Origin of the sequence: Sinorhizobium arboris LMG 14919, from assembly GCF_000427465.1 — a bacterium.
Classification (GTDB): Bacteria; Pseudomonadota; Alphaproteobacteria; order Rhizobiales; family Rhizobiaceae; genus Sinorhizobium; species Sinorhizobium arboris.
Genome location: NZ_ATYB01000009.1, coordinates 454908 through 511035 on the forward strand (window position 1 = coordinate 454908; position 56128 = coordinate 511035).

At 61.9% G+C, this 56128-nt stretch carries 51 protein-coding genes (1 of these 51 running past the window's edge); 22 read left to right on the forward strand and 29 right to left on the reverse strand.

The genetic code is table 11. From position 1 onward, the window contains the following. From SINAR_RS0109955 to SINAR_RS0109980, 6 genes are all read left to right on the forward strand, one after another. Window positions 1-32, forward strand: the final stretch of a protein-coding gene (locus tag SINAR_RS0109955; RefSeq protein ID WP_027998962.1) for an SDR family oxidoreductase. It extends 724 nt beyond the left edge of the window; the window shows 32 of its 756 coding nt (coding positions 725-756); its start codon lies beyond the left edge, outside the window; it ends in the stop codon at window positions 30-32. Next, window positions 32-919, forward strand: coding sequence for an aldose 1-epimerase (locus tag SINAR_RS0109960; RefSeq protein ID WP_027998963.1), 888 nt, complete (start codon window positions 32-34; stop codon window positions 917-919). The genes SINAR_RS0109955 and SINAR_RS0109960 overlap by 1 nt, the downstream gene beginning before the upstream one ends. Before the next feature lie 280 nt (window positions 920-1199). Continuing rightward, window positions 1200-1895 (forward strand): BA14K family protein, encoded by a 696-nt coding sequence (locus SINAR_RS0109965; protein ID WP_027998964.1) that lies wholly within the window; start codon window positions 1200-1202, stop codon window positions 1893-1895. A gap of 252 nt (window positions 1896-2147) precedes the next feature. Further along, window positions 2148-2999 (forward strand): D-amino-acid transaminase, encoded by an 852-nt coding sequence (locus SINAR_RS0109970; RefSeq protein WP_027998965.1) that lies wholly within the window; start codon window positions 2148-2150, stop codon window positions 2997-2999. 104 nt (window positions 3000-3103) lie between these two features. After that, the gene (locus SINAR_RS0109975; RefSeq protein WP_027998966.1) at window positions 3104-4141 is read left to right on the forward strand and encodes a DmpA family aminopeptidase; all 1038 of its coding nucleotides are present in this window, start codon (window positions 3104-3106) and stop codon (window positions 4139-4141) included. Next, window positions 4138-4938 (forward strand): M55 family metallopeptidase, encoded by an 801-nt coding sequence (locus SINAR_RS0109980; RefSeq protein ID WP_027998967.1) that lies wholly within the window; start codon window positions 4138-4140, stop codon window positions 4936-4938. Before SINAR_RS0109975 ends, SINAR_RS0109980 begins: the two co-directional genes overlap by 4 nt. Here SINAR_RS0109980 and SINAR_RS0109985 read toward each other — a convergent pair whose 3' ends face one another. Next, on the reverse strand, window positions 4939-5880 hold the full coding sequence (locus SINAR_RS0109985) for a LysR family transcriptional regulator (RefSeq protein WP_027998968.1): 942 nt from the start codon (window positions 5878-5880) through the stop codon (window positions 4939-4941). Between the two features lie 178 nt (window positions 5881-6058). Between SINAR_RS0109985 and SINAR_RS0109990 the strand changes: the two genes are divergently transcribed. From SINAR_RS0109990 to SINAR_RS0110015, 6 genes are all read left to right on the forward strand, one after another. Further along, window positions 6059-7684, forward strand: coding sequence for an amidohydrolase (locus tag SINAR_RS0109990; RefSeq protein WP_027998969.1), 1626 nt, complete (start codon window positions 6059-6061; stop codon window positions 7682-7684). A 56-nt stretch (window positions 7685-7740) separates the two neighbouring features. After that, window positions 7741-9333: an ABC transporter substrate-binding protein gene (locus SINAR_RS0109995; RefSeq protein ID WP_027998970.1), complete on the forward strand. Its 1593-nt coding sequence runs from the start codon at window positions 7741-7743 to the stop codon at window positions 9331-9333. Between the two features lie 147 nt (window positions 9334-9480). Beyond that, on the forward strand, window positions 9481-10416 hold the full coding sequence (locus SINAR_RS0110000) for an ABC transporter permease (RefSeq protein WP_027998971.1): 936 nt from the start codon (window positions 9481-9483) through the stop codon (window positions 10414-10416). Window positions 10417-10421: 5 nt separating this feature from the next. After that, window positions 10422-11243 (forward strand): ABC transporter permease, encoded by an 822-nt coding sequence (locus SINAR_RS0110005; RefSeq protein WP_027998972.1) that lies wholly within the window; start codon window positions 10422-10424, stop codon window positions 11241-11243. Continuing rightward, on the forward strand, window positions 11240-12154 hold the full coding sequence (locus tag SINAR_RS0110010) for an ABC transporter ATP-binding protein (RefSeq protein WP_027998973.1): 915 nt from the start codon (window positions 11240-11242) through the stop codon (window positions 12152-12154). The genes SINAR_RS0110005 and SINAR_RS0110010 overlap by 4 nt, the downstream gene beginning before the upstream one ends. Further along, window positions 12151-13113 (forward strand): ATP-binding cassette domain-containing protein, encoded by a 963-nt coding sequence (locus tag SINAR_RS0110015; RefSeq protein ID WP_027998974.1) that lies wholly within the window; start codon window positions 12151-12153, stop codon window positions 13111-13113. The genes SINAR_RS0110010 and SINAR_RS0110015 overlap by 4 nt, the downstream gene beginning before the upstream one ends. Before the next feature lie 96 nt (window positions 13114-13209). Here SINAR_RS0110015 and SINAR_RS0110020 read toward each other — a convergent pair whose 3' ends face one another. After that, window positions 13210-14103, reverse strand: a complete 894-nt coding sequence (locus SINAR_RS0110020; protein ID WP_234710590.1) for an alpha/beta fold hydrolase — start codon at window positions 14101-14103, stop codon at window positions 13210-13212. A gap of 176 nt (window positions 14104-14279) precedes the next feature. Between SINAR_RS0110020 and SINAR_RS01000000133330 the strand changes: the two genes are divergently transcribed. Further along, complete coding sequence (locus SINAR_RS01000000133330; RefSeq protein WP_033057232.1) at window positions 14280-14906, forward strand: TetR/AcrR family transcriptional regulator; 627 nt, start codon at window positions 14280-14282, stop codon at window positions 14904-14906. A 484-nt stretch (window positions 14907-15390) separates the two neighbouring features. Here the strand turns inward: SINAR_RS01000000133330 and SINAR_RS0110035 are convergent, their stop codons facing one another. Further along, window positions 15391-15996 carry a general stress protein gene (locus tag SINAR_RS0110035; protein ID WP_027998977.1) on the reverse strand — a complete coding sequence of 202 codons (606 nt, stop codon included), beginning with the start codon at window positions 15994-15996 and terminating at the stop codon, window positions 15391-15393. Between the two features lie 37 nt (window positions 15997-16033). Beyond that, a complete protein-coding gene (locus tag SINAR_RS0110040; RefSeq protein ID WP_027998978.1) occupies window positions 16034-16348 on the reverse strand; it encodes a PepSY domain-containing protein in 315 nt (104 codons plus the stop codon). Between the two features lie 210 nt (window positions 16349-16558). Between SINAR_RS0110040 and SINAR_RS0110045 the strand changes: the two genes are divergently transcribed. Further along, on the forward strand, window positions 16559-18559 hold the full coding sequence (locus SINAR_RS0110045; RefSeq protein ID WP_027998979.1) for an AI-2E family transporter: 2001 nt from the start codon (window positions 16559-16561) through the stop codon (window positions 18557-18559). 216 nt (window positions 18560-18775) lie between these two features. Here SINAR_RS0110045 and SINAR_RS0110050 read toward each other — a convergent pair whose 3' ends face one another. Further along, entirely contained in the window at window positions 18776-19249 is a 474-nt protein-coding gene (locus SINAR_RS0110050; protein ID WP_027998980.1) for a VOC family protein, read from the reverse strand. A gap of 318 nt (window positions 19250-19567) precedes the next feature. On the opposite strand from SINAR_RS0110050, the gene greA reads away from it, so the two are divergent. Then, complete coding sequence (gene greA / locus SINAR_RS0110055) at window positions 19568-20050, forward strand: transcription elongation factor GreA (RefSeq protein WP_027998981.1); 483 nt, start codon at window positions 19568-19570, stop codon at window positions 20048-20050. Window positions 20051-20080: 30 nt separating this feature from the next. Here the strand turns inward: greA and SINAR_RS0110060 are convergent, their stop codons facing one another. From SINAR_RS0110060 to SINAR_RS0110080, 5 genes are read right to left on the reverse strand one after another with little or no spacing between them, the layout of a single operon-like run. Beyond that, a complete protein-coding gene (locus SINAR_RS0110060) occupies window positions 20081-21613 on the reverse strand; it encodes a malonate--CoA ligase (protein ID WP_027998982.1) in 1533 nt (510 codons plus the stop codon). Next, a complete protein-coding gene (locus SINAR_RS0110065; protein WP_027998983.1) occupies window positions 21610-23049 on the reverse strand; it encodes a malonyl-CoA decarboxylase in 1440 nt (479 codons plus the stop codon). The genes SINAR_RS0110060 and SINAR_RS0110065 overlap by 4 nt, the downstream gene beginning before the upstream one ends. Next, window positions 23046-24362 carry a TRAP transporter large permease gene (locus tag SINAR_RS0110070; RefSeq protein WP_027998984.1) on the reverse strand — a complete coding sequence of 439 codons (1317 nt, stop codon included), beginning with the start codon at window positions 24360-24362 and terminating at the stop codon, window positions 23046-23048. Before SINAR_RS0110070 ends, SINAR_RS0110065 begins: the two co-directional genes overlap by 4 nt. Next, the gene (locus SINAR_RS0110075; RefSeq protein WP_027998985.1) at window positions 24359-24928 is read right to left on the reverse strand and encodes a TRAP transporter small permease subunit; all 570 of its coding nucleotides are present in this window, start codon (window positions 24926-24928) and stop codon (window positions 24359-24361) included. The genes SINAR_RS0110070 and SINAR_RS0110075 overlap by 4 nt, the downstream gene beginning before the upstream one ends. Before the next feature lie 59 nt (window positions 24929-24987). After that, complete coding sequence (locus SINAR_RS0110080) at window positions 24988-25992, reverse strand: TRAP transporter substrate-binding protein (protein WP_027998986.1); 1005 nt, start codon at window positions 25990-25992, stop codon at window positions 24988-24990. Window positions 25993-26112: 120 nt separating this feature from the next. Here SINAR_RS0110080 and SINAR_RS0110085 point away from each other — a divergent pair, with 120 nt between their 5' ends. After that, a complete protein-coding gene (locus tag SINAR_RS0110085) occupies window positions 26113-26787 on the forward strand; it encodes a GntR family transcriptional regulator (RefSeq protein WP_027998987.1) in 675 nt (224 codons plus the stop codon). Between the two features lie 109 nt (window positions 26788-26896). Here SINAR_RS0110085 and SINAR_RS0110090 read toward each other — a convergent pair whose 3' ends face one another. Further along, window positions 26897-30112: a PAS domain S-box protein gene (locus SINAR_RS0110090; protein WP_027998988.1), complete on the reverse strand. Its 3216-nt coding sequence runs from the start codon at window positions 30110-30112 to the stop codon at window positions 26897-26899. Window positions 30113-30411: 299 nt separating this feature from the next. Here SINAR_RS0110090 and SINAR_RS0110095 point away from each other — a divergent pair, with 299 nt between their 5' ends. After that, a complete protein-coding gene (locus SINAR_RS0110095; protein WP_027998989.1) occupies window positions 30412-31404 on the forward strand; it encodes a PQQ-dependent sugar dehydrogenase in 993 nt (330 codons plus the stop codon). Between the two features lie 243 nt (window positions 31405-31647). Beyond that, complete coding sequence (locus SINAR_RS0110100; protein WP_027998990.1) at window positions 31648-31839, forward strand: DUF6494 family protein; 192 nt, start codon at window positions 31648-31650, stop codon at window positions 31837-31839. 172 nt (window positions 31840-32011) lie between these two features. Here the strand turns inward: SINAR_RS0110100 and SINAR_RS0110105 are convergent, their stop codons facing one another. From SINAR_RS0110105 to SINAR_RS0110120, 4 genes are all read right to left on the reverse strand, one after another. Beyond that, the gene (locus tag SINAR_RS0110105) at window positions 32012-32299 is read right to left on the reverse strand and encodes a YciI family protein (protein WP_027998991.1); all 288 of its coding nucleotides are present in this window, start codon (window positions 32297-32299) and stop codon (window positions 32012-32014) included. Window positions 32300-32383: 84 nt separating this feature from the next. Next, on the reverse strand, window positions 32384-32974 hold the full coding sequence (locus SINAR_RS0110110) for a TetR/AcrR family transcriptional regulator (protein WP_027998992.1): 591 nt from the start codon (window positions 32972-32974) through the stop codon (window positions 32384-32386). Window positions 32975-33294: 320 nt separating this feature from the next. Further along, the gene (locus SINAR_RS0110115; protein WP_027998993.1) at window positions 33295-34020 is read right to left on the reverse strand and encodes an aspartate/glutamate racemase family protein; all 726 of its coding nucleotides are present in this window, start codon (window positions 34018-34020) and stop codon (window positions 33295-33297) included. Window positions 34021-34050: 30 nt separating this feature from the next. Further along, window positions 34051-34677: a flavin reductase family protein gene (locus tag SINAR_RS0110120; RefSeq protein WP_027998994.1), complete on the reverse strand. Its 627-nt coding sequence runs from the start codon at window positions 34675-34677 to the stop codon at window positions 34051-34053. 133 nt (window positions 34678-34810) lie between these two features. Here SINAR_RS0110120 and SINAR_RS0110125 point away from each other — a divergent pair, with 133 nt between their 5' ends. Then, window positions 34811-35488 carry a GntR family transcriptional regulator gene (locus tag SINAR_RS0110125; RefSeq protein ID WP_027998995.1) on the forward strand — a complete coding sequence of 226 codons (678 nt, stop codon included), beginning with the start codon at window positions 34811-34813 and terminating at the stop codon, window positions 35486-35488. Window positions 35489-35526: 38 nt separating this feature from the next. Here the strand turns inward: SINAR_RS0110125 and SINAR_RS0110130 are convergent, their stop codons facing one another. The 8 genes from SINAR_RS0110130 to SINAR_RS0110165 all read right to left on the reverse strand — a co-directional run bounded on the left by SINAR_RS0110130 (window position 35527) and on the right by SINAR_RS0110165 (window position 45835). Further along, entirely contained in the window at window positions 35527-36516 is a 990-nt protein-coding gene (locus SINAR_RS0110130) for an ABC transporter ATP-binding protein (RefSeq protein WP_027998996.1), read from the reverse strand. Then, window positions 36513-37496: an ABC transporter ATP-binding protein gene (locus tag SINAR_RS0110135; RefSeq protein ID WP_027998997.1), complete on the reverse strand. Its 984-nt coding sequence runs from the start codon at window positions 37494-37496 to the stop codon at window positions 36513-36515. Before SINAR_RS0110135 ends, SINAR_RS0110130 begins: the two co-directional genes overlap by 4 nt. Then, on the reverse strand, window positions 37489-38982 hold the full coding sequence (locus tag SINAR_RS0110140) for an amidohydrolase family protein (protein WP_027998998.1): 1494 nt from the start codon (window positions 38980-38982) through the stop codon (window positions 37489-37491). Before SINAR_RS0110140 ends, SINAR_RS0110135 begins: the two co-directional genes overlap by 8 nt. Further along, complete coding sequence (locus SINAR_RS0110145) at window positions 38982-40175, reverse strand: amidohydrolase family protein (RefSeq protein ID WP_027998999.1); 1194 nt, start codon at window positions 40173-40175, stop codon at window positions 38982-38984. Before SINAR_RS0110145 ends, SINAR_RS0110140 begins: the two co-directional genes overlap by 1 nt. Before the next feature lie 5 nt (window positions 40176-40180). Beyond that, window positions 40181-41131: an ABC transporter permease gene (locus tag SINAR_RS0110150; protein WP_027999000.1), complete on the reverse strand. Its 951-nt coding sequence runs from the start codon at window positions 41129-41131 to the stop codon at window positions 40181-40183. A gap of 22 nt (window positions 41132-41153) precedes the next feature. Next, window positions 41154-42122 carry an ABC transporter permease gene (locus SINAR_RS0110155; protein WP_027999001.1) on the reverse strand — a complete coding sequence of 323 codons (969 nt, stop codon included), beginning with the start codon at window positions 42120-42122 and terminating at the stop codon, window positions 41154-41156. Window positions 42123-42184: 62 nt separating this feature from the next. Continuing rightward, window positions 42185-43747 (reverse strand): ABC transporter substrate-binding protein, encoded by a 1563-nt coding sequence (locus tag SINAR_RS0110160; protein ID WP_027999002.1) that lies wholly within the window; start codon window positions 43745-43747, stop codon window positions 42185-42187. Between the two features lie 507 nt (window positions 43748-44254). Beyond that, entirely contained in the window at window positions 44255-45835 is a 1581-nt protein-coding gene (locus SINAR_RS0110165) for an ABC transporter substrate-binding protein (protein WP_027999003.1), read from the reverse strand. A gap of 180 nt (window positions 45836-46015) precedes the next feature. Here SINAR_RS0110165 and SINAR_RS0110170 point away from each other — a divergent pair, with 180 nt between their 5' ends. Then, window positions 46016-47491, forward strand: a complete 1476-nt coding sequence (locus SINAR_RS0110170) for an amidohydrolase family protein (protein WP_027999004.1) — start codon at window positions 46016-46018, stop codon at window positions 47489-47491. A 164-nt stretch (window positions 47492-47655) separates the two neighbouring features. On the opposite strand, the gene SINAR_RS0110175 is transcribed toward SINAR_RS0110170, so the two are convergent. The 5 genes from SINAR_RS0110175 to SINAR_RS0110200 form a co-directional block, all read right to left on the reverse strand. Continuing rightward, entirely contained in the window at window positions 47656-49830 is a 2175-nt protein-coding gene (locus tag SINAR_RS0110175) for a xanthine dehydrogenase family protein molybdopterin-binding subunit (protein ID WP_027999005.1), read from the reverse strand. Window positions 49831-49839: 9 nt separating this feature from the next. After that, a complete protein-coding gene (locus SINAR_RS0110180) occupies window positions 49840-50310 on the reverse strand; it encodes a (2Fe-2S)-binding protein (protein ID WP_027999006.1) in 471 nt (156 codons plus the stop codon). A gap of 87 nt (window positions 50311-50397) precedes the next feature. Next, entirely contained in the window at window positions 50398-51078 is a 681-nt protein-coding gene (locus SINAR_RS1000000135200) for a c-type cytochrome (RefSeq protein ID WP_084617262.1), read from the reverse strand. Between the two features lie 421 nt (window positions 51079-51499). After that, window positions 51500-52936, reverse strand: a complete 1437-nt coding sequence (locus SINAR_RS0110195) for a sensor histidine kinase (protein ID WP_027999008.1) — start codon at window positions 52934-52936, stop codon at window positions 51500-51502. Then, window positions 52936-53658 carry a response regulator gene (locus SINAR_RS0110200; RefSeq protein WP_027999009.1) on the reverse strand — a complete coding sequence of 241 codons (723 nt, stop codon included), beginning with the start codon at window positions 53656-53658 and terminating at the stop codon, window positions 52936-52938. Before SINAR_RS0110200 ends, SINAR_RS0110195 begins: the two co-directional genes overlap by 1 nt. 364 nt (window positions 53659-54022) lie before the next feature. On the opposite strand from SINAR_RS0110200, the gene SINAR_RS0110205 reads away from it, so the two are divergent. Then, window positions 54023-54289: a hypothetical protein gene (locus tag SINAR_RS0110205; protein WP_050577465.1), complete on the forward strand. Its 267-nt coding sequence runs from the start codon at window positions 54023-54025 to the stop codon at window positions 54287-54289. A gap of 312 nt (window positions 54290-54601) precedes the next feature. Here SINAR_RS0110205 and SINAR_RS0110210 read toward each other — a convergent pair whose 3' ends face one another. After that, window positions 54602-55042, reverse strand: a complete 441-nt coding sequence (locus SINAR_RS0110210; protein ID WP_027999011.1) for a transposase — start codon at window positions 55040-55042, stop codon at window positions 54602-54604. A gap of 298 nt (window positions 55043-55340) precedes the next feature. On the opposite strand from SINAR_RS0110210, the gene SINAR_RS1000000134675 reads away from it, so the two are divergent. Continuing rightward, window positions 55341-55871: a hypothetical protein gene (locus SINAR_RS1000000134675; RefSeq protein WP_150824062.1), complete on the forward strand. Its 531-nt coding sequence runs from the start codon at window positions 55341-55343 to the stop codon at window positions 55869-55871. Window positions 55872-56128: the final 257 nt, after the last annotated feature.

Sequence of the window (56128 nt, forward strand, 5' to 3'; positions counted from 1 at the left end):
GCCAGAACATCGCGATCGACGGTGGCTGGTGATGATGCCGATCGACCTCTCCAATGGCGATGCCCGCATCGTCGTGCGGCCCGATCTCGGCGCCGGGCTGACGGCGTTCGACGTGCTGCACGATGGCGTGTGGCAGCCGGTCTTCCGCAGGGTCGATCCGTTTACCGCGCATCCCTTTGCGCTTTCGAACATTCTTCTTGTTCCCTTTTCCGGGCGGATCTCCGGTGGCGGGTTCATGTTTGACGGGACCTTTCATGCTCTGCCGCGGAATATCGAGACGGAGCCATATCCGATCCACGGGAACGGCTTTTCCGCCGTGTGGAACGTTGCCTCCCTGAGCGCGGATTCCCTCACGCTCACCCTTTCCGCCGAAGGACCCGGGCCCTTCCGCTACGATGCGAGAATGTCCTACAGGCTGCAGGCTGCGGGTCTGGTGATGGAGCTGAGCCTCGTCAACCGCGCCAAGATACGTCTGCCCTACGGCGCCGGTTTTCATCCCTGGTTCGTCCGCGACCCGGATACGACGCTGCACGCACCGGCCGGCGGCGTTTGGCTCGAGCAATCCGATCACCTGCCAAGGGCCTATGAAGCCACAGCCGCACATCCGGAGATGGATTTCAGCAGCCCGCAGCCATTGCCGGCCCGCTGGATCAACAACTGGTTCGACGGCTGGGGCGGTAAGGCTCGCATCCACTGGCCAAGTCGTGGGCTCGTGGCGGACGTGGATGCGAGCAAGCCACTCCGCCAATACGTCGTCTTCTCACCCGCTGCCGATGCTGACTTCTTCTGCTTCGAACCGGTGACGCACCCCGTCGATGCGTTCAATCTTCCCGGCAAGACCGAAGCCCACGGCCTCAAGATTCTCGAGCCGGATGAATCGCTTGCTGTCTCCACCCGCGTCGCCGCAAGCTTCGGCTGAGCATGTCGCAGCCGCTGGCTCCAAGCGGTGCGCAAGCCGCAGACCCTCTTGCCGTGCCCAATCAGCGCCGAGTGCGGCGGACTGCATCGTCGACGATATAGTTGACGCGACGACGTCCCTCCGGTCAACAGCCCGGTTGGTGGCGCTGGTTTCAGCCGGCCGGAGGCCACGGGGAACGATTCCCTGCATCCGCTGTCCTAAAAAGCTCAAGCTTTCTGAAGCCTCACGGAACCTGAGACCGAGCCCTCGCATTCTTCGGGAAAGGACGAAGGAGGCTTAGGTGAAAACGGCCTTGGCGGTATTTGGCGGACTCGTTTTGTCCCTCGCGCTATTCCTGAGCGGGGCGGTTATCGCAGTCCTGTTCCTCACCGGCAATCCCGAGCGCGAGCCGCGGCTGGACGTGAATCAGTCCGAAGTATGGACCAGGCACCCACGGCCGGTGGACAAGGCGGCCCAGCAATTCGAACGGCTGCCCGCCCGCTCGGCCGCGCCTCCTGTAAACGCTTCCGGAGAGTCCAAGACGTCCATAACGGTCGACGAGACCGAAGAGGAACGCTCTCCGGAGCTTTTGGACACGGTGACTACCACCTCAATCGAGCCGGCGCCCGCGAAGGAGACGCCGACTTCGTCGGACATGCCTGCTGCCCATGCCGAATGGTGTGCGAAGCGCTATCGCACTTACCGTCCGCAGGACAACACCTACAGACCTTATAGTGGCGGTCGGCAGACCTGCATCTCGCCTTATATGGATGCGGCAGGGGGGTCTTCGGAGAATACCTCGCCGCCAGGGCCGGGCAGCTACGCGGAAGGTGCCGATGACGCGCCGATGCCGATGGAATACTCGGCCGAGGCTGAGGAAGGCATCTACCTCACCCAGGAACATGTTGCCTATTGCTTCAGCCGCTACCGCTCTTACCGCCCGGAAGACAACAGTTATCAGCCATACAGCGGCGGGCCGCGCCGACAGTGCCGGTGACGGGGCGCGTGGCACGTTACACCAGGCGACGGCGCTCAACCGATTGAAAATTAAACCTCAGGCAAATTTTGCATAAGATGCTGCCCGAATTGAATTGGTCAGCCGCGGCAAGTCGTTCCTATGTTCCGCGATAACTGCATGCTCCTTTCATCGACCGAAAAGGCATGCAGCGACTTGACGACTTCTTCAGCGGCCTTTGCACGTACGGTAAGACGCGCGGCGCTGTAAGGAAAGGCGCCGCAAGGGGAACAAATGGGCAGGATCGTCTATGTCCACGGTCAATTCGTACCGGAGGAGGAGGCCCGCATCGGGCTTTTCGATCGCGGCTTCCTGTTCGGCGATGCCGTCTACGAGGTGACGGCGGTCATCGGCGGGCGGATGATCGACAACGAGCTGCATCTTGCCCGTCTCGACCGCTCGCTGAAGGAACTCGCCATTCCGCTCGCCCTCTCGCGGGAGGAGGTTGCCGCCGTCCAGGCGGAACTGATCGCCCGCAACGCCTTGCGGGACGGCACGGTCTATCTGCAGGTCTCGCGCGGCGAGGCGGATCGCGACTTTCTCTTTCCCGACGCGCTGGCGCCGCGACTCGTCGGCTTCACTCAGGCGAAGAAGCTGACCGGCACCAGGGCCCAGCGGGACGGCATCTCGGTCGATCTGGCGGAGGACCCCCGCTGGATCCGGCGCGACATCAAGACCGCCATGCTGCTCGGCCAGGTCATGGCGAAGCAGGCGGCGCGCGCCCGCGGTTTCGACGACGTCTGGCTGGTCGAGAACGGGCTGGTGACGGAGGGCGCATCCTCGACGGCCCATGTCATCACCGCGGACGGGCGCATCCTCACCCGCGCCGCCTCGCATGCGACACTGCCGGGCTGCACGCAGCGCGCCCTGGCGCTGCTCTGTGCCGCGGAGGGTCTCGAAGTCGAGGAGCGCGCCTTCACGCCCGACCAGGCGCAGGGCGCGGCGGAGGCGTTCCAGACCTCCGCCTCCAGCCTGGTGATGCCCGTCGTGCGTATCGGCGGCCGGGCGGTCGGCAACGGCAAGCCCGGCCCGATGACCCGAAAACTCCAGGCCCTCTATCTGGAAGCGGCCGGCGTTCCGGTCTAACTCTCCGAAACGACGCGCTCCCGCACCAAAAATCGTTCGTGGGAGCGCTCCAGACCCACTCACTGTCTCATTGAAACGGAAAAGCGATGCCGGGGAAGGGCGATATGAAGACCGCACGGGAATTGGGGCTGATCCCGCGGGGCAGGCTGGAGCCGGGGCCGGGCAATGCCATTACCGACGTCGCGGGCGTTTCAGTCGGCCACCGGTCCCTGCGCGGCGAGGGCCTCTTCACCGGAGTCACGGCGATCCTCCCGCATGCGGGCGACGTCTTCCGCGTGAAGCCGCGGGCGGCGGTGGAGGTCATCAACGGCTTCGGCAAGTCGGCGGGCTTGATGCAGGTGGCCGAGCTCGGCACGATCGAGACGCCGATCCTGTTCACGAACACCTTTGGCGTGGCCGCCTGCACCGAAGCGCTGATCCGCCGCGCCATCGCGGCCAATCCCGCGATCGGGAGAAAGACCTCGACGGTCAATGCGCTGGTCTGCGAGTGCAACGACGGCAGCATCAACGACATTCAGGCTCTGGCGATAACGCCCGCCGACGCCGAGGCGGCGCTGGACGCAGCGGGCACGGGACCGGTGGAGCAGGGGGCGGTCGGCGCCGGCTCGGGCATGACCGCCTTCGGCTTCAAGGCCGGGATCGGCACGGCCTCGCGGCGCATGCGGATCGGCAGGCGCGACTTCACGCTCGGCACACTGGTCCTTGCCAATTTCGGGGCGGCGGGAGACCTCGTCCTGCCGGACGGGCGCAGGCCCGATCCGAGCACAGCGGCCGATCCCGAGCGGGGCTCGGTCATCGTCGTCATGGCGACCGACCTTCCCTTGGCAGATCGCCAGTTGCAGCGGGTCGCGCGGCGTGCCGGCGCGGGCCTCGCCCGGCTTGGCGCCTTCTGGGGCCATGGCAGCGGCGACGTCGCGCTTTGTTTCACCACCGCCGATCCGGTGGAGCACGAGCCGGCCACACCCTTCGCCACGCAGGAGCGGCTGGCCGACGGCTTCATCGACACCGCCTTCCGCGCCGCTGCCGAGACGACGCAGGAGGCGGTCTTGAACGCGCTCTGCATGGCACCCGCCACGCCGGCCCGCAATGGTCGCATCTATCCCTCTCTTGCCGACTGGCTGAAGGAGAATCCCGCTCTATGAAAGTCTTCATCTCCGCCGATATCGAAGGCACGGCCGGTATCGCCCATTGGGACGAGGCCGACCGCGCCCATGCCGACTGGGCCGAGTTCCGCGCCCTGATGACCGCGGAAGTGGTTGCCGCTTGCGAAGGCGCGCGCGCTGCCGGAGCAACGGAAGTGGTGATCAAGGACGCCCACGACAGCGGCCGCAACCTGATCCTCGACCGGCTGCCCGACTATGCGCGGATCGTGCGCGGCTGGTCCGGCCATCCCGACGGCATGATGTTCGGGCTCGACGAGGGCTTCGCCGCGGCGGTTTATACCGGCTATCATTCCAAGGCGGGCAGTGAGGCCAATCCGCTTGCCCATACCTCCAACCTGCGCATCTCGCGCCTTCTGCTCAACGGCGAGGTCGCATCCGAGTTCACCGTCAATGCACTCTGCGCGGCCGGCTACGGCGTGCCCTCCGTCTTCCTTGCCGGCGATCGAGGCATCTGCGCGGAGGCGCGGGCCATGGTGCCGGGCCTTGCGACGGCAGAGACGTTGGACGGCAAGGGCAGCGCGACGACCTCGATCTCGCCCTCCTGGTCACGGCGCCTGATCCGCGAGGGCGTGGCTGGGGCGCTCTCCGGCGATTTCGCGCAGGCGCTGCCGGTGCGGGCAGATTGCTACGAAGCGGTGATCGAGTTCAACAATCCAAGCGATGCCTATCGCGCCGGCTGGTATCCCGGCGCCCGCGCGCATGGTCCCCGTGCCGTCGCCTTTGCGCATGCGGATTATTCCGAAATCCTGCGCGCGCTGGTCTTCCTGAAGGCCTGATCAGACCGGTGTTCGCTCCAGGAGCTGCTGGGCCGTAGCCCATAGGTCCTCGATCTTGCGGTTGCGGCTCGCCGCCTGGCGGTACAGGCGGATTTCGAGGTCCAGGTTCCAGCCCTCGTCGGCAGAGGCAGGCACGAGGCGGCCTGCCTCCATCTCCTCGCGCGCCAGGCTCTCCGGCAGCCAGCAGACGCCCGCGCCCGTAACCGCCATGTTCATCAGACCGGCGCTGATCGTATTTTCGTGCGTCGTCCGGCGCCGGAAGGGCGGGCGGCGCAGCAGCAGGCGCGACAGGGCGACCCCGAAAAAGGAATTGAAGCCGTAGCTGAGATAGGGGATGGCGAGCCGCGGCTGCGCTATGGCGCGATCGAGGAGGTTCAGACCCGGCTGTACCGTGCCGGACACCACGATCTCGGCCGCGACCAGCGGGATCAGCCGGTCGTGGGCGACGGTCAGCGAGGCGAACTGCCCGCGGTCGAGATGGAACGGCACTTCCGGATGTGCATAGGTGAGGAAGAAATCCGCCTCGTCGCCGACGAGCGCGTCGAGGTTTGCCTCGATACCGCCGCGGTCCGGCATCAGCGAGGTGCTGAACGCCCCGCCCGCCTTCTCCAGTGCCTTCAGCCAGCGGGGAAAGAAGGTGACCGTCAGCGTATGCAGCGCCGCAAAGCGGATGAGGCCCGGCTCGTGCGGAGGACGCAGCACTTCGCGCGCCGCATAGAAGGTACGGATCGCCTCCTGTGCGACGGGCAGGAAACTGCGCCCCGCAGGCGTGAGTTCGGCCGGCATGGTTGCGCGGCTGATCAGCGTCGCGCCCAGCCAGCCCTCCAACTGTTTGATCCGTCGGCTGAAGGCCGGTTGCGTCACGTTGCGCAGCTCGGCCGCGCGCGAGAAGCTGGACGTGTCTGCAAGCGTCACAAAATCCTCCAGCCACTTGATCTCCATGTCCGCTCCCCATGATGCGCATGCCGCGGCCGATCATAAGTCATTCAAAGGAAATAGGTATGTCGATTATGCATGGGTTGGTGCCAAAAGCGAATTGGCCAAGCCAACCACAACCTTCCACGTTGCGCCTGGAGGAAATAGGTGCCGGCCCGTCCGGTACCGACAGGGGGAGTTGTGAATGGCGTTCGGAATAGAAGCCGATCTTATCCTCATCAATGGGCGGATCTGGCGCGGCCGGGCAGAGAGCATCAGCGAGGCGCTTGCGGTGTGGCAAGGCAAGGTTCTTGCAACCGGCAGCGATGCGGACATCTTGGGTCTGAAGGGACCGCGCACCGAGATCATCGACCTCGAAGGCCGCTTCGCCACCCCCGGCCTCATCGACAACCACCTGCATCTCATCGCAACCGGCATAGCCATGGGCTGGGTCGACGCCACGCCGGCGAGCGCGCCGACGCTCGCCGCGCTGATGAGCCGGATTTCCGACCGTGCAGCCACGACGCCGCGGGGCGGGTGGGTGCGCGCCCGCGGCTATGACCAGGTCAAGCTCGACACCGGACGGCACCCGACGCGCGACGATCTCGATCGTGCGGCCCCCGACCACCCCGTCCTGCTGACGCGGGCCTGCGGCCATGTCTCGATCGCCAACTCCCGCGCTCTGGAGCTTGCCGGCATAACCGAGGCGACGGCCGTGCCGGAGGGCGGCGTGATCGGCGTCACGGAGGGCAGGCTGAACGGCTTCCTGGCGGAAAACGCCCAAAACCTCGTCAAGGCCGCCATGCCGCCGGCACCGACCGAGGAGCTGATCGAGGGAATCGAGCGGGCAGGGCGGTATCTGCTCTCCTTCGGTATCACGAGTTGCATGGATGCGGCCGTGGGCCACGTCTCAGGGTTTGCTGAAATCCAGGCCTATCAGATGGCCAAACTGTCCGGTCGCCTGCCGGTGCGCGTCTGGCTGACCCTGCTCGGCGATCCCGGCGTTTCCATCGTCGAGGACTGCTGGCGTGCGGGTCTTCTTTCCGGCGCCGGCGACGACATGCTGCGCGTCGGCGGAGTCAAGGTCTTCCTCGACGGTTCGGCAGGCGGGCGCACCGCCTGGATGACGGAGCCCTATCAGGGCGAAGCGGACAATATCGGCGTGCAGATGCTGCCGGATGCGGAGGTCGAGGCGGTCGTCAGGACCTGCCACGACCGGGGCTATCAGATGGTCTGCCACGCCATCGGCGACGGCGCGATCGAACAGCTCATCACCGCCTACGAGAAGGCGCTTGCCGCAAACCCGGATCCCGACCGGCGCCATCGCATCGAGCATTGCGGCTTTTCCACCCCGGAACAGAATGCGCGCATGAAGGCGGCCGGCATCCTGCCTGCGCCGCAAATGGCCTTCATCCACGATTTTGGCGATAGTTACATCTCCGTGCTCGGCGAGGAACGCGGGCGGTCGTCCTACCCGATCGGCACCTGGATGCGTATGGGCCTGAAACCTTCGACCGGCTCGGATTCGCCAGTCTGCTCGCCCGATCCGTTTCCGAACCTGCACGCAATGCTCACGCGCCAGACGGGCATGGGCACGGTGATGAAAGCATCCGAACGGCTGAGCCGCGAGGAGGCATTGCAAGCCTATACGGAATACGGCGCCTATTCGCAAAAGGCCGAGGGGGTGAAAGGGCGGCTCGTGCCCGGCCAGTGGGCGGACATCGCCGTTTTCGATAACGACCTTCTGACCGCGCCGCCCGAAGCCATCCTTTCGGATACGCGCTGCGTGCTGACCCTGCTTGCGGGCCGCGTCGTGCATGATGCGCGCTGAGGGCCTGCCGGACTGAGCCGAAACGATGCCGAGAACGGCACGAGAGGGAGAACGAAATGCTGAAAAGACTGACACTGGCCGCAATGCTCAGCCTCGGCGTGGCTGCCGGGGCGCTTGCCGCGGGCGAGCGCCATGGCGGAACGCTCGTCTTCACCGCGCCCTACGGCTCGAGCTTCGCCACGCTCGACGTGCAGTCGAGCCCCAACACGCAGGAAGAATTCATCACGCAGGCCATCCACCGCGCGCTCTACAGCTGGGATTCGAACCGGAACAAGCCCGTCCTGGAACTGGCGACCTCGGAGGAGGTTTCCGAGGACGGCATGGTCCACACCTATCATCTGCGTAAAAACGCGGTGTTTCACAACGGCAAGCCGCTGACGGCCGACGACATCATCTACAGCTACAAGCGCATCGCCAACCCGGAGAACGCCTTCCCCGGCGCGAGCTTCATCGCCGTCATCAAGGGCGCCGAGGACTATATCGCCGGTAAGGCCGACGAGATCTCGGGGCTGAAGAAGATCGATGACCACACCCTGGAGATCACCTATACCGGCACGATCAATCCCGGCTTCCCGCTGATGCAGAACACGACGGTCATCTATCCTTCGAATGTCGAGGACGAATCGACCTTCGGCAAGACTCCCGTCGGCCTTGGCGCCTTCGTCTTCAAGGAGCACGTGCCCGGTTCGCAGGTCGTCGTGGAGAAATTCGGCAAGTACTACGAGGAAGGCAAGCCCTATCTCGACCGGATCAACATCGTGCTGATGGCAGAGGACGCCGCGCGCGACGTCGCCTTCCGCAACAGGGAAATCGACGTTTCGATCCTCGGCCCCACCCAGTACCAGGCCTATCAGGGCGAAGAGGGGCTGAAAGGTCACCTCCTGGAAGTCGCCGAGGTCTACACCCGCAACATTGGCTTCAACCCCGCTTTCGAGCCCTTAAAAGACAAGCGGGTGCGCCAGGCGATCAACCATGCCATCAATTCGCCGCTGATCATCGAGCGCCTCGTCAAGAACAAGGCCTATCCGGCCTCCGGCTGGCTGCCGATCTCCTCGCCCGCCTTTGACAAGGACAAGGCGCCTTACGCCTACGATCCGGAGAAGGCAAAGGCGCTGCTCGCCGAGGCCGGCTATGCCGACGGCTTCGAGTTCGAGGTGACGGCGAGCCCGAACGAAAGCTGGGGCGTGCCGATCGTCGAAGCCATCCTGCCGATGCTGAAGAAGGTCGGCATCACGGTGAAGCCGAAGCCGGTCGAAAGCTCCACGCTCGGCGAGGCGGTGACGACTAACAACTTCCAGGCCTTCATCTGGTCCAACCTGTCCGGTCCGGACCCGCTGAACGCACTGCGTTGCTACTATTCGAAGACGCCGCAATCGGCCTGCAACTACACGAGCTATGCGAACCCGGATTTCGACAAGCTCTATGAGGCGGCAAAGCAGGAACGAGACCCGGCCAAGCAGAACGACCTCCTGCGCCAGGCCAACAATCTCGTGCAGGACGACGCGCCGGTCTGGTTCTTCAACTACAACAAGGCGGTGATGGCCTACCAGCCGTGGGTCCACGGCCTCGTTCCGAACGCGACGGAACTGGCGGTCCAGCCCTATGACGAGATCTGGATCGACGAGACGGCGCCGGCATCGCGCCATTAGTGGTTAGAGCGGGATGCGGACGGAAGGCCGCATACGCTTTTCCTCATCCCGCTCCATGCTCAAGGGGGCGGGGAGCGGTGGGTGGCTGCGGCTGCCCCCCGCATCGATTGCCGCCGCTCTTTTGGAGCGGCCAGAACGGAACCGCTCATGCTTCGTTTCACCCTGCGCCGCATCCTGCAGATCATACCCACGGTCGTGGTGGTGGCGCTGCTTATCTTCGTCATCTTCAGCGTCGTGCCGGGCACTTTCGCCGCAAGCCTCTTCGCCGACGGCAGGCGCGCCGCCGACCCGCAGATGATCGCCCGCCTCAATGAGGAATTCGGGCTGAACAAGCCGCTGATGGAGCGCTTCGCGACCTATGTCACGGATCTTGCGCAATTCGATCTGGGAACCAGTTTCCGCACCCGTCAGCCGGTGATCGACCTCATCAACGACCGTATGTGGGCCTCGCTGCAACTGGCGGTCGCAGCGATGGTCTTCGCCCTCGTCGTCAGTGTGCCGCTCGGCTTCGTCGCGGCGTTGAGGCCCGGCTCGGTGCTCGATACGGTGACGATGATCGGGGCGGTGTCCGGCCTCTCCATGCCGCAGTTCTGGCTGGGCCTCCTGATGATGTATCTCTTCGCCCTGCAGCTGAACTGGTTGCCGAGCTTCGGCTACGGCGACGGGTCGTTCCGGAACCTGATCCTGCCGGCCGTCACGCTCGGAGTCACGCCGCTTGCGCTTCTCGCGCGCACCACGCGGGCCGGCGTCCTCGATGTCCTCAACGCCGACTTTATCCGCACCGCCCATTCCAAGGGCATGAGCGAGGCCAAGGTGGTGCGCTGGCACGTGGCGCGCAACGCACTCGTGCTGATCGTCACGACCGTCGGCCTGCAGTTCGGCTCTCTCATCGGTCAGGCCGTCGTCATCGAAAAGCTGTTCGCCTGGCCCGGCATCGGCTCGCTTCTGGTGGATAGCGTCGCGAGCCGCGACATACCCGTGGTGCAGGGCACGATCCTCGTTATCGTGCTCTGGTTCCTCGTGATCAACACGGCCGTCGATCTGATCTATGCCGCGATCGATCCGCGCATCAAGCAGGAGTGACGGGAATGCGCCTCGGTTTCAACTTCTGGCTCGGTGCCGCGCTGACGGCGCTGGTGATCCTCGCCGGCGTCCTCGCCCCCTGGATCGCGCCCTTCGACCCGGTGCTCGACGCGGACCTCATGAATTCCGAACTGCCGCCGGACGCCACCTTCTGGTTCGGCACGGACGGGCAGGGGCGGGACGTCTATACCCGTATCCTCTATGGCGCGCAGATTTCGCTGACGGTCGGCATCGTCTCGCAGGTGATCAACTCGATTATCGGCGTCACCCTCGGCATGACCGCCGGCTACTGGGGCGGGTGGTGGGACGACTTGGTGAACGGTTTCACGAACGTCATGCTCGCCATTCCCTCGCTGATCTTCGCGCTCGCCGTGATGGCCGTGCTGGGTCCCGGCCTGCCGTCGCTGCTCATCGCGCTCGGCCTCACCAACTGGAGCTGGACCTGTCGCATCGCCCGCTCGTCCACACTCTCCCTGAAGTCGCTGGGCTATGTGCAGGCGGCGCGGACGCTCGGTTACGGGGACCTGCGCATCATGTTTACGCAAATCCTGCCCAACATGATGGGGCCGATCCTGGTCATGGGGACGCTCGGCATGGGCTCGGCCGTGCTTTCGGAAGCCGCGCTCTCCTTTCTGGGCCTCGGCATTCAGCCGCCGTTCCCGAGCTGGGGCTCGATGCTGACGGATGCGCGCCAGCTCATCCAGCTCGCGCCGTGGGTGGCGATCTTCCCCGGCCTTGCCATTTTTCTCTCGGTACTCGGCTTCAACCTTCTCGGCGACGGCCTTCGCGACAGCCTCGACCCGCATATGAGGACGCGCAACCCATGACCGCGCCGCTTTTAGACATCAAGGACCTGCACTTGAGCATCGCGGCCGGTCGCTCTGTCCGTCGTCCGCTCGTCGAGGGCGTCTCCTTTCAGATAATGCCGGGCGAGGCCTATGGTCTCGTCGGAGAGTCCGGCTCCGGCAAGTCGGTGACTTCGCTCGCCGTCATGGGGCTTCTCAAGAAGCCGCTCGCCGTTTCCGGCGGCGAGATCCTGTTTAAGGGGCAGAATCTGCTGGAGCTGCCGAAGCGCGAGATGCGGCGCCTGCGCGGCAATCGTATCGCCATGATTTTTCAAGAGCCGATGACGGCGCTGAATCCGCTGTCCACCATCGGCCGGCAGATCGCGGAAATGTTCGTGCTGCATCAGGACAAGAGCTGGGAGGAGGCGCAGAAACTCGCGGTCGAAGCGCTCGCCAGCGTGCGCGTGCCCAATCCCGACCGGCGTGCGCGCAACTATCCGCACCAGATGTCGGGGGGGCTGCGCCAGCGCGTGATGATCGCTATGGCGCTCGCCTGCAATCCGGATCTCCTGATCGCCGACGAACCGACAACGGCGCTCGACGTCACCGTGCAGGCCGAGGTGCTGCGGCTGATCAAGGAACTCTGCGCCGAGCGCGGTACGGCGGTTCTCTTCATTAGCCATGATCTCGGCGTGATCGCCAGCATCTGCCAACGCGTCGGCGTCATGTATGCCGGGTGCCTGGTCGAGGAGAACGAGACACGGGCACTCTTCGCGGCACCCCGGCACGAATATACCCGTGGGCTCCTCGGCGCCTTGCCGCGCTTCGGCAGCCGCACTCTGCACGGTCGCCAGCGGCTGGTCGACATCGACAGCATCATCGCCGACCGCTCGAAGCTCACGGAGACCCGCTTCATCGCGCCGCGCGATGCGGAAAGAGAGGGCCAGCCATGACCGACCCTCTGTTGGAGGTGGACGACCTGCATGTCCGCTTTTCTGTTTCCGGCGGCGGGCTGCTCGGAACCGGGCGGCGCGTGCTGCATGCCGTCAACGGTATCAGCTTCTCGCTCGCTAAGGGCGAATGCCTGTCGATCGTCGGTGAATCCGGCTGCGGCAAATCCACGACGGCGCTCTCGATCCTCGGCCTTCAGGAGCCGACCGAAGGCACGATCCGCTATCGCGGTCAGCCGCTCACCGGACCGGGCGCGCCCGGACGCATGCAGCGCGCCAAGGCGGTGCAGATGGTTTTCCAGGATCCCTATGCCTCGCTGAACCCGCGCCAGTCCGTACGCAACTCGCTCGCTGCGCCGTTGCGGCTGCACGGCATCACGGCGGCATCGGAGATCGCCGATCGGATCGAAATCATGCTCGCCAATGTGGGGCTGAGGCCCGAGCAGGCGAACCGCTATCCGCACGAGTTCTCCGGCGGTCAGCGCCAGCGCATCGGCATTGCCCGTGCGCTCATCCTCGAACCCGAAATCGTCGTGCTCGACGAACCGGTATCCGCCCTCGACGTGTCCATCCGCGCACAGATCATCAACCTGCTGCTGGACCTGCAGGAAAAGCTCGGCCTAGCCTACCTGATGATCAGCCATGATCTCAGCGTGGTGGAGCATATGAGCGACCGGGTGCTGGTGATGTTTTTCGGGCAGGTCATGGAGGAGGGCGGCTGGCGGGATATCTTCGAAACGCCTGTCCATCCCTATACACGTCGGCTCATCGCCGCCATTCCCGATCCGGATGCTGCGCTTGACCCGGGGAAGAACGACGACTTTGCCGATGTACGGCTTCCTGCCGGTCGCGGCTTCGTATTCGACGGCAGCACGGCGCCGGATGTCTTTTCCGCTCCGGCGCCCTCCGAGCTGGTGGAGATTACGCCTGCACACCGTGTGAGAGTGGTGACTGCCGCTTAAGGAACGCAAAGGCCGCAGGAGTGCGCGGCGGTTTTCTGTCCGCAATTCCAGAAAAATAAAGGGTTGGAGCGGGATAACGTCCGCACTCATTGCTCCTCATCGCGTTCCAGTCGTCTTTGCTGGGTCGTTCGCGGTTTTCACAAAGGCGGCGAGTTCCTGTCCGAAGCGGGCGGGCTCTTCGTAGAAGGGGCTATGTCCACTGTTGTCGTAGAGAGAAACACGACTGTTCTTGTGGATGGCCCCGATCCGCTCCGACATTGCGACACGAACCAGCCGATCATGGACGCCATGCGTCAGCAGGATCGGGCCCGTATAGGCCTGGAAGACAGCTTCGAGATCGGTCGTTGCGGTCCTGACGAAGCCTTCGTTTGCGGCGCGCGCCGTCATGCCGTTGACGACCAGCATGCGCTGCATCTCTGCCGCCGCCGGCGGCCGGTGGAAGCAGGCGGCGAGAAAATCGGCGGTCGCCGCGGTCCGTTCGGCCAGGTCGTGCGAAGTGGTGGTGCGAGTAAAGGCTGCGGCCTCTTCGGTGAGAAGATCGGGCGACAGCTTAGTGACGGCATCGACCAGGTTGACGCCGGCAATGGCCGCGCCGCCATATTTGCGCAGGTATGCGCCTGCCACGTAGCCGCCCAGCGACCAACCCACCAGTATGGGGTTGCGCAGCTTAGCCGCCTCGATCACGGCGGCGACGTCGTCCGCCCACCGATCCGCATCGGAGTAAGCATCGAGCGAGGTGGGTTTGTCGGAGTCGCCGTGGCCGCGCAGGTCGAAGCCGACCATCCGAAAGCCCGCGAGCGCAGGATCGGCGAACTGTTTGTGCCAGCTCAGGCGGCTTTGGCGCAGGCCATGGATGAACAGAATTTCCGGGGCATGGATTTCGCCTTTCGCCTCGCCCGACAGCATGGTTCCGTCAGCTGATCGAACGGAGAACAGCTCGGTGGCGGCCCTTGCCTTTCCGGCAGAGCTTTGGGTGCCTGCTTCGGCCACTCCGGCTTGAGACGCGGCAAGTGCAGCTTTCGCCTGGGCCGTGGAAAAGGCGAGGCCGGCGGCTGCGGCCAGGAAGCGACGTCGTGAGTGATCCATTAAGCACGCTCCATGTTGTTTAGTGATCGCTAGTCAACATCCCTTGACGATGCCTGTCAAGGTGTTGTTTAGTGGTCGCTATGGAACAGGTTGAAAAATCACGCGGTGGACGGCCATGGAGCTTTGATCGGGACAAGGCGCTCGAAGTCGCTACGCGGCTGTTTTGGCGGCATGGTTATGAAGGGGTATCGGTCGGCGAGTTGACAAAGGCGATGGGCATCGCGCCTCCGAGCCTTTATGCCGCCTTCGGGAGCAAGGCCGGGCTCTACCGCGAAGCACTCACCCGCTACGAGGAGACGTCCGGCTCGCTCGATGCTCCTGCGATCGACTCTGCGGCCACGCTCGCGCAGGCGGTGCGGCTGCTGCTGGAGGGAGCCGTCAAGGCAGTCACCCACCCCGATAGAGAGCGTGGCTGCATGATCTCCAGCGGCCTGATCGAGTGTCAGCCGGAGAACGCCGCGCTTGCCCGCGATGCCGCCGCGCGTCGCGACGCCATGCGCGAGCGGATCGTGAATTTACTCCAGTCATTTGCCGAGGCGGATGATCTGCGCCGCCTGGCGAGGCATCTGGCGGCTGTCATGCAGGGTCTCTCGATTCAGGCGCGAGACGGCGCGACGCCGGCCGAACTGCAGGAGATCGTCGAAGACGTCGTTTCGGGAGTGGCGGCACGGCATCCGGGGTGCGAAACCAATCGCTTCTGCAGCTAGTCGGACCTCCTGGTCGAGGATTTCACATCCGACACAGCGGCGAGCAAGTATGTCCGTCCGGCATTCACCATCGGGTGCCGCTCCGCTGCGGTCTGCATTCGCGCCTTGGCGGCCTTCATGTCGCGTGCGGGTGGCCGTCCGAAACATGCGGCTGTATTCGCGCGTGAACCGAGGAACACTCTCATATCGTAGGCCGCATTACCGATCGTTTCGCCATCGGCAAGCATCGTCCGGCGAGCCTCAATCAATCGGAGCTGCAGTTGCGAGGGTCAGGACGCTGCCAGGTACGGCGCTGCGAAGGATCGGAATGCGCAAAAATGTGCCCGGACCTCGCCCGGAAGTGAGTAGGTCCAAAAGGGTGGAGCGCTTCAATGAACACTGAAACGCTCTGACTTATCAGGAGCGATCACGGCCACGGCGCGTTGGAGCCTCAGAATTCATCGAGACAGTGACGCGCTTGCCTGACCGTCCTTGCGTCCTGTGGCTAGGGCATCATGCTGCGGTACCGCTCGCGCTCTCGTTCGACTTGATCGAGCGTGTACGGGTCGGCTGTTTCGTCGAACCGCGACCAACCTTCTTGGGCATAAATGCTCCTGCGGGCGGCAGGATCGACGATTCTGCGCTGTTTCAGGATCGCTTCCGCCTGAGGCGCAACACTGTCTTCAACCCTGGCCGTCACCAAGGCGCCGCCTCGGCGAACGCCCTCGGCGTAAACATGGGCGTCTTCTTCATCAACCCCGGAATCGGTCAGTGCACCGATCAGGCCTCCGGCCGCGCCGCCCGCGACTGCGCCGGCTGCCGCACCGGCCGCGGTGGAGGCAAGCCAGCCGGCAGCCACCACGGGACCAACTCCCGGAATGGCCATCAGGCCGAGCCCGGTCAGAAGGCCGACCACGCCGCCCCCGGCAGCACCGAGCCCAGCTCCGGCACCGGCGCCTTCGGCCGCGCTCGAGCCATGGGTCGAGTAACGATCGCCCGCGTTGTTCGCGACGATGCTGATGTCGTCTGTAGGCACGCCTGCCGTTTCCAGATCGCTTACGGCCTCGCGAGCATCTGAATAGTCGTCAAAGAGCCCTGTTACCGTTCTCATATTCGTCTCCCTTTTCGTCTGGGGGGAAGTCTGTGGGTTACTGCGCTGTCACGTTGCCCTGGTAGTCGAGAGCTACGGATACGGATTTGCCGTCCTTCATCGCAGTTGCCTGCCATACCCCCTTGTCATCGAGCTGCAGTCCGCTGACGTCAGTATATCCGGCCTCTTCGATCCGTTCCTTCGCTTGTGCTTCAGTGAAGCTGTTTGCTCCTGCGACCGGGGCCGCCGGGTTCTGTGAATCAGGCGTCGCCACCGCAGGCGTGTCTCCTTCCGTTGAAGGTGTCGTTTGCGCGAGTGATGCCGTGGCCACAGCGCTCATCAGGGCTGTCGCGACAATAATCATATTTTTCATGTGGTTACCTCTTCAGAAGATCGGGATTGATCTCCGGTCCTGAAACCCGCCGGGCGGAGAATGGTTCCCGGCGCGATGCCCCGGCTTGCCATGCTGGCGGGCGGCTCGTTTTTCTGCGAACGCGCTGCGGTTCCTTTGCAGCGGGCAACTCCTGGGCGGCGTCGAACTCTGCCCTACCTTCTCGGGAAGGTCCTTACTGACGAGGCTACGGTGCTGAAGTTCTCGCGTGCCAATGACCAGGATCGTGCTGCTGCCGGCGGATTGCAGCAACTCGCCGCGGCGCGCAGCACAGCAGCCGCGGCGCGGCCGTCACATCTTCCAACGTTCGTCGCATCCGCCGCCACAGTCGCCGTGCTTTATTTCGCCCGCGACGTCTTCCTGCCGCTGGCGATCGCCATCCTGCTCACCTTCGCTCTCGCGCCGCTGGTTTCTAGGCTGCGTCGAGTCGGTTGCCCCCGTTCGGTCGCCGTCATCGGCACGGTGACGATCGCCTTTCTGTTCCTGTTCGCATTCAGTGCCGTCGTCGCGATGCAGGTCAGCGAGGTGGCGCAGAACCTGCCGACCTACCAGTACAACATCGTTGAAAAGGTCAGGACTCTGAAGGAGACCGGATCTGAGAGCCAGCTTCTCGAGCGCCTTGGCCGCGTGATGGAAAGGATCAGCTTAGAAATCAGCCGGCCCGAACCCGAAGTGCGCCCCTCACCCGAAGAGCCGCCTGAGAGGGAGCCGCTCCTCGTCGAGATTTTTTCTCCACAGCGGCCGGTCGAGACACTGAAGAACATCATCAATCCTCTGCTTGGCCCCTTGGCAACGACCGGCCTCGTCCTCGTCGTGGTCATCTTCATGCTGTTCGAGAGGGAGGAATTGCGCGACCGCTTCATTCGGCTGGTCGGCTACGGTGACTTGCATCGAACGACCGAGGCACTGCAGGACGCGGGCGCTCGTGTCGGCCGGTATCTGCTCATGCAATTGGTCGTGAACATCACCTACGGAATTCCGCTGGCGATCGGTCTTTCGCTGCTCGGCATTCCCAATGCGGTGCTCTGGGGGATGCTCGCCATTGTATTGCGCTTCGTCCCCTATATCGGGCCGGTGATCGCCGCGGCGCTGCCGTTGTTTCTCGCTTTTGCGGCGGCACCGGGATGGAGCCTGCTCGTATGGACGGCGGCCTTGTTCATTGTCCTCGAACTTCTCAGCAACAATGTCGTCGAGCCCTGGCTTTACGGTTCACGCACCGGTCTGTCGCCGCTGGCGATCATCGTCGCGGCGATCTTCTGGGCATGGCTCTGGGGGCCGGTCGGATTGGTGCTATCGACACCGCTGACCGTGTGCCTTGTCGTTCTCGGACGTCACGTACCGCAGTTCGAATTTCTGGAGATCCTATTGGGCAACGAGCCCGTTCTCGATCCGAAGGAGCGCCTTTACCAGCGCCTGCTCGCCGGCGATCCGGATGAGGCGACGGACAATGCGGAAGACATGCTTGAGGAGAAATATCTCGTAGAGTTCTATGACACGGTGGCAATCCCCGCACTGCTCCTCGCCGAGCGAGACCGCGCACGGGGCGCCCTGTCCGATGCGCAGGCGGCGCAGATTGCTCAGAGTGCGAACACCCTCATCGCAAATCTCGAGGAAATCGCCAGTGAAGAGGAAGGGGAGGAGGAATCGGGCGCGCAAGCGCAGGAAAGCGACGATGAAGCTGACGCATATAATCTTCCCCTCGGCGACGGGAAGTCCGCCCTCTGCGTCGGAGCGCGTGGTGATCTCGATGACGTTGCCGCGTCGATGCTCGCCCAGACGCTTTGGATTCAGGGTGCGGATGCAGCCCACGCCAGTCACGAAGTCCTCAAGGCGGGCAATATAAAAGCTCTGAAGCTCGAAGGTCGCAACGCAGTTGTCCTGAGCGTTCTCGACCATGATTTCATGAAACATGCCAAATTTACCGTGCGTCGGCTGAAACGTATGGCGCCTGCGGCACGCATCGGGATCGTCCTGTGGCAAGCAGACGGCTGGCCGGGGCCATCCGAAGGAGACCAGCTCGTTGAATCGCTGCACGCGGACTTCATGGTCTTCGGGATGGGCGATGCCGTCCGCGAGGCGCTTTCAGATGAATTGCCTCGGCCGTTGAAACTCGCCCATCCAAAGATCGCGCCCGGATACGCCACGCGGAGAGGCAAGCGTATCGGCAGGGAAAGCACGGCCGAAGTGGACTAGACCTTTCGACCGGCTCTCCATTCGGCCCCGGGCGGGAAAGCTGGGGCCGTCAAAGCTTCAGTGATTCTCGGGGGACCGAATGCCCGGGCCGTTGCTGAAGGCCGCCTTTCCAAGCCGATGCGGCGCGGACATGCCCGGTAACGGTAAAGGTCCGGGCGCGCTGGGTCGATCGGACGCGCGCCTACGGCAAGCTGGGCCCCAAGTTTCGGAGGAGGATCAACCGCGCCGCGCCGCCTCGATCGCAGCAACGTCGATTTTCCTCATGTCCATCATGGCCTCGAAAGCGCGCCTTGCTTCGCTGCCGCCAGCCGCCAATGCGTCGGTGAGTACGCGCGGAGTGATTTGCCAGGAAATTCCCCATTTGTCTTTGCACCAGCCGCACGCGCTTTCCTGGCCGCCGTTGCCGACGATGGCATTCCAGTAGCGGTCGGTCTCCTCCTGATCGTCGGTGGCGATCTGGAACGAGAAGGCCTCGTTGTGCTTGAAAACCGGACCCCCGTTGAGGCCGATACAGGGAATGCCTGCAACGGTGAATTCGACCGTCAGCACGTCGCCCTCCTTGCCCGAGGGGTAGTCACTGGGTGCGCGGTGCACGGCGCCCACCCGACTGTCGGGAAAAACCTCGGAGTAGAAGCGAGCGGCAGTCTCGGCGTCCTTATCGTACCAGAGGCAAATCGTATTCTTCGACATTGGATGTTTCCTTTCGGTTGGAGCCATTCGGCCTTGAATCCCTCAGCCATCCTCCGAAATAGGGGGCCAGCGATTATTCTCCACCCCAGGCGTTCCCGTTGCCGAAGGGACCGCAAGGCGCTTTGGAGCCGCCAGCGGCCGCCGCTCGAAAGCCGCACGAGATACAAACTGTCCAGCGTCCGTAAGCCGAACGAGACCGTCCAAGCTCATGATCGATGTCTGCGACTTTCGGCTCCTATCGTCGCCGTATATAATTCCTGAGAATATAACGCGCGATCGCTCCATGCCGGGGGCACCGCATACAAACGGAGTTCGACGGTGAGCGTTGCCTTCATCAAGGAAGAAAGTGCCGAAACTGCTTCGGAAACACTGCTGCCCGACCGGCCGGTTTCACCCCATCCGAACCTTGTCACGGAAACAGGACTGAAGATTCTGGAGCTGCAGCTTCGGAAAGCCCGCGAGGCTTACGAGGCGACGAGCACGATCGAAGACGTGAACGAACGGCGGCGGCAAGCGGCAAACCCTTTGCGTGATCTGCGCTATTTTGCCGAAAGAGTTCGAACGGCTCAGCTTGTGCCTGACCCGACTTCATCGGACGCCGTGGCCTTCGGGAGCACTGTGACTTTCAGCCGTGATGACGGGCGGGTGCAAAAGTACCGCATCGTGGGAGAGGACGAGGCCGATCCCAAGGCCGGCTCGATCTCCTATGTTTCTCCGGTGGCAAGGGTTCTCATGGGCAAAGTGATCGGGGACGTCGTGAGTGTCGGCGCTCAGGAGCTCGAAATTCTCGCCATCTCATAGAGCATCGATCTCTCCGCCCTGCGAGTGCAATTACGCGCGCGCCTCGGCTCCTGCTTGTGCATATAGATCGGCATATCTTTCGCGAAGCACGTTCTTTTGAACCTTGCCCATGGCGTTGCGCGGCAGGTCGTCCACGAAGATCACCCGCTTCGGCTGCTTGTAACGCGCAAGGCTGCCGTGCAGACCGCCGAGAATGTCGCGCTCGTCGATCGTCGCACCTGGCTTCCGGACGACCACGGCCGTGACGCCTTCGCCGAAATCCGGATGCGGCAGCCCGATGACAGCCGTCTCCACCACGCCCGGCATCTGGTCGATCTCGGTCTCGACCTCCTTCGGATAGATGTTGTAACCGCCGGAAATCACGAGGTCCTTGCCTCGCCCGACGATATGGACGTATCCACGGTCGTCGATCTTGCCGAGGTCGCCGGTAATGAAGAACCCATCGGCGCGAAACTCTGCCTGCGTCTTTTCGGGCATGCGCCAATAGCCCTTGAAGACGTTCGGACCCTTCACTTCGATCATGCCCGTTTCGCCCTTCGGGAGCGGCTTGCCGCTCTCCGGATCGGCGACACGAAGTGAAACACCCGGCAGCGGGAAGCCGACGGTTCCGGCGATGCGTTCCCCGTCATAGGGATTCGAGGTGTTCATATTGGTTTCGGTCATGCCGTAGCGCTCGAGAATGGCGTGTCCGGTCATCTGCGCGAACGTCCTGTGGGTCTCGGCAAGCAGCGGAGCCGAGCCCGACACGAAAAGCCGCATCCCGGCGGTCGCCTCTCGCGTCAACCCCGGATGCTGGACGAGGCGCACATAGAAGGTCGGAACGCCCATCATCGCCGTTGACTGCGGCATCAGGCGCAGGACCTCGTTCGCTTCGAATTTCGGCAGGAAAAACATCGAGGCACCGGCCAGAAGAATGACGTTCGACGCGACGAAGAGGCCGTGGGTGTGGAAGATCGGCAGGGCATGGATCAGCCTGTCGTCGGCCGTGAAGCGCCAATATTCGCGGAGCGTGGTGGCGTTCGACAGGAGGTTGTCATGCGTCAGCATCGCGCCCTTGGACCGCCCGGTCGTGCCCGACGTATAAAGGATGGCGGCCAGGTCATCCGGACCGCGATCGGCGTCGGGGAAATCCGGCGTCTTTCCCCGTGCAAGGTCGATGAGCGAGCCGCCACCCTTCTCGTCGAGCGTTTCGACTTCGGTGCCGCGATCGGCGGCAAGCTTTGCAATGCCCTCCTTCGCGCTGGGGGTGCAGACGATGAGCCGCGGCTCGGCATCGCCGAAGAAGTAGTCCAACTCGGCGAGCGTATAGGCCGTGTTGAGCGGAAGATAGACCGCGCCCGCGCGAACACAGGCGAGATAGAGCATCAGCGCCTCGGGGCTCTTCTCCACCTGCACCGCCACCCGATCACCCGGCCGCACACCCAGGGAGTCGAGCGCGGAAGCGATGCGGCCCGAATGCTCCAACATGTCGCCATAGGTCCAGACACGGGCATCGGCCGTCAGGATGAAGGCGGAGTCGGGGCGCGCTGCCCGGCGTATGGCGTCGAACAGATGGTTGCTCATGAAGTGAACTCCTTGTTGCCTTTCCTTCCCGGTGTACCAGCGGATCGGACGTCCGGGGGAAAAGCGTCCGCGACCGGAACGAGGCTGCGTGAGCTCTTGTCGGCCGGGACGAGGCGGCGGATGACGGGAGCGGCGACGACATCGCCGCGTGTGGCAAAGGCTTCGTGGTTGGTCTCGATGTCGTCGAGCTTGTAGAGGTAGTTGACCATCAGCCCGTGGGCCTGGCGCATCGCCCTTTCGGACCGGTCGGCCAGGAAATTGATGCGTTCGAGCCGCGCGCCGTTGCCGAGATGGAACCGGGCGACGGGATCGGCCGCCTTGCCGTTACGATTGCGGGCCCTGAGGAAATACCAGGCGGCCGCAGCCGTCAGGCTTGGCTGGATGGCGGCGGCGGTCTCCGGCTGATCGGCCCAATCCGGCTCGTCCAGTGCCGCCAGCTTGCTGCGGTCGGCGGCGGACAGGGCGTCCGACGTTTCGGCCCGGCGTTCGCGCGACAACCAATCGGCAAAGCCCGGCACCGGCGACAGCGTCACGAAGGTGTCGAGGCGGGGGAGGTCGCGCCGCAGATCCTCCACCACCTGTTTGATCAGGAAGTTGCCGAAGGAGATGCCCCTGAGACCCTCCTGGCAGTTTGAAATGGAATAGAAGACGGCAGTCGTCGCGTCGGCGGCGCGGATAGGATCGCGATCCTCCTTCAGCAGATCCGCAATGTTCGAAGGCATTTCGCGTGTCAGCGCCACTTCAACGAAGATCAGCGGGTCATCGACGAGCTGCGGATGGAAGAAGGCGAAGCAGCGCCGGTCCTCCGGTGCCAGCCGCCGGCGCAGCTCGTCCCAGCCGCCGATATAGTGGACCGCCTCGTAGCGAATGATCTTCTCCAGAATGTCGGCCGGCGTCGACCAGCTAATCGGCCGCAACACGAGGAAGCCCCGATTGAACCATGATCCGAAGAGATGCGCGAAATCCGTATCGACCGCCTCCAGATCCGGATTTTGGGCCTTCAGCTCGAGGAGGTCCTCCCGCATGCGGACGAGCGTCGCGATACCGTTCGGCGCAAGATTGAGTCTGCGGATCAATTCCTGGCGGCGCGGTTCTGCCGCCATGCTCATCTCGAGCAGCGCCTTCGGCGTCGGATCGGCGCGATAGGCGTCGATCGCCCGCTCGAGCCGCTCGATGTTGGGGCCGAAACGAGACAGCAGCGCAAGCATGAAGTCGCGCCGTTTTTCCCGATCGAAACCCTGCCAGCGATCCAGAATGTTCTTGGCCAGCGCCATGCCCGACGCCTCGCCCCGGCTCGACAGGAGGGTTTCGCAGAGCGCTTCCATGGTGCCGACCGGATTGACTTCGCCATTCCGAACGGGAGCGAGGGACAAAAACCGCCGGCCGCGGTCGGCAATGCTCTGCAGCATGTCGCTGAAAAATGACGTCGTGCTCATTGGACGCTCCCCAGCATCTGGTTCGGCAGCCATGTCGCAATCTCCGGAAAGACGCAGAGGAGGATGATCGCCAGACACATGACGAACACGTAAGGCAGGGCGCCCCAGAGGATCTCCTTCGTCGGAATCTGCGGCGCGATGGCGTTGATGACGAAAAGATTGAGGCCGATCGGAGGCGTGATGAGGCCGACCTCCATGTTGATCGTCAGCACGATTGCGAACCAGTACGGGTCGAAACCGGCCTGGGTGACGATCGGGAAGAGCATAGGTGAGGTCATCACGATCACGGCGACAGGCGGCAGAAACAGACCGCAGATCAACAGAAAGACGTTGATGATCGCCATCAGCACCCAGCGGTTCACCTCCATGTCGGCTATTGCGGTGGCGACGGTCTGCGTGATGAACAGCGAGGACAGCGCGAAGGCGAAGAGTTCGGCGGCTGCCATGATCATCATGATCATGACGCTTTCCTTCATCGCCGATCCGAAGATTCCGGCGACGGGCCGAAAGCGGAACAGACGATAGGCGACGATCACGACCACCAGGGTCAGGAACGCACCGGCACCGGCTGCTTCCGATGGCGTGGCAAGCCCGCCATAAAGTACGTAGAGCGTGCCGGCGATGATGAGCAGGAACGGCAGGATGCGCGGAAGTCCGGACAGCCGCTCCTTTATCGAGTAGCGAATGAGGCGTGCATCGAACTCGTAGCCCTTGCGTTTGCAGTCGATGACCGCCCAGGTCATGAACATGACCGTCAGCATGATGCCGGGGAGTATGCCCGCCATGAAGAGCCGCCCGATGGAGGTCTCGGTCGCTATTCCGTATACGATCAGCGTCACCGAAGGGGGAATGAGAATGCCTAGCGTGCCGCCGGCGGCGATGGAGCCGCTTGCCACCGAGGCGGGATAGCCGCGACGCATCATTTCCGGGATGCCCATCTTGCCGATCGCCGCGCAGGTGGCGGGCGAAGAGCCCGTCATGCCGGAAAAAATGGCGCAAGCTCCGATATTGGACAGAATGAGGCCACCCGGGATGCGGTTCAGCCACCGGTCGAGCGAGGTGTACAGATCAGATCCTGCCGGCGACGAGGCGACCGCCGCGCCCATGAGGACGAACATCGGGATCGATACATAGGCCAGATTGGCGATGCCGGAAAACATCGTATCGCCGAGCACATAGAAAATGCCGGCGCCGCTTTGCATGTAGAGCGCCGCAAAGGCCGCAAGGCCCAGGGCAAAGGCGATGGGCATTCCCGTTGCCAGCAACACGAAAAGACAGGCGACGATCATCAGTCCAGAGACGGTCGGGCTCACTGAATGATCTCCTGTGGATGACGGTTGGCGCTTGGGGCCGAACCCGGATCGGCCCCGCCATGGCTGATGGCCGTAGGCGCTGCGGGGGCGGTGAGGAGCGTCAGAATCTGCGCGACATATTGCAGACACAGCATGGCAAAGCTGACGGGCAGGGCGGCGAGCGGCACCCAAAGCGGCGGCGCCCAGACGCTGGAATGTTTCCAGTTTCCTGCCCAGGCGTCATGGAACTGAATCCATGTCGCGATCAGCATGACGGCGCAGAACAGGAGGCCGAGCAGGCCCGCAATGATGCGCAGGACGTAGCGCGTACGGTCGCCGACCACCATTTCCACGACGTCGATGCCTACGTGGCCGCCTTTGAGCAAGACGTATGGTGCGCCGAGAAACATGGCTGCGGTCGCGGAAAACACGACGAAATCCGTCTGCCAGATCGTCGGCTGGCGAAAGACATAGCGCTGCATGATCATCTGGCAGACGACGAGCATCGCCGCGATGAGCAGAGCCGTCGCAACGACCGCGAGGCCACGCGAAGCATTGCCGACAGCCTGTGAATAGGCCTTGAGCATCCAGATTACCCTCAAGTTGCGCTGGACGGGAACGGCGCGCGGGCGCGCCGTTCTGCAGGTTACTCCACGGCAAGCGCCTTTTCGATCAGCTTGTCGCCGCCGGGAACGTTGGCGGCGAAGTTCTTGTAGGACGACTTCTTGGCGAGCTCGAGCCAGGCATCGTAATCCTCCTTCGACATCTCGACGACTTCGACGCCTGCCTTCTTGTAGGTGTCGATCATGACCTGATCGCCCTTGCGCACCTCTTCGTTGAAGTAGGCTTCCGCTTTCTCACCCGCGGCGAGGATGGCCTTCTGCTGCTCTTCCGTGAGGCCGTCGAAGACGCGCTTCGACACCAGCACCGGTTCGTACATGAACCAGAGGGCATTTTCTCCCGGCGCCGTGAGGCACTTGGCCTGTTCGAAAAGGCGATAGGAGACGAAGCTCGCCGACGAGGTATTCGCCGCATCCAGGACGCCTGTCTGCATGCCGGTGTAGATTTCCGACGACGGCATGGATGAGATCGAAGCGCCGGCTTCCACGAGCATCTCCTCGAAGGCCGGCCCGGCAGCGCGGATCACCTGTCCCTTGATGGTGTCGGGGGAGGTGATGCAATTCTTCTTGGAGGCGAAGGCACCGGAGAGCCACGCATCGGCGATCACCAAGGCGCCGGCATCCTCGATCACCTTCTTGATGTCGCGCATGAATTCGGAATCGTTGAGCCGTACCGCGCGATCGAAATTTCCGACGAGACCGGGCATCAGCGTCGCGGAGAATTCCGGGTGGCGGCCAGAAGCATAGTCCAAGGGAAACGAAGTCATATCAAGCAGGCCGCGCGTGACGGCGTTCCACTGGTCGTTCGGCTTGTAGAGCGACGACCCCGGAAAGACCTGGATTTCGAGGCCGACATTGGCGGCGGCGACCTCGCGGGCGATCAGCTGCACCATCTCGTCGCGAATGTCGCCCTTTCCTCCCGGGAACTGGTGCGACGCCTTCAATACGGTTTGGGCCCCCGCTGTGGAAGCGACCAAGCTGCAGATGGCCGCGACAGCGCAAGTCGTCAACTTCCGACGAAAACTGCTCATTTTTTCCTCCCTGATATGCCGGCCTCCCGCCGGCTTGCTATCAGAGTGGAGCCATCTTGCGTACCATGTCAAGATTTTTGTATACAAGAGCATGGCTGCCGCATACTGGGACTGATGGGAATGAGCGAGAACATTTTCTACAAGCTGCGCGACGATATCGAAAACGGCATCGTGACGGGCGAGTTCGAGCCGGGTGAGCGCCTGGACGAAACGCAACTCGCCATGCGCTTCGGCGTATCCCGCACTCCGATCCGCGAAGCCTTGATGCAGTTAAGCGCGATCGGGCTTGTCGAGATCAGACCGCGGCGCGGAGCCGTCGTCGTGGATCCGGCGCCGCAGCGCGTCTACGAGATGTTCGAGGTGATGGCTGAACTGGAAGGCATGGCCGGCGCTTTGGCGGCGCGCCGGCACACGGAGGAGGACGGCGCCGCTCTGCTGGCCGCCCACGAGAAATGCAGGGAGGCGGTCGTCAGCGAGGAGACCGATCGCTACTATTACGAGAACGAGATTTTCCATCGGGCGATCTACGCGGCAAGTCATAGCGGCTTCCTCGAGGAGCAATGCACGGCCTTGCATCGCCGGCTTCGGCCGTATCGTCGCCTGCAGCTTAGAGTCCGCAACCGCATGAAGGTCTCGTTCAAGGAGCATGGAGAGATCGTCGAGGCCATTCTTTCCGGCGACGCGGATGGGGCGCGGGAGGGTCTGCGCAGTCATGTGGCGGTCCAAGGCGACCGCTTCGGCGACCTTGTTGCCAACCTCTCGAGCCGTGAACGGCGTAGCGGCCGGCTCGCCTAGACGCCGGCGCCGATGGCGAAACTTCGGGACGCCGCAGGGTGCACCTTGTCATTGGGCAAAGCCTGCCATGGGTCTTGGCCGACCGGACTGAAATCATCGTGATCTAGGGCTACAGCGAACCGGCCGCAATCAGTTTGGAAATTTCGGCGGCGGGCAGGGGGCGCGAGAAGAGGTAGCCCTGCACCTCGTTAAAACCTTCCGAATTCACGATCGCCAGCTGATCCTCCGTTTCGACGCCCTCGACCGTGGTCGTCATGCCAAGGCTTTGCCCAAGGCCGGCGACGGCTTTGACGATCGCCAGCGACTCCCTGCCGTGTGGCAGGTCCCGGACGAAGGCTTGATCCACCTTGATCTTGTCGAACGGAAAGCTGCGCAAATAGCCGAGTGACGAATAACCGGTTCCGAAATCGTCCATCGCGATCTTCACGCCGAGCCTGCGCAAGTCCTGGAGCAACTCCAAATTATGCTCGCTCTCGTCCAGAAGGACCATCTCGGTGATCTCCAGTTGCAAACGAGCGGGATCAAGGCGTGAGGATGAAAGCGCATTGGCGACGGCCCTCACCAGGTTGCGATGCTTGAACTGGACGGGGGAGAGATTCACGGCGACACTCACATGCGGAGGCCAGCGCGCCGCCTGGCGACATGCCTCGCCCAGGATCCACTCGCCAATCGGCACGATCAAGCCGGTTTCTTCGGCAATCGGAATGAATTCCGACGGAGCGATCATTCCTCGCTGAGGATGCCGCCATCGCAACAATGCCTCGCAGCAGCTCACGCAACGAGACTCCAAACTCACCAAGGGCTGATAGTGCACCTCGAATTCTCCGTTCGCCACCGCGTCCCGCATTGCGATCTTCATCTGCTGGTGTGCTTGCAGCTGCGCATGCATCGCCACGTCGAAAGGCTTGTACGTGCCTCGGCCGCTTGATTTCGCGCTGTAGAGCGCAATGTCAGCCGCCTTGATCAACTCATCTGCAGAGGTTCCGTCTTCCGGCGCAAAGGCTATTCCGATGCTCGTTCCGACGGTCGCGGCGGCACCCTCGATGCTGAAGGGTTCGGAAAGGGCATCGATCAGCCGCAATGCGAGGTGGAAGGCCTCGTCACGGGACCGCGTTAGCGGTTGTATTATGGCGAATTCGTCACCCCCAAGTCGCGCGACTATATCAGTAGTTCGGACAGACTGGATAAGTCTTGCAGAAACCTGGCGCAGTAAAGCATCGCCCGCGGGATGGCCCAGCGTATCGTTGACGGCCTTGAAGCCGTCGAGGTCCAGACACAGCACTGCCATGCGCGCATCGCTGCTCTCTCGCAGCGCCCGCTCGAAGCATTCACGGAAGAACACTCGGTTTGCGAGGCCCGTGAGCATGTCGTGCCTGGCCATATGCGCCATTTGCTCCTGGGCCAGCAGCGTGTCCTCCTCAGCCCGACGGCGCTCGGTTATGTCTCGGCAGAAAATGGAGATGCCGTCTTCAGTGGGAGAGGCGTTCGCTTCGACCCAGCGGCCGAGGGACGACAAATGGTCCTCGAAAAAGGAGCGGACACGTCGGTCCATCACTTCCCGGCAGTGCTTGGCAAAGTTCCCCTTTTCTTCTTGGGGGAACAGCTTCCAGAACACCCTTCCAAGTGCCTCGTCTCCGACCTGCAGGAGCCTCTTGGCGTTCTCGTTGAGATAGCGCACGTGCCAATCCGCGTCGAGCAGCATGACACTGTCCATGGTGCTCTCAAGAACCGAGGAAAGCTGGTTGGCAGCGGCTTCGGCGCGCCTTTTAGCTTGGCGGATTTCATCGCTTGCCCGCTTCGCATCGGTAATGTCGCGCCAGATCGAAAGGATTCGAAACGGTTTTCCTTGAGGGTCTGTGACCGGGGCCGCGATCACGTCCATGCATCTTTCTTCACCGCCTGCAGCCCGGACGGAGATCTCGAAACGAGCCGTCTTGCCGCGTCTGACGCTTTCCCAGCCCGCCTCGACCTTTGGGGCGTCGGAGGCTTGCCCGATCGAGTCCCATGTTTGCTCCGCCAAGGGTGCGTCTTCATCCAGTCCGAAGATACGCCGGCCAGCCTCGTTCATAAGCAGCGGCCGCCCTTCCATGTCGAGCACGCGAACACAATCGGGGCTGCTATCGAAAATGCTTCTGAGAAACGCCTGAGCTTCCTGTTGAGCTATCTCCGCGGCTCGGCGTTCCGTAATGTCCAGAACTGACCCCACATATCCCAGGAACGTTCCGTCGGCGGAATAGCGCGGCTGCCCGACATCGATTACCCACGCCCAGCTCCCGTCGGCGCGTCGCAACCGGTACTCACTGCGTGCCGGTTCCTTGCCGGCACTCGCCCTGAAGAACGCTTCCTGAACTGTTTGTCGGTCATCGGGATGAATGACATCGACCCACCCGAAACCGAGCGCCTCAGCCTCTGTTTGCCCGGTCGTTTCCAGCCACAAACGATTGAAGAAGCTGGTGTCGCCCGTGGGATCCGCAACCCATATCATTACGGGCGCGTCATCAGCGATTGTTCGAAAGCGCGCCTCGCTTTCACGCAGTGCGTCGGTGGCGCGCCGTCTTTCGTCGATATCCTCCAAGAGGCCGTACCAACGCATGATCTTGCCGTCGGCGCCGCGCTTTGGGGCGGCCCTGACGCGGAACCAGCGATAACGGCCGGTCCTGGTCAAAAGCCTGTATTCCCAATCCAAGGGAGCGCCGCTTGCCAGACACCTGCCCCATTCCTCTTGCAGAGCGTCCGCGTCTTGCGGATGAACGGCTTTTGCCCACCCGCGTCCGAGCGTCTCTTTTTCGTCCAGTCCGGTCAGTTCGCTCCATCGCCGGCCAACTTCCAGGACCTGTCCCGCCGTGTCCGCGGTCCAGGGAACCTGCGGATGAAGGTCAACCAGAGAGCGATAGTGTTCTTCGCTCGCTCGGAGGGTCTCCTCGGTCCTGCGCAGATCGGTGATGTCCACAATCGTCACGACCACGAACTTCTCCTGCGTCGAATCGGCGGGGATGCTCACGCATCGCTTTTTCGTCAGGAGAGTCCGGGGACTCCCATCTGGCGTCGTGATCTGCTCTTCGATCTCGTGGCTTTCGCCTGTCGAAAGCACGGTCCTGTCGAGTGAGACGATCCTGTCCGCCTCCTCCCGCGGTAAAATGTCGTGGTCGGTCCGACCGATGAGCTTGTCCCGATCCTTGCCCAGAAGGTCGCATGCAGCGTCGTTGATATAGACGAAGCGTGAAGCTTCGTCCTTGACGATCACCGGTTCGGCAACGCCGTCCATAAGCCGCCGGAAGAGAATTTCGAACCCATGGAAGGCTGGTTCGGGCGTCGGTGCGTTCATGACACGACACTCAAAGGAGTGAGAATGTGTATCGCATTGGAAGAAAGCCCCCCGCTTGGTTGTGCAACCTGGGTCAACGGATCACGACCGCAAATTGTTCCCGCTGAAAGACACAGCCTTCCTAGCGTCAGCCAGGGACAGTCCAGCAGTGCGAAGTAGGCATCCGCGAGGTCGTAGTCTACAAAGCCGCTCGTGCCCGCAAGAATGCACCTCGACGCTTTAAATGGCTCCGGCTTGAAACGAGGCTAAGCCGCTCCAATTCCGTTCCAGATAGTCCGCTTGCACTCGGAGGGGTGGCGATGGACGTCTCGTTCCCCAAGACCGGTTTCCTCGCGCTCGTCTCGTTCGCGGCGTTCGCCGCTGGCCTGAGCCTCCATCCGGCGCGCGCGGAACTGCTCGCCCGAGTTCCTGCCGCGCGCGAGATGGCGGTTTGTGGCGACATATTGTTCGTCGGAACCAAGGGCTCCTCTGTCTATGCCGTGCCATTGTCCGGCGGCCGCACCCGGTGGGTCGCCTCAGGATTTTCCAATGCGAACGGCGTCGCTTGCTCACGCGGTCGACTGTTCGTGGCGTCAAGAAGCAGCATAACGGCGTTCGAGATCGGCCGCGGCGGCATCTTGAGCGGCAGACGCGATATTCGCCGCGACCTGCCGGAGTCGGGAGGGCACAGTTTTCGTTACATCGCCGTTGGTCCGGATTCCCGGCTCTACGTCTCGCTGGGATCGCCCTGCAACATTTGCATTCCCCGCGGGCTGCAGGGGACGATCGTCAGCATGAAGCAGGACGGGTCCGACCTGCGCCGGGTGGCTTGGGGTGTGCGTAATTCGGTCGGCTTCGACTGGCGCGGCGGCACCTTGTTCTTTACTGACAACGGCGCCGACAGAATGGGAGACGATGTCCCGCCCGACGAGTTGAATGCCCTTCGGCCAGGCGGCTTTTACGGCTTCCCCTATTTCGGGGGCCAGGTGCCGCTCGCCGGTTTCGAAGGCGCGACGCCGCCCGCGCGCCAAATTCCACCTGCGTTCAATTTTCAGGCGCATGTCGCAGCGCTCGGGATCCATTTCTTCCGCAGTCTGGGTGGCGATGCTCTGGTGGCCCAGCACGGCAGTTGGAACAGGTCGGTACCGGTCGGCTATCAGGTCGTGCGGGTTCGCTTCCGTGGCGGCCGCCCGATCTCCGCGAGCCCGTTCCTTAGAAACGTTGGCCGGCCGGTGGACGTCAAGGAAGCGCCGGACGGGTCCGTCCTCGTATCTGACGATGCCGGCGGAGCAATTCACATCTTCAGACGATAACGTGCGAGACACGTCAGGAGGCTGATTGCCGAAGAATGTCACGCATTGAACTGCAGGGCCCCCCGCAACTGTGAGCAGCCTCACCAGCCAGGAGGCCACCCGCAGCGACAAAGATGAGGGCGAGGGGCGCGGCTGAACTTGGATCCTCCGATTGCGGGTCAAAACGCAAACTCGCGCGAGCGTTTGCTTCCTTGGTCACTCACCTTCTTTTACAATCATTTCCAGACACAGAGGAGTTCTGCCATGAGCGAAGACGCGTTCAACATGTCGATCCGCAAGTTCCTGAAAGAAGTCGGTGTCACGTCGCAGAGAAAGATCGAGGAGACAGTGCGCAAAGGGCAGGTCGGCGGCGAGAAGCTGAAGGTACGCATGACGCTGACGGCTGATGGCACCAGCCTCGAGCATGTGGTGACGGGCGAGATCGAGCTCCCATAGTTCCGGCCATGGGCCTGCAAACCAGGGCTTTGCAGGTTATGAACCTCGCCTGAAATGATTAGCTGCGAGGCTTCATTCGTTGGCACGGATCCCGCGCGGCGGCAGCAATCTCAGCGCGTCTCACGGGCTGACGCGTATGGCCGTCTAGCCATAGCATGTTCGATCCGACCGATCATCCTTTCAGGAAGAGGAGCCGTTCATCAACGCGGCTCGGCGTGATTTCATGAATCTCTGCGCTCACCACACGCTTTGCCACAAAAGGATCTTCCTGGATCAGCGCTTCAAGATCTTTCCGATCAATATTATGGGCGAGAAGGGTCCCGCCCGCATTTGGCTGGAGGCTGCCGGCAAGAAGAAATTTCCCGTTGTCGAAACCTCTTTTGATCCAGTCATTGTGTCCCTCGAGGAGTTGCGCTGCCTGCGCCTTGTTGTCCGAAAACCTGAGAAACACGATAAACATGAACGACTCCGCTTGTAGCTGTTGTGGATGAGAGCGAGGGGCGCGCCGCGCTATGACGCGTCGACACGTTTGTTCGGAAGCAGTCTATTCTCGATCGGTTCCGGGGCCTTCGGCCACGATGCCGTTCAGCCAGTCCTTCATCTGATTAACCTCTCTCTGGACGAATTCCGGATCCTGGAAGGCATTGAAGAGGGTTGCGGCGCCCTGGCTGCGCGAGAGAAGATGCATGGCAAGCGCATCCGCATCGGCTTCTCGGCCGAGGTCCTCGAACTGACGGCGCAGCCACGTCCGGAACAGCATGAACAAGCTGCTTGCCTCTGCCTGCGCCGCATGGTTTAGCTTCGCAAGCTCGCTCGTCAGCGTTCCGATCGGGCACCCATACAGCTTGATCTTATCCCCATTCACTATCAGGATATCGATGAAGCTGGTGATCCGTTCCACCGGTGTCTTGCCGCCCATCTCCCATCGCTCCAGCATCGTCTTGCGATCAGCCAGGCGCTTCTGGATCACTGCTTCCAGAATGTCGTCCTTCGTCTTGAAGTGATGATAGAAGTTGCCACGCGAGATCCTCACGAGTTGCGCGATGTCTGCAAAGGATGTGTGCTCATATCCCCTGCGATAGAACAGATCGTCCGCTGCGCCGACAATCTCCTCGCGTGTCGCTCGATTTCCCATCGCGTTGCTTCTCCGTCGGGCTTCCGGCGCTTTAAGCAGCAAAGGCTTCTCCGTCGGTGAAGAACGGATAATCAGTGCATCCGGAGTGAATTAGGTCATTTGTCCTAACGCGAGGATTAGGTCAATTGTCCTAATCAGTCAATACCCTTGGCGGTGCGCGCTGCAATGAACCTAGGGAGACTTTGGCGACACTCCGGCCGTCGACAACCAACACGAGCCTGCCGGCTGTCCTGCGCATCGGCTAGTCAGCAATGACCGATGCCGCCGTTAGCCACTGAAGCAGTTGACGGCTACAAAATTGTCGACAACGGGAGTGTGATCTAAGCACAGACCTTGGGGCCGACCGGGGTCTTGGTCCGCGGATAGGCATAAGTGTTGACCTTGGAAGTCGTATATCCCGCGCCAACAAGTGCTTCCGCCATTTTGACCGCCGCAGTCACTCCATCGATCACCGGCACGCCTGTCGCCTCCTTGAGGCGGCCGCACAGGGACGACATTCCCGCACAACCAAGTACGATCGCTTCGGCACCATCCTCTGCCTTGGCAATCTCGATTTCCTTGAGCAACAGCCGCTCGGCCCTTTGCGGATCCTGCTCGAGGGCAAGTACTGGAAGATCGATAGCACGGACTTTGCGGCAATGACGCTCCGCGCCGTAATCACTGACCAGATCCTCAATGATCGGAACCGAGCGCGGGAGGGTCGTTATGACGGAGAAGCGGCGGCTGATCGTCATCGCCACCTGCACTGCAGCCTGGCAAATGCCGATCACGGGGCCTTTGGCGACTTCGCGTGCGGCGTGCAGTCCGGGATCGTCGAAGCAGGCCACGACATAGGCGTCGACCCCTTGCGCCTCGCCTTCGCGGATTTCCGCCAGCATACCCGGTACCGCCATGGCTTCATCGGCGCCGCCTTCAATACTGAGCGGCGTATTTGTCGGATTGGAAGCAGAGACGTGAGTGTGGGCATGTTTGACCAGCAGCGCGCTTTCGAGTGCTTGCGCGGTCATGGAAGCTGTGGAATTGGGATTGATAAGGTGAATATGCATGGTGAAACTCCCGGTTGCCTTCGTTAAGGCCTATTTCTTCGGCTTCACGAAATCGGCGATCGGAGGGGGCTTCAAAACGAATTGGCGGTCTGACGTGATATAATTGTCGGCATGAAGCCGGGCGATTGGCTGATAATGTTCCGGGTTCACGTAATGACCCTCGGCATCGAGGCAATCGCGGCGCACATGCATGTGCACCACCTCGCCCAGCACCAGCGTACGGCGAGGATAATCGATCAGGCGTTCGACCCGGCATTCGAAGATGCACGGTGCTTCCTCGGCATAGGCAACATCGATCTTGCGGCACCGGGCGGCTTTCAATCCGGCCATGTCCAGTTCATCGACCTCGCTGTCGAAGCCAAGCCCACAGATCAACATCTGTCGCGACAGCGCCATATCGACCATGCTGATGGCGAATTCGCCGGAACGGCGAATATTGACCATCGTGTCCTTTGGCTCGCCGTTCAAACGCGGCTGGATGCCGAGGACGACGATCGCCGGGTCGTGTGAAAATACGTTGAAAAAGCTCATCGGCGCAGCATTGCTATGCCTGCTCTCGGAGCGGGTCGTCACGAGCGCGATCGGGCGCGGGCCGATGAAATTCGTCAGAAGCCTATAGCGGCTTTGCGGCTCAATCTCTTCAAAGTCGAATTCCATCGCGGTTCCAAAATGTCGAACTTATAATCTACAATAACGTTTCATATTGTAGACAATATTGCAAGCCATTTGAATCCGCGAGTTGACTTTTTCACGCGCTTGGCGATTGTCTGCTTCAGAAGGAGAACAGAGTATGAGCGAACAAGCCGCGATGTCGGTCGAGCAGATAGTCGAAAGGGTATGGCTTTCCATCGCTGAACGGCGATTGCGTCCTGGCGTGCAGCTCAAAGAAGAACAACTGGCCTCGATTTTTCACGTTAGTCGCGCACGTATTCGTCAGGCACTGACTGTTCTCGCACGCGACGGACTTGTGACGATTATTCCCAATCGCGGCGCCTTTGTTTGCAAGCCATCCGTGGAGGAGGCCCGTGATGTCTTCTTCGTTCGTCAGGCGGTGGAACGATGCATCGTGGAGCGTCTTTGCACTTCGATGTCGAAGGACGGCGCGAAGCGGCTTCGCGATCATGTCAGGAAGGAGCGGATCGCCAATTCCGAAGACAGCACCACAGATATCATCAAGCTTTCCGGCGGCTTCCATCTTTTGCTGGCCGAACTGACCGAATCGGATTTCCTGTTCACGACAATGCGCGACCTCATCGCTCGCAGTTCGCTGATTACCGCCGTCTACCGAAACACGACCCGCTTCAATTGTGGCCCGGACGAGCATGACGACATCGTCAAGGCGATTTCGGCCAAAGAGGCCAAAAAAGCCGTACATCTTATGGCGCATCACCTCGAGCATGTGGAATCCGAGCTGGATTTGAGCGAGATACGCGACTTTTCGCACGATCTGCGCGCCGCACTGGCATGACAGGGCCGGAAGCCGGCAACCGGCTTCCGGCCCTATGGTCAGCTTTTCGCTATCCCGTCTTCGACCAGATGGCAGGCCACACGGGTTCCGTTGCGCAGGACCTGTACCTTCGGTACTTCCTTGGAGCACCGCGCCACCGCCACCGGGCAGCGCGGGTGGAACGCGCAGCCGGAAGGTGGCTTCAGCGGGCTCGGCACTTCGCCGCTGGCAGGTTCGCGGCTGCGGTTCGGCGCCTCAATGTTCGGGATCGTCTGAAGCAGGAGCTGCGTGTAGGGATGGCGCGGCCGCGCGAACAGCTGTTCGGTGTCGCCTTCCTCCACAATGCGGCCGAGATACATCACCGCGATGCGGTCCGACATTTGACGAACGACGCTCAAATCGTGGCTGATGAAGAGATAGGTCAGCCCCAGCTCGTCCTGCAAACGGCGCATCAGGTTGAGCACCTGCGCCTGTACCGATACGTCGAGCGCCGAGGTCGGCTCGTCGCAGACCAGAAATTCCGGTTCGCTCGCCAGCGCGCGTGCGATCGAGATACGCTGGCGCTGACCACCCGAGAATTCATGCGGGAACTTCTCGCCGTCGGATGGCGAAAGCCCGACAATGCCCAGAAGCTCTTCGACGCGCTCCGTCACTTCGGCCGCGGTCTTGCGCAGCTTCAGTTCACGAAGCGGTTCGGCAATGATGTTCTTCACCCGCCAGCGCGGATTGAGCGAGGCGTATGGGTCCTGAAAGATCATCTGCGCCGACAGGGGCGCGCCGCTCTTGCCCGGCGCGAAGCGCATTTCGCCGCTCGTCGGACGATGAAGACCGGTGACGAGGCGCGCAACGGTGGATTTTCCGCAGCCGCTCTCGCCGACGATGCTGAGACATCCGCCGGCGGGCACCGTGAAGCTGATGTCGTTCACGGCCTGAAGATACTGCCGTGGCTTGCGCTCCACCACCCGGTTGAGCCAGGGAGCGGACACATCGAAAGTCTTGATCAGCCGGTCAACGGTTAGAGCCGGAGCTCTTGGCAGCGGTTTCGTCATGCGGTGCCTCCTGCGTTCAGCCAGCAGGCGCTTGCACTCTGGCCGGCAAAAATGAGTTCCGGGCGTTCGCGCAGGCAGCGCGCGCCAGCCATCTTACAGCGCGGGTTGAAGGCGCAGCCGTCGGGTATCGCGTCCAGACGCGGCATGGAGCCATCGATCTGGTTGAGCTTCTCGACTCTCGCGCCCAGCGACGGAATCGAAGCCATCAGACCCTGCGTATAGGGATGGCGCGGCTGGTGCAGCACCTGCTCGACGGGCCCGATCTCGATCAGCCGCCCGGCATACATGACCGCGATGCGGTCGGCAGCTTCCGCGATCACGCCCATGTCGTGCGTGACGAGCATGACGGCGGTCTGCTTCTCCTTGCACAGTTTGCGCAGGAGCGAGATGATCTGCGCCTGGATCGACACGTCGAGCGCCGTGGTCGGTTCGTCGGCGATGATGAGTTTCGGCGATGCCGCAAGCGCAAGCGCGATCACGACACGCTGGCGCATGCCGCCCGAGAACTGATGCGGATACTGGTTGACCCGCTCTTCCGGCGACGGGATGCCGACATCGCGCAGCAATTGCACGGCGCGGGCGCGGGCTTCGGCCTTGCCGAGACCGAGATGCCGGCGAATGGTTTCGACGAGTTGCGCGCCAACCGTGAACAGCGGATTGAGCGAGGTAAGCGGGTCCTGGAAAATCGCACCGATCTCGCGACCGCGGATTTTTTCCATGGCCCGGTCATCGAGCATATCGATGCGGCTCTTGCCGAGCCAGACCTCGCCGCCGGCGATATGGCCCGGCGCTTCGAGCAGGCCCAGTATGGCGAGCCCGGTCATGGACTTGCCCGCACCGGATTCACCCACGACGCCGAGAATTTCCCCCTGCTGAATCGAGAGGCTGACATCCGACAGCGCGGTTACCGTGCCGCGGCGGCCCGGAAAATCCACACGCAGATTGCGAACTTCAACGACTGGTTCCTGTGCGTCAACCATTTGCGTCCCCCTCTATCGGATAGCTGGGCGGGAAGATTTCAGCGACCGGAGGATTGTTCCAGCTTCGCTCGGGATATTTGGCGATCAGCCCGTCATACTGGGCCTGCGCCCGCATGCGCGCCTTGTGCATGTCGAAGCCGGCCAGCTGTCGGTCCAGCATGGAGACGCGGCCGTCGACGAAGACCGCATGCGTGATCTTGCCCGAACCCCCGGTGACGATCGTGGTGATCGGATCGATGGACGGAGCCATGACGGTGTCATCGAGGCGGAAGACGGCGATATCCGCACGCGCCCCCGGTGACAGATGGCCGAGATCGGAACGGCCCAGCGCCTTCGCGCCGCCGATAGTCGCGGCATCGAACAGATCGGCCGAACGCAGACGGTCCGGTACGCCATCGGCGATGCGGCCCGTAATAAGGCCCGCCAGGAGGTTCATCAGCATGTCGGGCGGTGTCGTGTCCGTGCCCATGGCAATATTGATCCCGCGCCGGACGCAGGCGGAGAAGGAGTTGAGGATCGAGCCGCCACGGCCCGAAACCAGCGGACAATGGACGACGGAAACGCCGTTCGCCGCGTAAAGGCCGAGATCCTCATCCGTGGCGTTGGTGGCATGGGGCGCGATGAGGCGGTCGCTCAGCAGACCGTGCTTCGCAAGCCAGACCGGAGCGGTCGAGCCGTGCAGCATCCGCACCGTGTCGACTTCCATCGCGCCCTGTGCCATGTGCAGCCGGAATTTGCAGCCGAGATCACGTGCGGCGGCATCGGTGCGCTGCAAAAGCCTGACCGTCGAGGTTTCGACACGGTCCGGCGCCAGCATGCCGCGCACCAGATCGCCGTGGCTGCCGTTCTGGCGTTCAATAAAGGCAATGGCGTCGTTCAGACCCTGAAAACCGCGCTCCTCATCGAAGACAGGCACCATCTTGCCCGGTGCTTCGAGCACCATGCCGCCCGAACGGTAGGCGGGGCTGAGATAGACACGCAAGCCCAGTTCGCCCGCGGCCTGCGCAGCGGCATCGAATTCGGTGACCGTTTCGCCCCATTCACGGTAAAACAACGAGGCGATGGGAGCGGCGGTGGTGATGCCGTTCAGCAAAAGCTGGCCGAAGGCGAACCGCTTCTGGAAGGCCAGTTCCTCCGCTGTGTACATCTCATAAGGACCGGCTTCGACATAGGAGCGCGGCCAGACGCGGCCCTTGGCCCAACCGGGATGGCTGTCAATGCCGAGGATGGTGGTATCGAGATCCGACAAAGCATCGAGATCGATCAGGCCGGGGCTGATCAGTGCATTGCCGAAGTCGATGCGACGGGCCACTTCGCCGGGGAAACGATGCCCGACGAAAAGAATCTCGCCGTTCTCGAAGACGACTTCGCCGTTGCGGAGAAGCCGGTGACTCCCGTCTCGATGTCCGACCACCCAGCCGGCGGTGATCAGTGTGCGTCCTTCCGGCCGGCGGCCGAGCGGAAGAGTGCCGAAAACTTCGCTCATCACGGCATCTCCACCATAGCGACGCCCTGGCGGGCGGTGACGCGACCGCGCTTGACGACCAGCGGACGCGGGGCGACATCCACCACTGCGTGGGCAAGCGTTTCACCGGTCAGCAGGGTGAAATCGGCATCGCAGCCGACCTCGAGGCCGTAGCTTTCGAGGCGCATGACATCCGCACCTCCCTGCGAGACGACGTGCAGAACATGTTCCAGATCGTGATCCGAGCGCATGCCGTTCTTCATGCCGATAATCCTGGCGCGGTCCAGCATGTCCGGCTGGCCCCATGGGCCCCAGGTATCGCGGATGCCGTCGCAGCCGCCGCCGATGCGCACGCCCGCTTCCTTCAGGCGCTTGATCGAGGGCACCGTAGCGGAAGGCGCACCTGTCGTGAGGATGGCGACATCCAGAATGGCGAGCTGTTCGATCAGCTGCCCGACGCGCAGATAATCGTTCATGCCGAGCGCAAAGGCATGGCTGATCGCCACGTTGCCTTCCATGCCGTTGGCGCGGATGCGCTCGAAGATGAGTTCCATCGTGAAGGCGCCGAGATCGCCCGTCTCGTGCAGGTGGATGTCGATCGGTACGCCATATCTGGTGGCGAGCGCGAACAGAATGTCGAGCTGGCCCTTCGGATCGCGATCGATGCCGCACGGATCGATGCCGCCAAGCACTTCGCAGCCCTGACGCAGCGCCTCGTCGAGCAACTCCTTGGTGCCGGGCATGACCATCAGGCCCGATTGCGGAAACGCGACGATTTCGATGTCGATGACGCTCCGGAGTTTCTCGCGCGTTTCCCAGACGCCCTCGACCAGCGACAGGCCGTGAACCGGATCGATATCGACATGGCTGCGGATATGCGTCGCGCCGTGAGCCGCCAGACCGATCGCGTGGCGCATCGATTGGCGATGCGGATCGATGCCGATCTCCAGACGGTGCTCACGTTCGAAATCGATGCGCTCGCGCAGGATCGCGGCGCGGTTGTTGACATGCCACGGCATGCCCCAGGTGGTCTTGTCGAGATGGGTATGCGCGTCGATCAGGCCGGGCACGACAATCGCGTTGCCGCCGTCTTCCACGGCGATGCCCGGCTCCGCTTCGAAGCGCCCGAAGCCGGCAATCTTTCCGTTCCTGATCAGAATATCGCAGGTTTCGCCCGCCATGGGCCGGACGCTGCGGAGCAAAAGATCGTTCATGCGACTTACCTCAGCTTCGGATTGAGAGCATCGCGCAGCCAGTCGCCGAGCATGTTGACGGCCACGACCAGCAGGCAGAGCTGAATGACGGGGAAGAGCACGATCCACCAGGAACCGGAGAACAGGAACTGGTTGCCGATGCGGATCAGCGTGCCCAGAGAGGGTTGGCTCGGCGGCATGCCGATGCCAAGGAAGGAGAGCGTAGCTTCGGTGAGGATCGCCATGCCGAAGTTGAGCGTTGCCGCCACCATGATCGGCGTCAGCGTGTTGGGCAGGATGTGCTTGGCCATGATGCGTCGGGCAGGCACGCCGATCAGCCGCGCAGCCGATACGTAGTCCTTGCCGGTTTCAACGATTGCCTGCGCGCGAACCGTGCGGGCATATTGCACCCAGGCGGAAAGCGCGATGGCCAGAATGAGCACCGCCGAGGCGCCGGCCTCCCGCAGGCCGACGGGCAGCATCTGCCGTACGACTGTCGAAACCAGAATGGCGACGAGGATGGTCGGAATGGACAGGGTGATGTCCCCGACCCGCATCAGCAGATTGTCGATGAAACCGCCGAAGTAGCCAGAGATCAGCCCCGCACTCATTCCGATCAGCAGGGAGAGCGCCACCGAGGCGATGCCGATGACGATGGAAATGCGCGTTCCGTAGAGAATGGCCGACAGCATGTCGCGGCCCTGCGTGTCGGTGCCGAGAAGATAAGGCCATTCGCCGCCTTCTTCCCATACCGGCGGCAATTCCGCCTTCCACATGTCGAGCGCTGCGCCGTCGTAAGGGTTCTGCGGCGCGATCAGCGGGGCGAACAGTGCCGTCAGGATCAGGATAGCCAGAAGCGCGGCGCTGAACGTCGCCGTCTTGCTATGTGTGAACGACCACCACAGGTCGCTTTTGCGAATACGCTGAAGAAGCGATGGTCGCGTGACGGGCGGAGTCTGAGAAGTCTGGATGCTCATCGGTCTTGGCCCCACAGTCGGTTCAACGGGCTGTACGCAAGCGGGGATCGATTACCGCATAGGCAATGTCCACCAGCGTGTTGAGCACGACGAAGATGAAAGAAATGATGCAGAGGTAAGCCGCCATGACAGGAATATCGAGGAAGGTGACCGCCTGTATGAACAGCATGCCCATGCCCGGCCACTGGAACACGGTTTCGGTGATGAGCGCGAAGGCAATCAGCGAACCGACATTCATGGCGGTCATGGTCACGACCGGCATCAGACAGTTGCGCAGCGCGTGGCGGAAATAGATGCGCCATCGCGGAATGCCGCGCGCGCGGGCAAACTTCACGTAATCCGATCGCAGCACCTCCAGCATCTCAGCGCGCACCAGACGCATGACCAGCGTTACCTGATAAAGCGAAAGCGCGACGGCGGGCAGCAGGATCGCCGCGCGGCCCGACGGCGTCAGGAGGCCCGTCGACCACCAGCCGAGCTGCACGACATCGCCGCGCCCGAAGGCCGGGAGCCAGCCGAACGTAACGGAGAAGACGAGGATCAGCAGGATACCGACGACGAAGCTCGGCAGCGAAACGCCGACAATGGAGAGGAACTGCAGGCCCTCCGTATACCATTTGCCGCGCTTGATCGCCGTCAGAACGCCGAGGGGAAGCCCGAGCAGCAGCGAGATCAGGGTGGCGACCATTACCAGCTCCAGCGTCGCCGGAAAACGTTCGGCGATCAGGGTCAGCACATCCTGGCCGTTGCGGTAGGAAATGCCGAAATTGCCCTGCGCAGCATTGACCACGAACCGGGAATATTGCGTCATGAGGCCATCGTTGAGACCAAGGCGTTCGCGCAGATTATCGCGATCGCTCTGCGTCATCTGCTCGTTGGCCATCATCTCGACGGGGTCACCTGCCAACCGGAAAATCAGAAAGGCCAGCAAAGCGACGGCCAACATCACCATGACGGCGTTTGCCAGGCGCTTTATGATAAAAACCAGCATAGGAATTCCTCGGTCACAGGGCGCTCCGAGGGATCCTCCTCCCCCGGAGCGCCATGATTGAACTATTCGGCAAAGTGCGTCAGCCAGTGACGAGGCTTGTTGTCCGGCAACTGCACGATCTTATCGATTTTGTTCGACATGACCCAGGCCATGGGCTGCTGGTGCAGCGGCAGCATCACGATCTCGTCCTTCACCATTTGCAGCGCCTCGGTCTGCAGCGCCAGACGCTTGGTGCGGTCCATTTCGGTCGATGCCTGAACGATCAGCTTGTCGATGTCCGGATAGCTCCAGCCACCCCAGTTGAAGACGCCGGCATTGGCCGTCTTGGTCTCGATCATCTGAAGAAGGATCGAATAGCTGTCGAGCATCGGTTCCGTCGCCCAGCCGATCAGATAGACGTCGGCCTTACCGCCCGTACGCTTCGGCGCCTGCGCGGCGGTGGGCGCAATGTCGAGCTGCGGCTTGAACCCTGCGCGGCTCAGCATGTTCACCAGCCCCTGGCACAGTTCCTCCTCGTTCACATAGGCGTCGGTCGTGCAGACCAGCGTGAACGGATAGTCGGAAGCGCCTGCCTCGGCCAGAAGCTTTTTCGACAGGGCCGGATCGTAAGCCAGCGTGGTGTCCAGTTCGGGCGCGTAACCGGGAATTTCCGGCGCCACCACCGCGCCCGCCGTGCGCGACTTGCCGCGCATGACGCGCTTCTGGATCAGATCCCGGTCGAGCGCATGGGCAAACGCCTGGCGCACGCGCAGATCGTTGAACTTGTTCTCCGAACCGTCGGCGAGTTTCGGCTTGCGGTTGAAGCCGATCATGACGGTGCGCAGATCGGTGCGTTCCATGACCTTCAGATCAGGCTGCGCCAGCAGCCGCGGCAGATCCTGCGACGGCGCGTTCTCGGTGAAATTGACTTCGCCGGAAAGGAGCGCGGCCACGCGCGTTGCCGCCGAGGTGATCGGCGTGAATTCGATACGGTCGATGTTGGACCCGGAGGTCTTGTCCCACCAGTCCGGGTTTTTCACGAGGATCGTCTTGGAATCCGGCACCCGGCTTTCCAGCTTGAAGGGGCCGGTGCCATTGGTGTGATAGGTGGCGTAACCTTCGATCTTGGCGCCGACGTCGGTGGGCTTTTCCGAATTGTTGGTCTTCAGCCAGCCAGCGTCGAAGACATGGATGTTGGTGAGGTCGTTGAGAAGCAGCGGATAAGGTCCGCTCAGCTCGATATCGACCGTATGGTTGTCCACCTTCTTGGAGGACTTGTAGGCCGGCAGGTTGCCGCGCAGCGGCGAAACCGGATCGCTGACGCGCTTCAGGGATGCGAGCACGTCGTCGGCATCGAATTCCGCACCATCGTGGAATTTCACGCCCTTGCGCAAGTGAAAGCGCCAGACCGTCTCGGAAACATTTTCCCAGGATTCGGCAAGGGCGGGTTCGATCTTCAGGTTGGCGTCGTAGCGCACCAAGCCTTCATAGACATGATTGAGAAAGGATAGCGTATAGCTGTCGCCGTAGGAGTAGGGATCAAGCGAGTAGATATCGCGCGCCGCGCCCCATTTCAGCGTTTCGGCATGGCCGGACAAGGTCATGCCCACCAGCATTGTGGCCGCGAGGCCCAGTTTCTTCAACATGCGGTTTGCTCCTCTTCTGGAAATTTTCGCCTCCTTTTCGGAGGTCTGTTGTCATGCATCGCCGCATCCGTCGCCGGTGCGGTATTCTCAAATGCTTGCGCCGGGTGGGCGCGCACCGGGTGGGGAAGATTATCCCCTGCATCATGGCCTGCCTCCCAGGTCATGTGCGGATAGTATGGCGATCGGAAAAAAGTTGTCAACGTGATTGTAGACAATATTTGTCAATCTGCTCCTGCCTATCTGTCGACAAAAAATTGCCGGATAAAAGGCAGGCGCTACTCGGCTTCGAAATTGGATAGCGCGGCGAGAAGATTTTCCCGCGGTTTGAAGGGGTTCCATCCGGCTGAATAGCAAGAGAGCGTCCCACCGGGTGAAACGCTCTCATTGCCGGCTACTGCATGGTTCCTTCAATCGTAATCGGTGGGAAGGGCAAAAACATGCAGCAGATCAAAGTGCTACAGCGCCGCGTGTCTGACAGACGCGCGGCGCTGTAGTGAAGGTCAGGGCTTATTCGGCCATTTGCGTGTGCCAGTGGCGCGGCTTGTTGTCGGCACGGAAATCCACGCTCTTGACCTTGTCCAGCATGCCCCAGGCGATCGGCTGCTGGTGAAGCGGTATCAGGATCGCCTTGTCCTTGGCGATTTTCAGCGCCTGTTCCTCCAGCGCAAGACGCTTGGCGGTATCGGATTCCTGTGCCGCTTTCTTCACGAGATCATCGAGTTCGGGGTAGGACCAGCCGCCATAGTTGGAAACGCCCGTTGAACCGCTGCGCGTGGAGAGAACCTGAGAGAGCAGCGAATAGGCATCGAGCGTCGGTTCGTTGGCCCAGCTCAGATTGAACATGTCGGCCTTGCCGTTGGTGCGCTTCGGCTGCTGCACGGCACGGGGGCCCATGTCGATAGTGGGCTGGAAGCCGGCACGCTTCAGCATGTTCGCAATGCCCGAGCAGATGTCTTCCTCGTTGATGCTCTCGTCGTTCATGCACAGATAGGTGAAGGCGAGATCGGTCTGGCCGGCCTCTTCGAGCAACTTCTGGGCAAGCTTGGAATCGGCGGGCTGATAGGTGTCGAGCGACTTCGCGTAGCCGGAAATTTCCGGTGCGATGAGCGAGCCGGAAGGCCGCGCCAGACCACGCATGATCTTCTTGTTGATGAGATCGCGGTCGATACTGGCTTCCACAGCCTGACGCACGCGAACGTCCAGAAACGGGTTCGGGCGCCCGTCTTCAAGCTTCTCCTTGCCGTTGAAGCCGATAAACACGGTGCGCAGCTCCGTGCGCTTGCTCACCTTTATGCCCGGCGAGGATTCCAGACGCGGAAGGTCCTGAATGGGTGCGGAATCGAGCAGATCGATTTCGTTGGAAAGAAGCGCTGCGACACGCGTCGCCGCCGACGAGATCGGAATATATTCAATCCGGTCCAGATTGTGCTTCTTCTGATCCCACCATTGATCGTTGACGATGAGAACCGTCTTGCTGTCCGGAACCCGGCTTTCAAGCTTGAACGGGCCGGTGCCGTTCGTGTTGTGCGTGGCGTAGTTCTCCGTGTTGGAGGCGATATCGGTCGGCTTTTCGGCGTTGTTGTCCTTCAGCCATTTCGCGCTGAACATGAAGATATTGGTCATATCGTTCAGGAACAGCGCCGACGGTGCCGAAACCTCGATATCGACGGTGAAATCATCGACCTTCTTGACGCCGACATAGAGCGGAATGTTGCCGCGCAGCGGCGACGTCGGGTCCGAGACGCGGTTCATCGAGGCGACCACGTCGTCGGCAGTGAACTCTGCGCCGTCGTGGAACTTCACGCCCTTGCGCAGCGTGAAACGCCAGTATTTGCCGTCGATCAGCTTCCACTCGGTGGCCAGCGCCGGCTCGATCTCGAAGTTCGGGCCATAGCGGATCAGGCCTTCATAGACGTGGTTCAGGAACGCCAGATTGGATGTCGAGGGAACGGAATCCGGATCGAGCGAATAGATATCTGCCCGGCTGCCCCACCGCAGCGTGGCGGCATTTGCCGAAGTGGCCACCGCCGGCGCGGCAATAGCCGCTGCGGTCAGCGCCGAGATGAGAAACCTGTTCAAACGCGACATGCTCTTCCCCTCATGAATGACGATAGGTTCTTTGGTCTGAATTTTCGGGCAGTATCAGAACCCGTTCTATCATTGTCAACGATATTGTTGGCAATTATGCTTCAAAACATCGACAGTCTAATCGAGGTTGCGCAGCCTGCGCTCAAACTACGCCAATCGGAAATAGGAAGGGGAAGATAAATGGATGGGCTCCTGCTGCTTCACGGGACGATCGTCACCGTCGACCAGACGCGTCGGATAATGGACGATGGAGCGCTGGCGATCGAGAACGACAGAATTGCCGATATCGGCACCTCGCAGGCGCTGGCTACTCGCCATCCCGGAAAGAAAGTGATCGACTGCCGCGGCAAGATGATCATTCCCGGGCTGATCGACGCTCATGGACATGCCGGCCACGCCTTGATCCGCAGCATTGGCGCCGACACCAATTCGCTCTGGATGCGCATCGTGACGCCGACCTACTATCACTATGTCACTCGCGATTACTGGTATGCGGATGGCCTCGTCTCCGGCCTGGAGAGACTCCGTGCGGGCGTGACCACCTCGGCCAGCATCATTACGTCGATGCCGCGCAGCGACGATCCGGTCTTTGCGGTCAATCACGCCCGCGCCTATTCGGAACTGGGCCTTCGCGAGATCGTCTGCGTCGGCCCCGCGGGCCTGCCCTGGCCGCAACCGGTTACGCGGTGGGAAAGCGGCAAGCCGGAACGGCGCAGCGTTTCCTTCGAGGAGATGATCGAGGGCGCCGAAGCCGTCATCGAAAGCCTCAACGGAACGGCTGGCGGGCGCATCAAGGTCTTTCTGACGCCATTCACCATCGTGCCTTCGGTCGAACCGTCGAACGCCTCGACGCCGGATTTTGCCGTCAATCTGACGGAAAACGACCGCATGCAGGCGCGGCGCATCCGCGAAATCGCGCGCAAATGGGGCGTGCGCATTCATTCCGATGCCTTCGCCGGACAGATACGCATGGCCTGGCAGGACAAGGAAAACGCATTGCTGGGCCCCGATGTGCACTTGCAGCATTGCTGGGGAATTTCCCATGAAGAGATCGACATTCTGGCCGAAACCGGCACCCATGTCACCCACGCGCCACCCGGACGCTCCACGCCGATCATGCAGATGATGGCACGGGGCGTGCCGGTCGCGATCACTTCGGACGGCGCGGCTCCCAGCCGTCATTTCGATATGCTCCAGATCGCGCGCATGGCGCAAGCCACCCAGCACATCCTGCACAATCATGACCGCTACATCCTGCCGCCGGGCAAGGTCTTCGAGATGATCACCATCGATGCGGCCCGTGCCATCGGCATGGATCACGAGATCGGTTCGCTCGAGGCGGGCAAGAAGGCGGATATCGTCATCATCGACATGCGCAAGCCGCATCTGACGCCCAACTGGATGCCGGTTCACCGGCTGATCCATCAGGTTCTCGGCAGCGACGTCGAGACGGTGATCGTCGACGGCAGGATCATCATGGAGGAGGGCAAGGTACTGACCGCCGACATGTATGAGGCGCTGGCTTTCGGGGAAGCCGAAGCAAGGGCGCTTGTCGAGCGGGCCGGTTTGCACGCCCACATGCACGATCCCGGTTGGAGGCAGTTACATCGCACGTTTCAGAGGCCCATTCCGCTACCGCTCGTCCCGGATTGCTGAACGCGTAAAAGCAAAAACATTGAGTGGACCCGGGCGGCAGGAGGATCAGCCCGATCTGACCGGTTGGGCGCAGCAGCTTCGGCCGGATCTGCAGCCGAAGCTTGCTGTTGCCCATTTTGTTCCGGTTGCGGCTCTGGCGTCCCAGAGCCGCAACCGGCAGCTCATCAAACGCCTAGGCTATTGTTCTTCAGCGGCAGTTGGCGGATGCGCTTGCCTGTGGCGGCGAAGATCGCGTTCAGGACTGCCGGTCCTGCAACCGCGATCGTTGGCTCGCCCACCCCGCCCCAAAAGTCGCCTGAGGGCATAAGAATCGTTTCGACCGCTGGCATCTGGTCCATTCTCATCACTTCGTAGGTATCGAAATTCTCCTGCTCGACGCGTCCGCCATTGATTGTGCACTCTCCATACAGACAGGCAGATAGACCGTAGACGAAGGACCCCTCGACCTGACGCTCCGCCTGAGCGGGATTGACGACATGGCCCGGATCCGTCGCCGCGACAATGCGATGGATTTCCAGTTGCCCGTCGGTGACCGAGACTTCGGCTGCCGCCGCTACGTAGCTGCCGAAGCCCATGATCTGAGCGAGGCCGCGATGGACCCCGTTTCCCGCAGGTTTTTCCCAGCCGACTTTTTCGGCGACAGCCTCGAGGACCGCCAGATGCTTGGGATGATTGACGAGCAGCTTCCGCCTGAAATCGAGCGGGTCGATTCCAGCTTCGTGCGCGAGCTCATCTATGAAGCATTCGACGTAAAGGGCGTTCTGATTGAGATTGACCCCACGCCAGAAGCCGGGAGGGACGGGAGGATTGCGCATGGCGTGGTCGATCAGCAGGTTCGGGATGGTGTAGCCGAAAGCGCCCTCTGTGCCGCCATCGCTCAATCCCTGGAAGACGGCTGGATCTCGGCCGCTCTCACGCACCTCGGCGCGGAGCGGCCACAGGATTGATTGACCGCTGATGCGCATGTGAAGCGCAGTCACATTGCCGTCCGGATCAAGCGCCGCCCTCATTCGACACTGAGTTACCGGATGGTAGGCGCCGTGGAGCATGTCCTCTTCACGCGACCAGATGAGCTTGACCGGAGAACCGGGAAACTCCCTGGCGAGTGCAACCGCCTGCCTCACATATTCCTGGTGCCAGCCGCGCCTCCCAAAGCCGCCGCCCAGATGAAGCTTGTGAACCTCGCACTGTTCGATAGGCAGTCCGGAAGCCTCGGAAACGATGCTGAGGCTCTGCTCGCCATTTTGTGTCGGCACCCATACTTCGCATTTGTCGCGCGTATAAAGCGCCGTGGCGTTCATCGGCTCCATGGTGGCATGATGCTGATAGGGGAAGGAATAGGTTGCGGATATGACTTTCGCATCGTCGTTCGCGAGAGCGGCCCGCGCGTCGCCGATGGCCGTGCCGGGGACCGCTTGCTCGGCCTCCAAGCCTTCCTCGAGCATCGCGGCGATGGACCTGGTCGTTACGGCGTTGTTTGGCCCTTCGTTCCAGACGATCGGCAAGGCAAGGACGGCGCATTGCGCCTGCCACCACGTGTCGGCGACCACGGCGACGGATGTTTCATCGACCTGAACGACCTTCCGAACGCCCGGCATCCGCGACACGGACCCGGCATCGAAGCTTGCGACCGTGCCGCCGAACACCGGGCAAGCCCTGATCGACGCGTTCAGCATGCCCGGCAATCTCAGATCGGTGCCATATATCTGCTTGCCCGTGAGCTTGTCGCGCGTGTCGAGCCGCGGCAGGGGCTTGCCGGCGATCTTCCAGTCCTTCGGATCTTTTAGCGTGACATGGGTCGGCGTCGGCATTTGGGCGGCGAGCGAAGCGACGGCGCCGAATGTGACACTTCGCCCTGAAGGAGCATGACGGATGACGCTGTTCGACGCCGAGCACTCCGTCGTAGGCACGTTCCAAAGGGACGCCGCAGCGGCGACGAGCATCTCACGCGCGACCGCTCCGCCCTGGCGCACATATTCGTGCGACTCCCGGATGCCGCGGCTGCCGCCGGTCGAGAAACTGCCCCAGATTCGGCTTCGCCGTAAGCTGTCTCCGGGTGTCGGGTATTCCGTAGTCACCTTCGACCAATCGCACTCGAGCTCTTCGGCTACAAGCTGCGCGAGACCGGTAAGTGTTCCCTGGCCCATTTCGGAGCGAGCGATGCGGATGACGACGGTATCGTCTGGGCGGATCACCACCCAGGCATTCACTTCAGGCAGGACTGCAGGCTGTTCCTGGGCCTCCACAGGAAAGGGCACTTGAAAACCAAGCGAGAAGCCTCCGGCCGCCGCGACCGTGCCAATGAGGAAATTCCGGCGCGAAAAGGTAGCAACTGTCATGACCAATCCTCATCCCTTCTGAGCTTCGCTCATCGTTTCGGCAGCGAGCTTGACGGCCGCGCGGACCCGATTGTAGGTGCCGCAACGACAGATGTTGGTGATCTCGGCGCCGATATCGTCGTCCGTCGGTTGCGGCGTGCTGTTGAGCAATGATGCCGCGGCCATAATCATGCCCGCCTGACAATATCCGCATTGCGGGACGTCGAGGGCCAGCCACGCTTGCTGCACCGGATGGGATCCGTCGTCGGACAGTCCCTCGATCGTGACGATCTGTTGGTTTGCTTCTATCGCGCTTACCGGCAAGGCGCAGGAGCGCGTCGCAACCCCATCAATATGGACGGTGCAGGCGCCGCATTGCGCTACCCCGCACCCGTACTTTGTGCCGGTGAGGCCGGCCTGTTCGCGCAGGACCCACAGCAGCGGTGTTTCGGGATCGACATCGATGTCCCGCGTCTCGCCGTTTATCGTCAATCGAGCCATGGCATGTGTTCCTTATCGGTTGGAGCCAGTGGAAAACAGGGGCGGCTGACGCCAGCATTCGCGCCGAAGCCAGCCGGAGTATTGGCGCTACTGGGTCGCATTGCTCGACTGGCCCCGCAGATAGGATATGATCGCCGAGCGCTGTGCCCCGTCGCGTATGCCAACGGTCATCGTCGTTCCAGGCACAGCCTGGCGGGGATTGCTTAGATAGGCCTGCAGCCACTCCTCGTTCCAGACGAGCCCCGATGCGCTCAGCGCCTTCGAGTAGCGGGCGCCCTCGACACTTCCTGCAGCGCGTCCAATGAGCCCGAAAAGATGCGGTCCCACCCTGTTTTCGCCCGTGTTCAGGCTATGGCACGAGGCGCAGCGGCTGCGGAAAAGTCTTTCTCCCTCGGCAGTTGTCAGTTCCTGTGCCGGGCTCACGCCAGGCCAGAGAACGGTTGCGAAAATGAGGCCTGGGACTAAATGGAGGTGCTTGATCGGCAAACCTTGTTTCTCCTGCAGTTGCGGGGAGGCGCAGTGCCATCCTCCGCGGATCGGGATAGCCAAGGGTAGTCGCAGTTTGTCGCAGAGATTTGCCGGCCGAACTGCCGAGTTGTAACCAAATATCTCGCGCCACCCCGCACCGTGACACAGGCCACCGTCAGCATTCGCGTATGAGGGCGGATCGCAAACCCGCCGGGAACTCCCTGGCGGTCCACGAAGCGGATGTTTCAAGCAAGCTGGAGGGCCCTGCCGACACAGGTCGTTACAAACAGGCCGGTGCATGGGGATATTGCTGCGACAAATGAAGCCTAAAGAGGGCTGGCCTGGCCGGAGATCGCCGAGATGCGGTGGCGCGGGATCAACTTGCCTTGGACGAAAAACAGGATGCAACCGATGAAAACACGATTCACCGAGCGTGAGCCCGCCTACCTGCGCGAGCGCCGGGAAGCCCTTTCAAGCCCGGTCGCACGTTTTCTGGTCGGGATGTTTTTGTGCGCAGCCTCGGCCGCCGGCGTTGGGTTAGCACTTCCCGGGGGCGCCCTTGGATGAGGGGCCTGCGCGGCCGATAGCGCGTAAGCCTCCCTCGGACCTGCTGCAGTGCCGCGCGTCTTATCAGACGCGCAAAGGTCGCTGTAGCACTTTGATCTGCTGCATGTTCTGCCCTTCAACCGATTACGATCAAAGGAAACATGCAGCAGATCGATCAAGCGCCCTGGTCTGGCTTCGGTAGCGTTATGATTGCGCGCAGGCCGCGGTCGAGTCGCAAAAGCGTGATATCGCCGCCGTGATGGCGCGCGGTGGCCCGCGCGATAGATAGTCCCAGTCCGGCACCACCCGTTTCCCGGTTGCGGGAGGTCTCAAGGCGGAAGAATGGCTCGAATACGCGCTCGAGATCCCCCTCGGCGATTCCCGGTCCCTTGTCCTCGACCAGGATCTGTATAGAGGATTGCGTCTCCGCGACCTGCACACGGGCCTCGCCGCCATACCTCACTGCGTTTTCAATCAGATTTCGGACGGCACGGCGCAAGGCATCTGGCCGGCACGAATAGGGAATCTTGGGACTGTCGACGAAGGTTACGTCTTCTCCGAGGTCGGCAAGGTCGTCACAGAGGCTTTCGATCAAGGCTGTCAGATCGACCGCCCTGGTCGTTTCGGTGACCGCTTCCTCGCGTGCAAAGGCAAGCGCCGCCTCGGTCATCGTCTGAATTTCGTCGATCGTCGCCATCATGCGCTGTTGGACGTCAGTATCAGTGACGAACTCCGCCCTGAGACGCAGTGATGTGAGCGGCGTGCGAAGGTCGTGGCTGATTGCGGCGAGCATTCGCGTTCGATCCTCGACGAACCGGGTGAGGCGGGACTGCATCCTGTTAAACGCCTCGGCAGTCCTGCGAATATCGTCCGGTCCGGTTTCGGGCAGCGGTTCGATGGACTGGCCGCGGCCAAGCGCTTCTGCTGCGCCTGCTAAACGGCGCATGGGTCTGGCGATACGCCTGGCGACCAGGACACCGATCAAGGCCAGCGTCGCCGCAGTAATGCCGAGAGAAACGAGCGACTGGGTGTTCCAGTGGGCGCTGGGCATGTTTTTGTAATAAACGGAGTTCAGCCAGTGCCCATCGCTGAGCTGGACCGCCAGTCCCATTCCGTTGGACGCGCCGAGCGGCAGGAACTTCGCGAAGCGGGGAATGGACCACACATCCGAGGAAAGTCGCACCCAGCTTTCGGAGGCGATTGCCCTCTCGAACAGATGGAATTTGGGACCGGATGTCGCATTCTTCGAAATGGCGGAAACGACTTCCGGCTTATGATATGCAGGAAGCAGATTGGGCAATGGTTCTTCCAACTGCGCGATCGCCTGCTGTCGCCAGGCAAGGGCGTCGATCGGGTCTTCCGCTGACATCCAGAAGCGCGTGTAGGTCGTGCCGCTTGCGCGCAGGACATCGGCATGGAAACTTGCAGGAATGGACTCCAGCAATATTGCAAGCGAGGCAGTGCGGCTGAAGAACTCACTCTTCGCTGCGGCGCGCAGGGCTTTGTCGCGCTCGTCCCACGAAATCAGAAGGCCGATCACCTGGGAAATAAGGAGCGCCATCAGCAGAAAACAGATGAATTGAGCCGCAAGGCTCTTCCTCCACCATCTCATCAGTGACCTTCTATCTCTGCCACGAAGCTGTATCCTCCCCCCCAATGCGTCTTGATCAAGGACGGGTTCTTCGGATCGGCTTCGATTTTCTTGCGCAGGCGGCTGACCTGATTGTCGATGCTGCGGTCGAAGCATTCGGCCGCCCGTCCGGCGGTCAGGTCCAGCAGTTGGTCGCGGCTGAGCACCAGACCGGGGTGATCGAGAAATGCCTTGAGCAGGCGGAATTCAGCCGTGCTCAGTGCGACGCTGACGCCGTCGCGTCCAAGCAACTCGCGACGCCCGGTGTCGAGCTCCCAGACGTCGAAACGCACGGTCTTGGCCTTGATGCGGCCGCCGCGCTGCGGCGGGAGACTGTTGACGCGCCTCAAAACCGCCCTGATCCTCGCCAGAAGTTCGCGCGGATTGAATGGCTTCGTTAAATAATCGTCGGCGCCGAGTTCCAGCCCGACGATGCGATCCGTTCCATCGGCCATGGCCGTTAAGAAGATCACCGGCAGGTCCGTCGTCGCGCGCAACTGTCGACAGACGGTAAGACCGTCCTCGCCTGGCATCATAATATCGAGTACCACAAGATCAGGCGCGCTCTTTTCTATGAGACGCCGAAGTGCTTCGCCGCTCTCCGCGACGGAAACACGGTACCCCTGTTGCGTGAGATACTTCCCAACGAGATCGCGAATATCGCGGTGATCGTCCACAACAGCTATGTGAGGAGTAGCCTGCATACTGGCGTCCGAACGGGAGGTTTTTTCTTAAGAACACATAGCGCCGCCGGTCAGAAACCGCACTCGAAAAAGTGTAACAAAGCGTATCAGCGCGAAAGTCCGGCCTGAAACGGCAGCAGGTGATGGCTTCGATCAACGCACTGCAACATGGTGAAACCATGTTCGCAGTCCGGTTTGCATCAGCAACGTTCCATTGCCGCCGATACACTTTGACACGAAACTGCCCAGGGATTCGCATAGGCCTGCGACAAGTCTCCCGTAATTCTCCCTCTCCCGTCGCGCGGCGCTTCATCAGCAGGGGCGTCCACTCCAATGCGCCAACTCACCGGATCGGGCGCGGCGGGAGACAAAAGGAGATCCCATAATGACCAGACACTACATCAGAATGATCTGCGCCTCTCTCGCGATCCTTATCAGCACAGGACCCGCGCTCGCCGGCGGCGATTACTACAGCGGCGCAGACGTCAACGCCAAGCGTCGCGCACCTTCTTTGGAGCAGAACATCGACGAGAGCAGGACCGGCGGCCTCCGGCCGAATGCTGCCGCCTATGGCTTTCCGGTTCACAGTGAACCGCCCGCGATTGCGAAAGGTGGTGAGGGCGAATACTACCCGGGAGTGAGCCGCCGGTGACACGAGTGCTCGCGGGCGCTTCGGCGCCTGCGTTTCTGCCCCGAGGCTCTGAGAGCCAATCCACGGCTGTCAAACACAGATGCGGCGAGCATGTGACTGGGAACTCGCCCTCGAACAGATTGCTTCAACCCGCCGGACGAGAGGCAGCCTCCCAGGCCGACGTCCGGCCATGTTCGCGAGGGCCGGACTACTCCACTGCACCATTGATGAGTGCCAAGGCTGCATCACAGGCAATTGTCCGGATCCATAGATCGATCCCTGGCGAGCGTTGTCCGGTTGCCAACGGGTCCGCTCCGAAATCCGGGTGGACCCTCATCTATCCATTCCCAGTCGCTTGCGCAACTCGGCGTTTTCTGCACGCAACCGATCGGCCAGCAACTTCCGAAGCCTCTTGTTTTCCTTCTCGAGCTCAACGAGATCCTTAAGGTCGTCAGCTTGAGAAACAGGTTCTGCGGCTTTCCTCCAATTATAGTAGGTCTGTTCGGTAATGCCCACCTGCTTCAACGCGTCTTTGAGCGTGCTTTTGCCGGCGGAAAGCAGACCCTTGATCAGGCTGAGCTTTTCCGCCCGCTCAGCTTCGGTGTATTTCCTAGCCTTGGGTGCCTGTGCGCCTGCATTGGAAGTGTTTGGGACTGCCCTGGCTGATGCCGTCGTCGTCTTCTTCTTCTGGCGTGCCGCAGCCCTTGGCTTTGCCTTCTTGGGTTCCGTTTCTGCACTTGTCGTGTCCAATTGGACGTCATGTTCCTCAGCCATCTGTCGTTCTCCTGAATAGCCTCTTCCAAGTTATTGACGAGTATCAAAAAGAGTCAACTTGAGTGCTAAAGCAATTCTTGATCGATGATTGAATCCCTTGGTTCAGCAGCAAACTCCGACCCGCGGATGTCACAGCGAAGTCCATTAAGTGGAAGCTCGGCCGGGCATCAGGCCGGCGGGGAGTTGAAAGAGGTCGCGGGGAAGGTTAGAGAGCCGCGGTCGCCTGAGCTGAGGCTTGCCGCCGCGGCACACGTAGCGGCTTTGCTTTTCAAAGTTCACGAGGTTGTTGAAGCGCTCCATGAAAAGACCGCAAAGGAATTACCTGGTTGAGTATAAATCAAACCGTCGACGGGCAAAGCCGACGGCGAAATCCATCTGGGGAGATGCTGACTTAAAGGCTCTGGCACGTGAGCTCGAGGATCAATCGCATCCAGCCTTCACCAGTGAGCCTCCGATGAACATGACGGACCATGGCAGTGACAATGCTGGCCTTGGCCCCGACAGTGCCAGCACCGCGTCATCCCCCATGCTGCCGATGCCGGATGGTCACGCCGGGACGCGGCAGGGACCGGGACTCGAAGCGCGCGCTGTTGAAGGCGTTGATGATGTACGCCGAACCACAAGGCGGTCCGCAGAAATGGCCCGAAAAACTCGCCGGAGAAGCGTAGCGGCGGGCGTGCCGGCCACAATCGAGCTTGATGAGCTGGACCTCCTCGAGGCAGAGAACAGAAGTCTCAAGAAGCGTTTGGCAGAAAGGCTTCGTACCGAAAACACTCAGCTCAGGAGAATGCTTGAGCGTTTTGCACCCGCCACCGGCCGCAGCCTTTGAGCGTTGCACGTCATGCATTGCTGCAATGCAACAAAATGCTTAGGAACTGATCGTTATCGCTGTATATTTGTCTTCATCGAAGCGATGCACCTCCTCCCGCAGAGCTTCGTAATTCAGGCGGCCCATTCCTCCTCCCAGGGGCGCCTGAACGAACAGCGGCACTCCTCCTCCCAGTCGCTGATCGGCTCTTTTCGGAAAGCCTGCCGCACCTCCTCCCGCGGCAGGCTTTTCGTGTCTGGAGCACTCCGGAAAACGGG

What these genes read in the sequence shown, in the direction of transcription:
- SINAR_RS0109960 (WP_027998963.1), top strand. Translation starts at nt 32, where the DNA reads ATGATGCCGATCGACCTCTCCAATGGCGATGCCCGCATCGTCGTGCGG.
- SINAR_RS0109970 (WP_027998965.1), top strand. Translation starts at nt 2,148, where the DNA reads ATGGGCAGGATCGTCTATGTCCACGGTCAATTCGTACCGGAGGAGGAG.
- SINAR_RS0109975 (WP_027998966.1), top strand. Translation starts at nt 3,104, where the DNA reads ATGAAGACCGCACGGGAATTGGGGCTGATCCCGCGGGGCAGGCTGGAG.
- SINAR_RS0109980 (WP_027998967.1), top strand. Translation starts at nt 4,138, where the DNA reads ATGAAAGTCTTCATCTCCGCCGATATCGAAGGCACGGCCGGTATCGCC.
- SINAR_RS0109985 (WP_027998968.1), bottom strand. Translation starts at nt 5,880, where the DNA reads ATGGAGATCAAGTGGCTGGAGGATTTTGTGACGCTTGCAGACACGTCC.
- SINAR_RS0109990 (WP_027998969.1), top strand. Translation starts at nt 6,059, where the DNA reads ATGGCGTTCGGAATAGAAGCCGATCTTATCCTCATCAATGGGCGGATC.
- SINAR_RS0109995 (WP_027998970.1), top strand. Translation starts at nt 7,741, where the DNA reads ATGCTGAAAAGACTGACACTGGCCGCAATGCTCAGCCTCGGCGTGGCT.
- SINAR_RS0110000 (WP_027998971.1), top strand. Translation starts at nt 9,481, where the DNA reads ATGCTTCGTTTCACCCTGCGCCGCATCCTGCAGATCATACCCACGGTC.
- SINAR_RS0110005 (WP_027998972.1), top strand. Translation starts at nt 10,422, where the DNA reads ATGCGCCTCGGTTTCAACTTCTGGCTCGGTGCCGCGCTGACGGCGCTG.
- SINAR_RS0110010 (WP_027998973.1), top strand. Translation starts at nt 11,240, where the DNA reads ATGACCGCGCCGCTTTTAGACATCAAGGACCTGCACTTGAGCATCGCG.
- SINAR_RS0110015 (WP_027998974.1), top strand. Translation starts at nt 12,151, where the DNA reads ATGACCGACCCTCTGTTGGAGGTGGACGACCTGCATGTCCGCTTTTCT.
- SINAR_RS01000000133330 (WP_033057232.1), top strand. Translation starts at nt 14,280, where the DNA reads ATGGAACAGGTTGAAAAATCACGCGGTGGACGGCCATGGAGCTTTGAT.
- SINAR_RS0110035 (WP_027998977.1), bottom strand. Translation starts at nt 15,996, where the DNA reads ATGAGAACGGTAACAGGGCTCTTTGACGACTATTCAGATGCTCGCGAG.
- SINAR_RS0110040 (WP_027998978.1), bottom strand. Translation starts at nt 16,348, where the DNA reads ATGAAAAATATGATTATTGTCGCGACAGCCCTGATGAGCGCTGTGGCC.
- SINAR_RS0110050 (WP_027998980.1), bottom strand. Translation starts at nt 19,249, where the DNA reads ATGTCGAAGAATACGATTTGCCTCTGGTACGATAAGGACGCCGAGACT.
- SINAR_RS0110060 (WP_027998982.1), bottom strand. Translation starts at nt 21,613, where the DNA reads ATGAGCAACCATCTGTTCGACGCCATACGCCGGGCAGCGCGCCCCGAC.
- SINAR_RS0110065 (WP_027998983.1), bottom strand. Translation starts at nt 23,049, where the DNA reads ATGAGCACGACGTCATTTTTCAGCGACATGCTGCAGAGCATTGCCGAC.
- SINAR_RS0110075 (WP_027998985.1), bottom strand. Translation starts at nt 24,928, where the DNA reads ATGCTCAAGGCCTATTCACAGGCTGTCGGCAATGCTTCGCGTGGCCTC.
- SINAR_RS0110080 (WP_027998986.1), bottom strand. Translation starts at nt 25,992, where the DNA reads ATGAGCAGTTTTCGTCGGAAGTTGACGACTTGCGCTGTCGCGGCCATC.
- SINAR_RS0110085 (WP_027998987.1), top strand. Translation starts at nt 26,113, where the DNA reads ATGAGCGAGAACATTTTCTACAAGCTGCGCGACGATATCGAAAACGGC.
- SINAR_RS0110090 (WP_027998988.1), bottom strand. Translation starts at nt 30,112, where the DNA reads ATGAACGCACCGACGCCCGAACCAGCCTTCCATGGGTTCGAAATTCTC.
- SINAR_RS0110095 (WP_027998989.1), top strand. Translation starts at nt 30,412, where the DNA reads ATGGACGTCTCGTTCCCCAAGACCGGTTTCCTCGCGCTCGTCTCGTTC.
- SINAR_RS0110100 (WP_027998990.1), top strand. Translation starts at nt 31,648, where the DNA reads ATGAGCGAAGACGCGTTCAACATGTCGATCCGCAAGTTCCTGAAAGAA.
- SINAR_RS0110105 (WP_027998991.1), bottom strand. Translation starts at nt 32,299, where the DNA reads ATGTTTATCGTGTTTCTCAGGTTTTCGGACAACAAGGCGCAGGCAGCG.
- SINAR_RS0110110 (WP_027998992.1), bottom strand. Translation starts at nt 32,974, where the DNA reads ATGGGAAATCGAGCGACACGCGAGGAGATTGTCGGCGCAGCGGACGAT.
- SINAR_RS0110115 (WP_027998993.1), bottom strand. Translation starts at nt 34,020, where the DNA reads ATGCATATTCACCTTATCAATCCCAATTCCACAGCTTCCATGACCGCG.
- SINAR_RS0110120 (WP_027998994.1), bottom strand. Translation starts at nt 34,677, where the DNA reads ATGGAATTCGACTTTGAAGAGATTGAGCCGCAAAGCCGCTATAGGCTT.
- SINAR_RS0110125 (WP_027998995.1), top strand. Translation starts at nt 34,811, where the DNA reads ATGAGCGAACAAGCCGCGATGTCGGTCGAGCAGATAGTCGAAAGGGTA.
- SINAR_RS0110130 (WP_027998996.1), bottom strand. Translation starts at nt 36,516, where the DNA reads ATGACGAAACCGCTGCCAAGAGCTCCGGCTCTAACCGTTGACCGGCTG.
- SINAR_RS0110135 (WP_027998997.1), bottom strand. Translation starts at nt 37,496, where the DNA reads ATGGTTGACGCACAGGAACCAGTCGTTGAAGTTCGCAATCTGCGTGTG.
- SINAR_RS0110140 (WP_027998998.1), bottom strand. Translation starts at nt 38,982, where the DNA reads ATGAGCGAAGTTTTCGGCACTCTTCCGCTCGGCCGCCGGCCGGAAGGA.
- SINAR_RS0110145 (WP_027998999.1), bottom strand. Translation starts at nt 40,175, where the DNA reads ATGAACGATCTTTTGCTCCGCAGCGTCCGGCCCATGGCGGGCGAAACC.
- SINAR_RS0110150 (WP_027999000.1), bottom strand. Translation starts at nt 41,131, where the DNA reads ATGAGCATCCAGACTTCTCAGACTCCGCCCGTCACGCGACCATCGCTT.
- SINAR_RS0110155 (WP_027999001.1), bottom strand. Translation starts at nt 42,122, where the DNA reads ATGCTGGTTTTTATCATAAAGCGCCTGGCAAACGCCGTCATGGTGATG.
- SINAR_RS0110160 (WP_027999002.1), bottom strand. Translation starts at nt 43,747, where the DNA reads ATGTTGAAGAAACTGGGCCTCGCGGCCACAATGCTGGTGGGCATGACC.
- SINAR_RS0110165 (WP_027999003.1), bottom strand. Translation starts at nt 45,835, where the DNA reads ATGTCGCGTTTGAACAGGTTTCTCATCTCGGCGCTGACCGCAGCGGCT.
- SINAR_RS0110170 (WP_027999004.1), top strand. Translation starts at nt 46,016, where the DNA reads ATGGATGGGCTCCTGCTGCTTCACGGGACGATCGTCACCGTCGACCAG.
- SINAR_RS0110175 (WP_027999005.1), bottom strand. Translation starts at nt 49,830, where the DNA reads ATGACAGTTGCTACCTTTTCGCGCCGGAATTTCCTCATTGGCACGGTC.
- SINAR_RS0110180 (WP_027999006.1), bottom strand. Translation starts at nt 50,310, where the DNA reads ATGGCTCGATTGACGATAAACGGCGAGACGCGGGACATCGATGTCGAT.
- SINAR_RS1000000135200 (WP_084617262.1), bottom strand. Translation starts at nt 51,078, where the DNA reads ATGCACCGGCCTGTTTGTAACGACCTGTGTCGGCAGGGCCCTCCAGCT.
- SINAR_RS0110195 (WP_027999008.1), bottom strand. Translation starts at nt 52,936, where the DNA reads ATGAGATGGTGGAGGAAGAGCCTTGCGGCTCAATTCATCTGTTTTCTG.
- SINAR_RS0110200 (WP_027999009.1), bottom strand. Translation starts at nt 53,658, where the DNA reads ATGCAGGCTACTCCTCACATAGCTGTTGTGGACGATCACCGCGATATT.
- SINAR_RS0110205 (WP_050577465.1), top strand. Translation starts at nt 54,023, where the DNA reads ATGACCAGACACTACATCAGAATGATCTGCGCCTCTCTCGCGATCCTT.
- SINAR_RS0110210 (WP_027999011.1), bottom strand. Translation starts at nt 55,042, where the DNA reads ATGGCTGAGGAACATGACGTCCAATTGGACACGACAAGTGCAGAAACG.
- SINAR_RS1000000134675 (WP_150824062.1), top strand. Translation starts at nt 55,341, where the DNA reads ATGAAAAGACCGCAAAGGAATTACCTGGTTGAGTATAAATCAAACCGT.